The organism is Streptomyces sp. NPDC093149, from assembly GCF_044754145.1.
Taxonomy (GTDB): Bacteria; Actinomycetota; Actinomycetes; order Streptomycetales; family Streptomycetaceae; genus Streptomyces.
The window spans coordinates 1-56,268 of sequence record NZ_JBIVON010000024.1 but is presented as its reverse complement, the minus strand read 5'-3'; the positions used below and the strand labels follow the sequence as shown (position 1 = coordinate 56,268).

Genomic DNA, 56,268 nt, shown 5'->3' with positions numbered 1-56,268 from the left:
GGCCAGGGCCGAGGCGGCCGGGAGTCCGGTCGCGGGGCCGGGCGGGACCCGGTCCATCGGTGGGCAGGTGCGGGCATCATGGGTGGTACGTTCGGTTTTGGGACCTGGAGGGGGCGACAGGGAGTACAGGTGCAGGAGAGTCGGCGCACAGCGGCGTGGGCGGGCTGGCTGCTCGTCGTGCCGGCCCTGGTGTCGGGTGTGCTGCTGAATGTCCTCGCGCCCCAGCCGTACATGGGGCTTCCGCTGCTGGCCGCGGCGCCGTTGATCGCCGGAGCGATGCTGTCGTTCCGGGCGGGAGCTCTCGTCGCCGGCCTCGCCTGCGGTGTGTCGCTGGTGCTGGATTTCGTCCGGGGGCGTTCCGCCACGGCGAGCTTCGTCGATCTGGCCGTGATCGGCCTCATCGGGATTCTGGCCCTCGCGGTCAATCTGCTGTTGCAGCGTCAGGGGCGGGATCTCGCGCGGGCACGGGTCATCGCGGAGGCGGTACAGCTGGCGGTGCTGCCGGACCCGCCGTCGCGGGCGGGGCCCCTGGCCGTCGCGGCGGGATACACCGCCGCCCAGGCCGAGGCGAGGATCGGCGGCGACCTCTTCGCGGTGCAGGAGACCCCCTACGGCGTGCGCATGATCATCGGGGATGTGAAGGGCAAGGGGCTCCAGGCGGTCGCGGCCGTCTCGGTGGCGATCGGGGCGTTCCGCCAGGAGGCCGAACACGCCCCCACACTGGCCGAACTGGCCCAGCGCCTGGACGACGCGCTGAGCAGGGAGTCGAGCCGCAGCGGCAGCAGGACGTCCGGCGAGGACTTCACCACGGCCGTGCTGGCCGAAGTGCCCGGTGACGGCGCGCTGCTGCGCCTGGTCAACCGTGGCCATCCGGGCCCGTACCTGATCCACGACGGTGCGGTCGCACGGCTCGACGCCACCCGCCCGCAGCTGCCTCTGGGCATGGGGCTGGGCGCGGTGGCCGCGCCGGACGGCGACGCCCTCACCGATGTCTTTCCGCTGCCGTCCGGCGCGCTGCTGCTCCTGATCACCGACGGTGTCACCGAGGCACGCGATCGCACGGGTGCCTTCTACGATCCGTGTGCGTCCGCCACCCTCACCGGAAGCTGCTTCAGGGACCCCGACGATCTGGTCCACGCGGTGACCGAGGATGTCGCACGCTGGACCTCCGACGGCCACCAGGACGACATGGCCATCCTCGCCGTCGCCCGGCGCGGCGGTCACCGGGGCGGCTGAGAACTCACGAGGCGTCCTCGGCGGCGGAGACGGTCAGCCGGTGCGCCGGCGGGTGTTCGATCGAGAGATCCGGGCGCCAGGCCGCGAGCACCTGAGCCGAGGGAGCGAACAACGGCCTCGGCAGTGCGTCGGGTGCGGTCCACTGCCAGGTGCTGATCAGATGGGGCTCGGTCACCCGGGGGTGCCCCGACTCCAGGGTCACCACGGCCGCCATCGACACGCGGTTGATCCCCGCCACCACGTCGTGGAGCATGGCGAAGACCCTCACGTCGGCCGCATCGACTTCCAGGCCCGTCTCCTCGCGGAGCTCACGGGCGGCGGCTGCGGCGATGGACTCATGGGTCGGGTCCACCTTGCCGCCGGGGAGCTCCCAGGTGCCGCTGTGGTGTCTGCCGAGCAGCACGCGCCCGTGGGCGTCCCGCACGATGACGCCCACGCCGAGCGCCGCCTGCGCCAGGGGTGGGCGGGAGTTGCGGGGGAGGGTTTCGTCGGGGGCGGTGTCCATGGTGCTCCTCGCTGGTCGGCGTGGGGTGTTGCGGGCGGAGGCCTCGGCAATCCGGTGTACGTGAAAGGAAGCCTACGGACCACCGTTCGTCCACGACGGCCGGACGGCGGCTCCGCGGTGTGGGCGCGGAGGGCGCCGACCCGGCGACCGTCCTCGTGAGGGGTGCGGTTCGGGTCGTCAGACCGTCAGCCGCAGCGACGTCGCCGAGATGCCCAGCCGGACCGTCTGCCCCCACGTCAGGTCCAGCGCGTCCGTCTCCATTCCGTCGCCGAAGACCACCACCCGGTCGGACTCGACGGTGAGCCTCAGCCCCTGTCCGCGCCCCAGTTCGCCCGCGACCAGCGAAGTACCGGTCGCGGGCGAGGGCCAGGCCTCGCGGACGAACCACACCAGCCGGGGATCGGTGGGTGCCGGGAGCGGCAGGGCGCTGCGGCGTTCCTGCCACAGTGAGCGGAGCCAGCCCGTGGCACCGGTGCCCGTGCCGACCAGGACACCGGACGAGGCCTGCGGTTCGGTGGCGGCGCCGGGCGCGTCGGGGCCGATCCGGTAGCGGGCGGTCTGGTGACCGGGCGGACCGAGATAGATCTCGTTCAGGGCGAGCAGGCGCTGGGTGTCGTCGGCGACCGCCTCGACCATGGTGAGTTCGTCCGTCGCGCCGGCGGGGGACGCGGCCGCCCGCAGCAGGCCGGCCGCGTCGGAGGGACGGTGGCGTACGAGCACCCCCGGATTGCGTCCGGGGTCGGTGTCGATGCCCACGACGGGCTGCCCGGACAGGTACTTGGCGACGTTGGCGACCAGCCCGTCCTGCCCGACGACGACCACCACGTCCTCGGGCGCGAACAGGAAGCGGTCGAGATCGACGCGCTCCACCCGCGACTGCCGCCACTGGAGCGGTACGGCTGCCGCCACATCGGTGAGCGCCTGCCGGGTGTGTCGGTGCCGCCGGGCCACCTCGTCGATGGACCGGCCGCGGCTGGACAGGAAGAACGCGGCCTGGCCGTGTGTGCCGTGCCGGGCCAGCAACTCCTCGTACTCCGTGGTGCGGTGGACCAGGACCGCGCGGGGGGCGAGGCTCATGCCCGGGGCTCGGGGTCGGTCCTGCCGAGCTTGCTGAGCAGGCCGGTGAGGACGTCGGGGGAGAGGGTGAGGCTGTCGATGCGGGGCAGGTTCTCCGCCAGTCTCGTCGTCGCCAGGGCGTGCAGCGTCGCGGCGTCCACCTCGCCGTGTACCCGCAGCCAGGCCGCCTGGGACTCCGCGCGTGCGGCGCCGACCTCGCGTGCGGCCTCGGCCTCGGCTCGGGCCAGGCGTACCTTGCGTGCCGCCTCGGCCTCGGCACGCACCGCGTCGGCCGCCGCGTTCTCCTCGGCCTCGCGCCGGGAGTTGGTGCCGCGCTGCTCGACCAACTGCTCCTCACGGCGGGCAAGTTCGATCTGGCTGGCCAGCTCGTTCTCGGCGATGGCCCGTTCCCGTTCCACGGCAACGGCGCGGCGTTCATAGGTGGCCCGGTCGGCCTCCTGCTGGATCTGCTCACGGGCAGGGGTGCGCAGGGCTCGCTCCACCTCGGCCTCGGGACGGATGGCGACCACCCGCACCGCGACCACATCGATACCGGTGGCGGGCAGCCGGGGTTCCGCGGCGAGCCCGGCCGCGACCCGGTCGCGCACCGATGCGACACCGTCGACCAGTGCCTCGGCCAATGCGGTCCTGGCCAGCACGTCCAGCGTGTGTTGCTGAGCGGTCTCGGTGAGCAGGGTGGCGATCTGTTCCAGCGGCGCGCCGCGCCACACCCCGGTGTCCGGGTCGACGGAGAAATCCAGGCGGGCGGCGGCCTCGGCCGGGTCGCTGATCCGGTACGTCACGGTGGCCTGCACGGTGACGTCCTGGAAGTCGGACGTGCGTGCGTGGAAGGCCATGGCCAACTCCCGGTCGTTGACCGGGACTTCGGAGAGCGCTGCGGTCAGTGAGCGGTACCAGAAACTCAGCCCCGGCCCGTCGTGGGCGAGCCGGCCGCGCTTGTGGTGGCGGATGTGCGCGGTGGGTGCGGAGCGCAGATGGCGCCAGCCGAAGCGCCGGGTGATGTCGGCCATGTCGGAATCCCCTCTGTTCTCGTCGTGCAGACGATAAGAGGGTGCGGTCGATATCGTCAAGGGGACGAGAATGATCGTCGGTCCGCGCCGGTCCTGCCGGGCACGGGAGCGGAAATGGGGACCGGAGGTCTGTGCGCGGGAGGGTATGGAGAACGGGCGGCCGGCGGCTCCCGAAGGAGCCACCGGCCGCCCGGATGGTGCGCCGCCCCCGTCCCCACGGTGCGGCGCGAGCGGGTCGCCGTCATCCGCTCGGACGGCGACCCACGTCTTTCGGGTCACTGGGGCGCGGACGCCTCCAGTCCAAGTGCGGGGAGGACGGCGTTCTCCACGAAGCGGGTGAGATAGGCCCCGTCCGCGAACTTCCCCTCCAGCAGCGGACGGGCGCGCATCACGCCCAGCAACTGCGCGGAGACGAACTCCGCCGCCGGGGTGTCCGCCGGGATCTCGCCGCGCTCCGCGCCGCGCCGGACCATTGCGTCGATCGCCGCGACCTCCGGCACGATCAGTGCCTCGCGCAGCGCGCACAGCAACTCGGGGCTCTGCAGTGCGGCATGGCTGAGCGCGTGCATCAGCGGGGTGTCGCGGCCCGATCCCGCGCCGATGGCCCGTGCCGCCTCACGCAGATCCCCTGCCAGTGTGCCGGTGTCGATGTCGGGCAGCACTGCCCGTCGGGTGCCGTGGAGCGCAGCCACGACCAGTTCCGGCTTGGAGCCCCACTGCCGGTAGAGGGTGGACTTGCCGCAGCGTGTGCGCGAGGCGACCCCTTCCATCGTGAGGGCCTCGTAGCCGGACTCCCTCAGCATGTCGAGCACGGCCGCGTAGAACTCCTGCGCCCGCTCCGGCGTGATCTTCGAGCGGCGGGGCGTGTGTGCCGGTTCCTGCGCGGCTTCCTGCGGCGACATGTGTTTTCCCTCTCAGCGATTCTGCGACGAGGTCCATCGATACGCCAGTGTACCGAAACGCATGTGTACCGATACGTTCGCGTATCGGTACACTGGCGTATCGATATGGCACGGGCCGAGCCCTGCCTCCGCAACACCGCTTCGTCAGCAAAGGGGCACCGGATGAGGTACGCCGGTAGCGAGCCCGCAGATCGGGAGCCGGACAGTACTGCCCGACCGCCCCTCCTCCGCGAGCTTCTTCTCGTCGTGGGACTCTTCGTGATCTACAAGCTCGGCCGTCAGGCCGCGAACGGTCATGTCGAGGAGGCGTATCGCAACGCGGGAAACGTCTGGGACCTCGAACGGTCCTTGCACCTGCCGGGCGAAGGCGCGGTGCAGAGTCTGCTGCTCCGCGACGAGACGCTGACCCACCTCGCGAACACCTACTACGCGACCGTGCACTTCCCGGCCACGCTGCTCTTCCTCGTGTGGCTGTACTGGCGCCGCCCACGCCACTACGTCTGGTCGCGCCGCATCCTCGCCGCGCTCACCGGCGCCGCGCTCGCTCTTCATCTACTGTTCCCGCTCGCCCCGCCGCGGCTGCTGGCCGCCGCAGGTCTCGTCGACACCGGCCAGGTGTACGGGCCGACGGTGTACGGAGCGACGCCGGCGACCGACTCCATGGCCAACCAGTTCGCCGCGATGCCCTCGCTGCACTTCGGCTGGGCGCTGATGGTCGCCGTGGGGCTGATCGTCGCCACCCGCAGCCGGTGGCGCTGGCTGTGGCTGCTGCATCCGCTCGTCACCCTGCTGGTGATAGTCGGCACGGCCAACCACTACTGGCTCGACTCGATCATGGTCTCCGCGCTTCTCGCGGTGGCTTTCGCCGCGTTGCCCCTGCGGCGCACGGAGCCGGTACGGGCACACGTCCCCTGGCCGTCCACCGCGAGTGCGCCCGCGTCGACTCTCCTGCCCCGCCCCGCCGATCCCGCCCCGCCGACCGCGTACACCTCATCGCGGGCCCACCCCGCGTCCTCGTACGCGTCGTCCGGAGCGCGGCGTTGAACGCCACCCTGATCGCCGTCGCGCTGTCCCTGGTCTCCGCCGCCGCGTATGCCTCGGCCGCGGTGGCGCAGGCCCGGCTCGCCGGGCGCACCGAGCCGGACGCCGGAGTCCTGAGGCTGCTCGGGCGGGGCGCCTGGTGGTCGGCGGTCGCACTGAACGCGGGCGGCGCGCTGCTGCACGTCGCGGCACTCAAGTACGGGCCGCTCACCCTCGTCCAGCCGCTCGGCGCCCTCACCCTGGTCGCGGCCGTCCCGCTGGGTGCCAGGACCGCCGGACGCCGGGTCACCCGTATCGAATGGCGCGGCACGATCCTGACCCTGCTCGGGCTCGGTGCCCTGCTGATCACCGCGGGCGGCACCGCCCCGCACGAGACGCTCAGCCTCCCCGAAGCACTGGCTGTCGGGGCCGGAACCATGGCTGTCGTCGCCGGACTGAGCCGCCCGGGAACACGCCCCGGGCTGCGGCACGCGGCGGCCTCCGGCATCACCTCGGGAGTCGCGTCGGCACTCACCCAGACCCTGACCGTCTCCGTCGCCGACCACACCGGCCCACTGCTCAGCCGGCATCTGGTGATCGTCGCCCTGCTCGTCTCCGCGTTCGCGATGGGCGGGCTGCTGCTCTCCCAGACCGCCTACCGGGGCGGGCTGGGTGCGCCACTGGCCGTCGTCACCCTCGCCAACCCGGTGGCTGCGGCGGCCATCGGCCTGGCCCTGCTCGGCGAACGCCTCCAGGGCGGCACGATCAGCCTGGTCCCGGCGCTGCTCGGCACGGTCGCGGCGGTACGGGGCGTGATCCTGCTCAGCCGTGCGCAGGCCCAGGCACAGCCCCTGGCCGTCGCCGGCCCGGCCGCGTCCGATCCGAAGTCCGTGGCAGGATCACCGTCGCGCGTGGTGATCGGGAGCCGGGCGCCGCTGGAGCAGCCGGTGCTGCGCCCCGAACCGGGCCGGACCCCGGTGGGCGGACCGTGACGCGCCGAACCGGCTCGGCCGCCGGGGAAGATTCGCGGCGACGTGACATTCACCGGCCGGGGCGGCATGTACGGAATCCATCCGCCCACCGACCCGCCAGGCGCGAGCCCCGCTCACTCGCCGGGGCGTCCGGCGGGCCGGCGGCGCCCGTCTCCATGGCCCGGCGGGTCCGGCATCCGGTCCCCGCCCGGGGTCAGTGCCCGGGTCAGCCAGCCGATCCAGAAGTTCTCCAGATCGATGCCGCCGCGCAGCACCAGATGCCGTAGCCGGTCCTCGTCGGAATTCCGCTCGGGCGGGAAGTCCCGCTTCTCGATCTCCAGATACTCCGCCAGCTGCCGTCGGTGCAGCCCCAGATGACGGCGCAGCTCCGCATCGAGGCCGGGCGCTCCGACGACCGCGGCCGCCCGCATCCGCAGCAGCAGCGGATCGCGGATCTGCTTGGGGTCCTCGGAACGGGCCACCCACGCGGACAACGCCTCCCGGCCCGCAGGCAGCACCTCGTACTCCTTCTTCTGCCCACGGGAGGGCTGCTGCGACGGCAGTGCCCGGATCTGCCCCGCCTGCTCCAGCTTGCCCAGCTCGCGGTAGATCTGCTGGTGCGTGGCGGACCAGAAGTAGCCGATCGACCGGTCGAACCTGCGGGTCAGCTCCAGCCCCGACGACGGCTTTTCGAGCAGGGCGGTGAGGATCGCGTGCGGGAGTGACATGGGGTGCATCCTAAGGACGGCCGGGCGGCGGCCCCATGACGGAGGGGCCGGGCCGACGGCCGCTCCCCGGGCCAGGGGGCTTCTCGGAATGTCAGAGCGAGGCCGCGAGTTCCGTGCCCTGGCGGATCGCGCGCTTGGCATCCAGCTCGGCGGCCACGTCGGCGCCGCCGATCAGATGCGCCGAGCGGCCCGCCGCGACGAGCTCCTCGTACAGCTCGCGACGCGGTTCCTGGCCCGCGCAGAGCACCACCGTGTCGACCGGCAGGAGACGCTGTTCGCCGTCGACGGTGAGGTGCAGTCCGTCGTCGTCGATCCGGTCGTAGGCGGCGCCCGCGATCATCGTGACGCCGCGGTGCCGCAGCTCGGTGCGGTGGATCCATCCGGTCGTCCTGCCCAGCCCGGCACCGACCTTGCTGGTCCTGCGCTGGATCAGGTGCACGGTGCGTGGCGTCCTCGGGTGTTGCGGGGCACACAGACCGCCCCGGTCGCGGTAGTCGGTGTCGACGCCCCACTGCCGGAAGAACACCTCGGGGTCGAGGCTCGCGGCCTCCCCCGAGTCGGTCAGGAACTCGGCGACGTCGAAGCCGATGCCGCCCGCCCCGATGATCGCGACCCGCTCACCGACCCGTGCCCCGCCACGCAGGACGTCGAGGTAGCCGACCACGCTGGGGTGGTCCAGGCCCGGTACGGCCGGGGAGCGGGGCGTGACACCGGTGGCCAGGACGACCTCGTCGTAGCCGTCGAGCGCATCGGCCGTGACCCGCGTACCGAGCCGCAGCTCGACCTTCTCCTCCGCGAGCCGGGTACGGAAGTAGCGCAGCGTCTCGTCGAACTCCTCCTTGCCGGGAACCCTGCGCGCCACATCGAGCTGGCCGCCGATCTCCTCCGCGGCGTCGAAGAGCGTCACCCGGTGCCCGCGCTCGGCGGCCGAGACGGCGCACGCGAGACCGGCCGGCCCGGCACCGACGACCGCCACCCGCTTGACGGTGCGCGTCGGCGACAGGACGAGCTCGGTCTCGTGGCAGGCGCGCGGATTGACCAGGCAGGAGGTGACCCGGCCGCTGAAGACGTGGTCCAGGCAGGCCTGGTTGCAGCCGATGCAGGTGTTGATCGCGTCGGCGCGGCCCTCGGCCGCCTTGACGACGAAATCGGGGTCGGCGAGGAACGGCCGGGCCATCGACACCATGTCCGCCCGCCCCGAGGCGAGGATCTCCTCGGCGACCTCCGGCGTGTTGATGCGGTTGCTCGTCACCAGCGGTACGGAGACGGCGTCGCGCACCCGCTCGGTGACCCAGGTGTAGGCGCCGCGGGGCACGGAAGTGGCGATGGTGGGGATCCGGGCCTCGTGCCAGCCGATCCCCGTATTGATGATGTCCGCTCCGGCCGCCTCGATCTCGCGGGCGAGCCGCACGACCTCCTCCAGGGAGGAACCGCCAGGGACCAGATCCAGCATGGAGAGCCGGTAGATGAGGATGAAGTCGCTGCCGACCCGCTCACGGACCCGGCGCACGATCTCGACGGGGAACCGGATGCGGTTCTCGTACGAGCCGCCCCAGCGGTCGGTGCGCCGATTGGTCGCGGTGGCGATGAACTCATTGATCAGATAGCCCTCGGAACCCATGATCTCGACGCCGTCGTAACCGGCGTGCCGCGCGAGCTCCGCGGCCCTGGCGAAGTCCTCGATGGTCTCCTCGACCTCGTCGTCGTGAAGGGCATGCGGAGTGAAGGCGCTGATCGGAGCCTGGATCGCGCTCGGCGCCACCAGCTCGGGATGGTGCGCGTACCGGCCGAAATGCAGGATCTGCATGGCGATCCGGCCGCCGGCCTCATGGACGGCGGCAGTGACCGGCGCATGCTGCTCGGCCTCCGCCTCGTCGGTCATCTTGGCACCGCCGGGGAAGGAACAGGCCCGCGCGTTCGGGGCGATACCACCGGTGACCATCAGACCCACGCCGCCCCGGGCACGTTCCGCGTAGAAGGCGGCCATCCGCTCGAAGCCCCGCTCCACCTCCTCCAGACCGATGTGCATCGACCCCATCAGCACCCGGTTGGGGAGGGTGGTGAACCCGAGGTCGAGCGGGCTCAGCAGATTCGGGTACGGGCTCATGCGGGGCTCCTCGCGCAGTGTCGTTGCGCCAGTTGTAGACCACCCGGACGTCATTGTGCAACAAGTTGCAAAATGGTGTGCGTTACAGGGCCGCGCAGGGGGGCCGTCCCCCGGACGGCGTAACACCAGGGCACATCGGCGCTCCGTGCCACCGAGAGTGGAAACACGGCACCCGCCGCCACGGCGTGGGGCGGGGCGTCCGAGCCGCTCCCCCCGAACCCTTGCGGAGGCTCCCATGGCCTGCCTCGACCGGCGTGATCTCGGCCTGCTCGTCCTGCGCGTCGGTACCGGCGCGGTACTGGCCGCGCACGGCACCCAGAAGCTGGCCGGCTGGTTCGGTGGAGGAGGCATCGAAGGAACCACCGCCGCGATGGAGGCCATGGGCTTCCATCCACCGAAGTACAGCGCGGTCGCCGCAGGGCTCGGCGAGGCGGGCGGCGGCGCACTGCTGGCCCTCGGCCTCGCCACCCCGGCGGCGGGCGCGGCGGCGGCGGGGACGATGGCGGGCGCCGTGGCCGTCCACGCACCCGCCGGATTCTTCGTACAGGGCGGCGGTTACGAGTACCCGGCCTTCCTGGGCTTCACCGCGGCGGCGATCGGCCTGACCGGACCCGGCCGGTACTCCGTCGACCATGCCACCCGGCACGCCTTCAACCAGCCCTGGATGGTCGCCCTCGCCTTCGCGGGCAGCGCGGTCGCGGCGGCAGCGGTCGTCGGCAGGCGGGCCAGGGGCCGGGCCGCGGTCGATCCCGACGCGACCTGACGACCCACCCGGCAAGGACAGGGACCGGACGGCACCCCAGGGAGGGAGCCGCCCGGTCCCGGCCGCGCTACTTTCGGAACGTCAGAGAAGCGGCCGGCGAGGCGTTGCCGTACGCGTCGACGGCGACGACCCGCGCCACGTACCGCCTGCCCTCGACCGCGCCCGGCACCGGGATGTCGAGGGTGTTCGGCCGGGGCACGAAGTAGAAGTCCGAGAGGACCTTGGACGAGACGACCGAGGCGCCCGTGGCCGCGTCGGTGATGTCGACGTCGTAGTGGTGCACCATCTGGTCGTCCTCGGCCTGCGCGATTCGCAGCGCGGCGCCGCCCTTCGCGTCGTGCACCCGGGACAGCGGCCGGCGGGTGGTGAACTTAGGCGCCACCGTGTTGCGTTCGGCGTCCGTGTAGCGGAAGTTGGCCTTGATCTGCCCGCTCGTCGAGCCCTTGAGGCGCACGGTCCAGGTGGCGCCGCTCAGGGTGCCCGCGCTGGCGTACGGCGGCTGCCAGTTCGCCGACCACTGGCCACCGGTGTAGATGTCGTGCTTGTCCGCGGCCATGTTCACCCGCGCGATCTCCGTACGGTCCTTGTAGACCTCCACGAAGAGTGCCTGTGCGGTCGGCGACTCGAAGCGGTCGGCGAGGCCGTCCTCGGTGACCATCTGATAGCCGTGATCGATCTCGATGTAGGACATCGAGCCGTCGTTGACCGAGGTGAAGTCGCGCTGATGGATGGATCGGTCGTCGTTGATGTTCAGGTGGGAGTGGCCCGAGAAGAGGACGGCCTGCGGGAAGGCGCTCAGATCCTCCGCGAGCCGCGGGTTGGAAGCCTGCTGTCCGTCCATCGTCGTTCCGGTGGTGGGACGGTGCCCCTGGACCAGGACGGGCTTGCCCGCGTAGGCCGGGTCGGCGGTGATCGCGGCGAGCCGCTGCTTCAGCCAGGTGCGCTGGGCGGTGTCGGAGTTGTACGTCTCGGTGTTGACCGTGAGGATGTGCAGGCCCTTCACCTCCGACTCGTAGTAGCCGCCGCCCGAGTCGGGGAACCACGCCTTGGGGTAACCGGACCGTATCGCCGCGAGGCTCGCGTCGTGGTTGCCGTTGGAGATCAGCAGCCGGGTGTCGGTCATGCCCTTGCGTGCGAGGTTGGCCTGGAAGATCTCGGAGACGATCCTGTGGTCGGGGCCCTTGCCGTCGCCGTTGTCGTTGATCATGTCGCCGTTGGACAGGATCGCGTCCGGCTGCGGGAAGATCGATCCGATGGTGTCGAAGAAGCTCTCGTACTTCTTGTCGGCGCTCGCGTGGCTGCCGACATGCACATCGGACATGACGACGAGGCGGGCGAGCGGCTTCTCCCGGGATCTGATCAGATAGCCGTAGGACACCGGGACGCTGCTCCGCTTGCCGCGGAAGGCCACAGCGGTCACGTTGGTGTCCTTCTCGATCCTCAGCGGGCGGCCGGGCGAGTAGACGCGACTGTCGCGGGTCGGGGTCGTACCGTCCAGCGTGTAGCGCACGGTGGTCCCGCGCTCGGCCCGCAACCTCAGCTCCACCGCATGCTCGTACCGTCCGCCCGGGACGCTGACGCCGGGCGCGGCGGGGGTGTCGGTGCCGGGGGAGTGGGCTTGCGCGGCGGTCGGGGAGACGAGCGCGACGGACGTTGCGGCGATCACGAGAGGGGTGAGTCTCACGGGGGTCCCTGTTCTCCGGCCCGGGAAATGCGGTCCGGGGTCTCTGGTCCGGCCATGTAACGGGTTCATAACCGGTCTGATCCAGAGACGCTAGGTGGCGCGCGCCAGGCCGTGGCGGGGTCCGATCGACCACCCGGTGAAGTGATCATGAACGTCTGGTTGGGGGCGGCTCGGTTCCGTGCTCGGCGTCCGGGGGACTGCGTGGCGGATGTGGTCCCCGGGACGGCAGGGGTGTCGCCGGCCCCGGGGTGGACGACGTGTCCCCGGTCGCCGCGTGCGCCGGACCGCGCCGGTCAACGCCGTGGACCGGTCGTTCCGCAACCGTGGTGGAAGCCGTCGGGGCGGCTGGCCCTTGCGGGACGGCGTCCGTGACGGGGCGGGGTGCGGTCGTCGCGGTGGATCGCGACGAGCGCGGCGTCGTCGCCCAGACGCCCGCCGACGTGGGCGAGGAGGTCGCGTCGCAGATGGTTCAGGAGCGTCTCCGGGGAGCCCTCCGTCCATCGGGCGGCCCGTTCCGTGAACGGGTAGAAGTCCCCGCCCCGGTCACGCGCCTCGGTGATGCCGTCGGTGTAGAGGAGGAGGGTGTCACCGTCCTCGAAGGGGAACGTGTCCAAGGCGTAGTCGGTCGGCCCCATGCGGCCGACGCCCAGCGGCGGTGCCGGACGCAGACTCGGCATTCTGACGGAACGCCCCGGGCCGAGGAGCAGGGGTGCGGGGTGCCCGCAGCTGGTCATGCGGACGACGTGGTCCTCGTCGGGGATCTCCAGGAGCAGCGTGGTGACGAAGCACTCCCCGGTCGCCTCCCGGGACTCGAAGTCGTCCTCGTAGCGTGCGACGCTCCGTTCGAGGGCGGCGGCGAGTTCGGGCAGGCCGGTGTGCTGGTGGGCGGCCTCGCGGAAGGCGCCGAGCAGCAGGGCGGCCTCTCCGACGGCTGCCAGGCCCTTGCCCCTCACGTCCCCGATCATCACCCGCGTTCCACCCCCGGTGCGGGTGGCCGCGTACAGGTCTCCGCCGATCAGGGCCTCGTCCTCCGCTGCCAGGTACAGCGAGGCGACCCGCAACGGGCCGATCCGGTCCGGGAGCGGCCACAGCAGGACGCGCTGCGCGGCTTCGGCCACCGACCGCACGCGCGCCAGCTCCCGTCCGCGCCGCTCGCGTATCAGAGCGAAGAACACCGTCAGCGCCGAGAGTAGGGCGAGAGCGACGATCTGTACCACCATGCTCCGGGAGGACAGCACGCCGATGTGCCGGCCGATGTACGCCTGGGCCGCCACGGCCAGGAGGCCGATGCCCCCGGTCGGGAGCGCGCCGGCGAACGAGGCGGTGAGCGCCGGCGCGATGACCAGCAGCGGTCCCAGACGGATGTCCTGCGGCGCGAGGATGTCCACCGTGGCGATCACGACGATGAGCGCGACGGGAATCGCCAGCAGCACATGGCTCGGCCGCCATGGTTCTCGCAGATCCGTAAACCGTTCACTGAGGCCCACGTCTCCACAGTGCACCGCCCCCGGACCGCGCACGACTCGGCCGAAGGGCCCCGCCGGGCGTCCGCCGGGACCGAGCCGCGCCGCCGGGGCCGTCGTTCGGCGACCGGCACGGCGGCGCCGGACTTCGGCGTCGAACCGCGTCACCGGCCCTTCCGGCAGTGCGCGGATACGGGAATCGGCACCGCCCCGCTGACGCGCGACGAACTCCATCGCGGTGTGTGACGGGCGTGGCGTCGAACGTCACAGCGGTGTCGGCATCCGAGTGTCGGGGCGCGTCGGCAGGAGCCGTGGCCCCCTCTTCGCGGCGGCCGGAGAAGGGGCGCTGGATGCCGCCGTACCTCAGCGCATGCAGGCCGCGCCTCCGCGCCCCGGCCGCCCGCCCGGCGTCTCGCGCATTCCCGTACGTGAGGCGATCAGGGTCCTGCTCAGTGAGGGTGTTCTGCAGGCGCTCTCACCGCGCCGCATCGTCGTGCGCGAACTGTCGCATCAGGACGTGCTCAACCTCTTCGACCCGCGCGAGGCCCTTGAGGTGCCGGCGGCCCGCCGGGCGGCCGAGCGCGCGCTGCCCGCGCAGGTGCAGCGCCTGGAACGGCTGTTGGAGAATGCCCGCAAAGCCACCAGGTCGGGCCGGGCCGACCGGATCTCCCGCTCCAACACGGCCTTTCACCGTCACATCATCGAGATCGCCGGCAACGACCTGCTCGCCTCCGCGCTCGAACCCCTGGAGGGCCGGATGCGCCGGCCCTCCAGGGGTTCGACGACCCGCATTCGGTGCGAGCATCGCCCCTGTACGAGGCCATCGCCGCCTCCGATGCGGAGGCGGCGGCCCGGCTCGCGCCGGCGCACGTGCGCCACTATCGCGCCGTGCTACTCGGTCCGCTCTTCGGCGAGCCCGGCCCGTGAGGGGTGCACCCGCCCTCGGCCCACTCTCTGCAGAAGGTGTCCCGGGCCGTCGCGATCGGGACCGCCGCGCGAGGCCGGTCAGTTCGGGCGGTCGGCGGTGACGAGCCAGGCGCTGCTGCGCATGCGCACCGCTCCGTCCCTCTCGTGCGTGCGCAGGATGCCGGTGAGCTTCCGCCGGGCGCGGACCCGGGCGTCCTCGTCGACCTGGCTCATCAGATGACGTCCGGGGCCCGAGCCCAGCAGGAAGTCGGCCGCGTCCTCCCCGTCGCGGCCCCACGTCCCGTACGCCTCCACGCGTGACGTGTCGATGTGCTCGAATCCGGCGGACGCCAGCACCTCGCGGGTGCTCTCCGGGGCGGCGAGGGAGAACATGCCGGGGGTGCCGGGTGAACCGAAGCCCCCGATGGGCAGGATGTCGTCCAACTCCGCGAGGGCCCGCAGCCATTCGTTGGCGTCGGCCTCGGCGGTGCAGACGAACGCCAGGCGGCCGCCGGGGCGCAGTGCGCGAGCGATGTTGGCGAAGGCGCCGACGGGATCGGCGAAGAACATCACTCCGAACCGGCTGATCGCGACGTCGTACGCGTGGGACGCGAAGTCGTGGACCTGGGCGTCGGCCTGCTCGAAGCCCACGTTGGCCGAACCCTCGCGCCGGGCACTCTCGCGGGCCCGCGCCAGCATCGGCGCCGACAGATCGAACCCCGAGGCCGTGCCGCGACGTGCGTGGCGGCCGGCCAGCCGCGTCGTGGAGCCGGCCCCGCAGCCGATGTCGAGGACCCGGTCGAGCTCCGCGATCGAGGCGGCGGCGATCAACGGCTGGTCGAAGCCCCCGTTCACGGCATCCCAACGCTCCTGGTTCCGGGCCCAGTGGTCTCCTTCGTGACCGTTCCAGGCCTGCGCCTGTGCGGTGTTGACGACACGCATGTGACTACCCCCTGTTGGACATGGCTCCTTGGGCACGGCCCCTGCCGGGCACGCCGCCCGGCGGACGGGAAAGCCCTTAGAATGGGCGCTCGCCCAAACAGTATGGGCGGATGCCCATACTGGCAATCCCCTTTGTCGGCCGCGGGGTGCGCCGCGGTCTCGTACCAGGAGAGGACCCATGTCACCGCGCGGAGTAGCGATTCCCGATGTTCGCGAGCGGCTCTTCGACGCCGCGGTGCGGATTCTGGCCCGTGAGGGCCCGGCCGCATTGACCAGCAGAGCCATCACCACTGAGGCGGGCTGCGCCAAGGGCATGCTGCACAAGCACTTCGACGGCTTGGACGAATTCGTCGCCGACCTGGTCCTGGACCGGTTCGCACGCAGCGCGCGACAGGCCGCCGAACTTCACGGACGGGCCGGCGTGGCCACCATCGCCGAGAATCTGGGCGCGGTCGCGTTCGCACTGCTCGATTCCCTGGACCCCACGGTCGCCGGCCTGGCCATGACGCGCCCCGCCACCTCCCTGCGCATCCGTGAGGCGCTGGCGGCGGGCGCACCGGGCTTCGCGGCGATCCAGGATTCGATCACCGACTACCTGGACGCCGAGATCCGGCTCGGCAGACTCGGGGCCTCCACCGATGCCGCCTCGATCGCGCTCGCCCTGGTCGGCACCATCCACCATCTCCTGATGACGAGCTGGGACGGCGCACCGGGCCGCCGCGAACAGGCGGAGCGACTCGTCGCCCTGCTGGTCGGTGAAGCCCCCGGTGGTGGCGTGGCCCTCGACGGGCGGTCGTGACCTGCTTCTGCACGGTCTCCCACCGTGGGCGTCGGATATGCCGCGGCCGCCACTCCGCTCGACGGCAGCCGACGGCCGACTGTGTCGACACCGTCACGGCACGGGAATCCGCCGAGCCTGCTGAACCGGGCGCGGAGCAACGCGTCTCGGGAGACGACGGACACGTTGCGGCATCGCAGACGGAGCGGCGGGACTCAGCGGTCCCCGGCCTGTGACGGGCGACGAAGCCCTGGCGGCGCTGAAGCGCCCCGCGGCAAGGACTTTGACGGATGGTCAGGACCGGTTGCGGCGGCGGTCTTCGTGGGCGTGCCGACAGGACCGGCCGCCCCGCGGAGCTCGCTTCTTCGTTCCGCGGGGCGCCACCGGTCCGTCAGCCCGTTGCCGGTCACAGAACTAAGACCGGTCTGACAAATGATCAGTACTGTGCCGGGCGGTGCGGGTAATCGTTTTGTTGAAGACGCGTGGTCCGGGGATGCTCGGCCGATGCCAGGGCAGCGGAAGAGGAAACGAAAACAGCGCGACGAGAGGCAGCGGGCCGGCGCTCGCTTCCTCTGGCTACGCGAACCCTCCAGATGATCCTTGTCGGACACGTCCTGGTGCCCCTCCCGGCAAGCTTCGCCCCGTCGCCCCGTCGCCCCGTCGCCCCGTCGCGCCGTCCAGCACGCACGCTCGCGGCGTTGGCCAAAAGTCCTGCTAGCTCCGCTACAAGGACTTCCGGCCGCCTTTCGATCGCACGCACTGGACGACACTCCTCACGGAGCAAACATTGCCGGTCACGGCACTAGAACCACCGGCTGCATTCCCACTGCTTGTCGACGTCCTGGATGCAGGCCCGGTAGGCGTGGCTCGTCCCGACCATCGCGGTGTAGGTCTCCGCCCTCGGGGAGGGATTGCCGTGATACGACTTCCCTCCCTTGATCTCGATCTTGAAGAGCCAGCCGTGGTCGGCCTTGTCCGCCCTGGCCCACGCCGCGCTGCACCGGTTCGAGACCCGCAGCCGGACGAAGGGGCCGCCGCCCGGTGCCCTGACGGTGCTCTTGGGCACGTCGTGGGCGTCCGCACCACACCCCTGCGTCTGCGGGTTCTTCCCGGTGCAGGCATTTCCCTTGCAGTGGGACGCGGCGTCCGCGGGCGCGTGGGCTGCCGCAACGCACAGCATGGCGGCAGCAAGGGCCGCAGCGGCGGAGGACAGCGAACGGCGGAGCTTCATACAGTTTCCTTCCGGAGGGTCCGACCGGTGATCCGTCGCTTCCTGGATAGCGTGGCGATCGGCCCCGGAAGGCAGTTCCCCGGGTTGATCACCGGAACGAGTGGCCGGAGCGGCGCCGGTCCGGGCAGCGCCGGTGCCGAGGCTGCCGACGACCGGCCCGACGGGCCGGGACGAAGTCGACGTGAACCGAGCGGGGGACGCAGGCGTCGGCCTCTTCCGCGAGGCCCGCGTCACCGGTGACCGGCCGAGGCGTCGACCACGAACAGGCCGGGCCGACTGCCCTCCGCCCCCAGCCGCGCAAGGTGGTGGGCCGCACGGCGACGGGCCGTACCGGCACCATCGTGTGTAGGTTGAACGCGGCTGGGCCGTGGGGGACGGCACGGGTGTGACGGGTGAGTACAGGAAGAGGCCGTATGGTCACGGCACAACCGGCTCCATGGCGCAGGACGGCGGTGCTCGCGGCCCTGATGCTGGCCGCCTTCACCTTCAACACCGCGGAGAGCCTGCCGATCGGCCTCCTGGAACTCGTCTCCGACGACCTGCGGGTGTCCCTGTCGGCGGTCGGTTACCTGGTCACCGGTTACGGTGTGACGGTTGCCGTGACGTCCCTGCCGCTGGCCCACGTCACGCGGACCATGCCGCGACGTCATGTCCTCACGGGACTGCTGGCCGCGCTCGTCACGTCCAGTCTGGTCGCGGCGCTGGCCACCTCCTACTGGCTGCTGCTCGCGACACGGCTGCTGACCGCGCTCGCACAGGCGTTGTTCTGGGCCGTGATGGGGCCGGTCGCGGTGGGTCTGTTCCCGCCCGAGGTCCGCGGGCGTGTCGTCGGAGCGCTGTCCGTCGCCGGTTCGCTCGCCCTCGTGCTCGGCATTCCCGCCGGGACCTGGCTGGGCCGGCAGAGCGACTGGCCGGTGCCGTTCGCGGTGCTGGCCGGTCTCGGGCTCGTCTCCCTCGTGACGATTGCGGTCCTGCTGCCGACCTCCCGTCCGGAAGAAGGGCACGCCGCCTACGGAGCACGTCCCGACACCCGCCGGTTCGGTACGGTCCTGGCGGCAGGGGCCTTGTCCGCCGCCGGGGCGTTCGCGGGGTACACCTACATCGTGAAGTTCCTGGGCGACGTGAGCGGGTTCTCCCCGAACGCGGTCAGCGCCCTGTTCGTGGCTTTCGGCGTCGCGTGTCTGGCCGGGGTGAGCATTGCCGGGGCGCTGCTGGACCGCTTCCCGCAGTCGACGCTGACCACTGCCGTGGCGGTGCAGGCAGTGGGAATGCTCGGCCTGTACGCGACCGGCACCGATCCGCCGGCGGCGGTGGTGTTCCTGATGCTGATGGGCGGTGCGCTCGGGCCGGTCTTCATGGCCACCCAGAACGAGATGCTGCGCTGCGCACCGGGTCGCACGGATATCGCACTCGCGGCCAACTCCGGCGCCTACAACGCCGGTATCGCGGCGGGCGCCGCCGTCGGCGGACTGGTCCTGCCACTTGCCGACGTGCGCGGCACCTTCCTTGCGGGCGGGCTGCTGACCGTCGCGGCCTGCGTGGTGCTGCTGGGCGAACGGGTGCTGCCAGGGGGTGTCGTCCAACAGTCATGCCTGCATGAGGGGTGATGCGAGTGTGACGGTGGCTTCTTCGTGGGCGACGGCCTTGCCGTAGCGGGTGGCGAAGCCGCCGCCGCACGCGCCGCCTTGTATGGATGCTGCGTCAGGACCTGTCCGGCCGCCGACTCGGATACCGACACGAGGTCGTCGGTCGTCCGGTGCCGGAGCAACGCCCCGGGCCGGCGGCTCAGCTGACGGATGACCAGGAGTTCCGTGTGCGGTGTCAGACGGTCAGCCGGATTCCGGTGATCAGATGCGGACGGATGCGTACCGCACAGTTCATCACCGGGCCCGACCAGGGGCGGAGCAGCCGCTGGTAGCGCGTCAGCGCGTCCGGATCCGTGACCGGGCGGCAGTACCCCGTGACGACGACACTCCAGCCCAGATGGGTCAGCGGATCGATGTCGTCGGCCTGGTAGGCGACCACGACTCCCCGATCGCCGTGGTCGCGGGCCTGGGCGTACAGATCCGAGTCCTCATGGGTCAGGATGACGATCCGACCGTGGTCCAGCAGATGGTTCACCGGCCGGATGGCGGGCAGCGCACGCTGGGTGAAGACGATTCGCCCGAGCGACGCCCTGCCGAGCAGGCCCAGTGCCTGGGCACCTGTCAACTCGACCGTGCGGCGTGGCCCGGTGGCCGCCGAACCCGGCAACGGCCCCGTCTCCGACGGTGCGGTCACAGCCGTGCGCGCGGACGGCTGGGGCGCCTGATGGCATGAGTGGCTCACGGGGCTGCCTCGTCTCCTGGTCTGCTCACCTGCCGTACGAGTACATCGTGCGGCGTCACCCCCACGCCAGGGCCGAACGGCCCCAGGGCCGAACGGCCCTAGCGGCGTCGGACTTCCGATGGGTTCACTGCGGGGCATCACTTGCCGCGCGGGCCGGTCCGGCATCGGCTCCCGGGCCGGGCCGTGGCGCGGCGTGCGGAATCGTTCGGACGGCGCTGTGCGCGCAGGAAGGAAACGTGGTGATCGCAGTTGTCGGGCACAGAGACCTCAGCAACAGAACCCTGGAACTGGTGGAAGCTGAACTGAGAGCGCGGCTGGACCGCTTGGCAGAAGGTGCGGCCGCCCTGGTACGGGTCGGGGCGGGGCTGCCGCTGGTGTTCGGGCGGGCCGCCCGGGAGGCGGGGCGGAAGCTGACGGTGCTGCTGCCGGCCCAGGGTGCCGTTCCCGCCGTGCTGCCCGAACGGGACCGGTCGGCCGCGGGCGAACTGCTGGTCCTGGCCGAACACGTACGGCTGCTGGCTTTCGATCCGGCCGACCGCAACGCGTGTGTCAGCGCCGACGAACGCCTGGTGGAGACGTGCCGGACCGTGCTCGCCGTGTGGGACGGATCGCCGTCGGACGGCCGGGACGCCACCGCCCATCTGGTCGCCTTCGCCCGTGCGCGGGGAATCCGGGTGGAGGTCGTCTGGCCGGACGGTTCTGTACGGGGGCGTACATGAAGCTGTCGGAGCGCGGTACCGGGAAGACGGCGGAAGAGCCCGACACCGACGACCGGGAGTGCGTCGGCGCGTCCGGGGCGGGCGACGAACGGGAGTGTGGCAGTGCGCCCGGGGCGGGCGACGACCAGGAGTGCGCCGGGGCGAGGCGGGGGTTCGGGTGGCTGTTGGTGATCACCGCCGCGCTCGGGCTGCTCGGCTCGTTCGTCATCACGATCGACAAGTTCGAACTGCTGGCCGACCCCGGCTTCGTGCCCGCCTGCTCGCTGAGCCCCGTGGTGTCCTGCACGAATGTGATGCGCAGCGAGCAGGCCTCGGTGTTCGGCTTTCCCAACCCGCTCATCGGGCTGGTCGCCTTCGGGGTGGTGATGGGGGCCGGTGCGGGCCTGCTCGCGGGCGCACGCTACCGGCGCTGGTACTGGTTGGGGCTGAATCTCGGCATGCTGTTCGGCGTCGGCTTCTGCATGTGGCTGATGACGCAGGCGTTGTACGACATCGGTGCCCTCTGCCTGTGGTGCGTGCTCGTGTGGGTGGCCACCATCTTCATGTTCTGGCACACCACGGTGCACAATCTGCGCCATGGTGTCCTGCCCGCCCCACGAGCCTTGGTCGCGGCGGTGCTGGAGTTCCCGCTCGTCGTGCCGGTGACCTGGTGCCTGGCCATCGTCATGCTGATAGCAACCCGGTTCTGGTCGTACTGGCAGACGTTTCTGTGACCGCGACGATGCCGGTGGTCTCGTGATGGATGTGCGCGGCCGGTACTCCGGCGGCGACGAGCCGCTCGGCGACGGCCCGCGCCGGCTCCGTCGTGGAGGCCTCGGGAGCCAGAGCCAGAAAGGCGTGCTGCCGGGCGGCGGCCCCGGGACGCGGGGCCAGAATTCCGTTCAGGGCCCGCAGCCCGGCACCCGCGAAGCGGGCATCCGTCGCGTCGGCCGCGATGACGGTCAGCCAGGGGCGTCCGCGCCGGAACGCCTCCAGATACGCCGCGTCGTACATCCCTTCGGCCGACACCTCCTCCTCCGGCGCGGCGAGACCCAGCAGCAGCCGTACCCGGTGCGCACGGGACCGGTCGGCGTCGATCCGCTGGAGCAGCGCCTTCATCGGAGCCCAGCCCGTTCCGGAGGCGATCAGCAGCAGGTCCGCGGACGGAGTGTGGTCGGGCAGCGCCAGCGCGCCGCGCGGGGCGCTGAGACGGACGACGCGGCCCTCCCGGGTGCCGTGCACCAGCGCATCGCTCACCCCGCCGGCGCCCCGGGCCCGTACATGGAACTCCAGCTCACCGTCCGGATGCGGCGCACGGGCCAGATAGTAGGGACGCCACGCCTGTTCCAGCAGCGGCGACTCCAACGACGCGTACTGGCCGGCCTCGAACGCGTAGGGCTGATGGGGGCGTACCCGCAGCACCGCGAGATCGGGCGTGCGGAGTTCGTGCGAGGTCACCGTCGCCTCCCAGCTGGGCGGCTCGGCGATCGCCTCGTCCGCGCCCCTGACCATCGCCGTGACGGCGAGCCGCAGCATCCGCAGCCAGGCATGCTCCAGCGCGCTGGTCCACCGGGCGCCCGCGCGCACGCGCAGTGCCTCGATCAGTGCCGCCTCGAAGGCCTCGAAATGAGCGGGGCGCACACCGAGCTTGCGATGGTCGCGCCCCAACTGCTCGAAGACGTCGATCATTTCGTCCGCGTGGTGCAGATTGCCGATCAGATAGCGGAAGATCCCCACGAGATGAACCTGCTGGAACGCCATCGACTCGGGGAACAACGACCGTAGATACGGATGCCGCTCGAACAGCAGCCGGTACAGTTCGGCGATCAGCTCCTCCAAGGGGCTCACCAGCGACAGGGAGTCACTGATCAGCAGTTGGTCGGCCGTTCCGTCGTACGCCTGCGGGGCCTTGGCCCGCCACGGTTCGGGGCGGGTGTCGGACGGGGCCAGGATGCGTCGTCGCAGCCGCATCGCGTCATGCCGTGCGAGCAGTGCGTGGTAGTCCTCGCTCGAAGTGTTCATGGGCCGGTGACTCCTCGGTGCAGCGCAGTGGGGTGGCCGGGAATAGGAGATGTCCGTGGTGCCCGGACGATCTTGGCGGCGTCAGTATGGCACCGCGTCCAGCCCGCTGACCGGCCCTGGCCACAGGGCCTTTCGGCCCTGTTCAAACACTGTTTGCCATGCTGTGGCACCCCGGCGGAAGCAGGCCGCCGGACGGGCACATACTGGTTCCGGCCCTCTCCCCGAACCGATCGAGCATGATGTGAACGAGTCCGCGAAGTCCCCCTTGAGCACGACCCCGTCGCAGTCCGCGGCCCCCGTACGCGTCTTCATCCTCGACGACCACGAGGTCGTGCGGCGCGGTGTACGCGATCTGCTGGAGGCCGAGGACGGCATCGAGGTCGTCGGCGAGGCGTCAGACGCCCGGGAGGCGCTGGCCCGCGTACCGGCCAGCAGACCGCAGGTCGCCGTACTGGACGTACGCCTCGGCGACGACCGGGGAGGTGACCACGCCGGTATCGAGGTGTGCCGGGAACTGCGTGCCCTGATGCCCGAACTCGCCTGCCTGATGCTGACGTCGTTCGACGACGACGAGGCGCTCTTCGACGCCATCATGGCGGGCGCCGCCGGGTACGTGCTGAAGCAGATCAACGGAGCCGATCTGATCGCCGCCGTACGCACGGTCGCGTCAGGCACCTCGATGCTCGATCCGCGGACGACCGCCCGCGTGATGGCACGGCTGCGGGGCACCGAGCAAGCCCCTGCCGAGGCGTCGCCGGCATCGGAGCTGGACGGACTCACGCCCAGGGAAAGGCAGATCCTGGATCTCATCGGCGAGGGCCTCACCAACCGGGAGATCGCGGAACGTCTCTTCCTGGCCGAGAAGACCGTCAAGAACCGCATCTCCTCGATCCTCGCCAAACTGGGCGTGGGCCGCCGGATCCAGGCCGCGATGCTCGTCGGCCGGATCAAGGACCGCCAGGGCTGACCCCCGGCCCGGGGGAGCTGACGGGCACTCGGGCGTCAGTCGTGGAGCGGCACGCGCCAGACGATCCGGGTGCCGCCCTCCGCCGGCCGTTCGATGGTCAGCGCGCCGCCGCACAGCTGCGCCCGCGTACGCATATTGGCCAGCCCTCCGAGGCGCCCGGTCCCCGGTTCGCCGGCATCGACCGCTGCCGCTGTCCCGGGCGCGGTCGTGACACCGTCCGGGATTCCGATGCCGTTGTCGGTGACGGTCAGGGTCACCGCGTCGTCGGCGGACAGCACGATGCCGATACGAGTGGCGCGCGCGTGGCGAGAGGCGTTGGACACCGCCTCGGCGGCGACCGCCACCACGTGTTCGGCCAGTTCGTCCGGCACCGTGGTGTCCACCGGCCCGTCGATCCGCACCGATGGCCGGAAGCCAAGGGCGTGTGCCGCCGTACGAGCGGTCTCCGTCATCCGGTGCCGCAGCCCGCCACGGCCCGAACCGTCCGCCGTCCGCAGATCGAAGATGGTGGACCGGATGATCCGGATCGTGGTGTCCAGATCATCCACCGCCCGGCTGACCCGCTCGGCCGCGTCCGGCCGGTCCGCGATGGCACGCGTGGTGCTCTGGAGGGTCATCCCGGTCGCGAAGAGACGCTGGATCGCCAGATCGTGCAGATCGCGGGCGATCCGGTCCCGGTCGTGCATGACCGCGAGTTCCTCGGACTCGGCCCGCCGACGGGCCAGTTCAAGAGCGATGGCCGCCTGGTCGGCGAAGCCCGAGACGAGCGCGACCTCGGTGTCGTCGAACGGTGGACGGTCCACGGGCCGCCCCAGGCGCAGTGCGCCCCTCGCCCCCGTGTCGACCCGCAAAGGCACCGTCACCACCGGACCCAGCCCCTCCTCGGCACCGTCCCCGAACGGGTGGGCCCTGGGATCGATACGGACATCGGCGCAGTGCACCGGTGTCCCGGTACGGGCGGCGAGCCCGGCCAGTGATCCCCACGCGGGTACGGACAGCCCCGTCACGCGTTCGGAGTCCATGCCGTGGGCGACGGCGACGGTGAGACGTGCCTCGGCCCCCGAGGCCTCCGAACCTGCGGAGAGGGGCGCGGGCGTCGGCAGCAGAATCGCGGCCCGGTCGGCCCCCGCGACCTCCATCGCCCGCTCGGCGATCAGATGCAGCACCTCGTCGGCGTCCGTCCCCGAGAGCAGGGTGCGGGTGATCTCGCCCAGTGCCTCCAGACGCCGTTCGCGGCGACGGCTCTCCTCGTACATGCGGGCGTTGTCGATGGCGACCCCGGCCGCGATCGACAAGGTGGTCAGCACCGCCTCGTCGTCGGCGTCGAAGCTCACCCCGCCCTGCTTCTCGGTGAGGTAGAGGTTGCCGAACACCTCGTCGCGAACGCGCACCGGCACTCCGAGGAAGGTGCGCATCGGGGGATGATGGGGCGGAAAGCCGAAGCTGCGCGGATGGCTGCTCAGATCGGTCAGCCGCAGCGGCTGCGGGTGATGGATCAGTTCACCGAGGATGCCGCGCCCGCACGGCGTCTGGCCGATCACGGCGGCGAGCTGCTCCGATATGCCGACCGGAAGGAACTCCAGCAGCTTCTGCCCGTCCCCGACGATGCCGAGCGCTCCGTACTGCGCGTCGGTCAGGGTCACGGCGGCTTCCACGATCCCGCGGAGCACCTCGGGCAGTTCCAGGCCCCGCCCCAGACTCATCACGGCATCCAGCAGACTGCGCATCCTGTCCGGCCGACTGGGCTTGGGCCAGGTCGCCGGGCCGGGGCAGGAGGCTGTCGGCGCGTCGAGGGCGGGGGAGGCGGAGCCGGGAGAAGGGACTCCGGAGGGGGAGCCGGGCGCGGTAGGTGCTGTCTCTGTCATCGGGGCGCCGCTCTCTGGTTCCGTGTGCCTTGTGCCGGGAAATCGCTTACCGGATCACCGCAGGGCTGGTACCGGTCCACGGACGGTCAGCCTACGGCAGCCACGGGGCCGGAGGCCCGGCGGTGCACTGCTGCCGGGACGCCCGGGTGAGGCCGGTCGGCTGCCTGACGGATCCGCAGTAGGGCCGGTCGGCCCCGGCGGAGGGTACCTGTCGGTCCCTGGAGGGCTTCGAGGGGCACGGCCAGGATGGTGCGGCCGGGAAGGTCCGGTCCGTCCCCTCGTGATCCGCCGGACCTTTCCGACCGCTCCCCTCCGCCCCGTCCGGCCGGGGGAGCGCTCGAAGAACCGCAACAGCTGGAGGACACGGTCCGGTGGACGCAATGGAATCGCAGGGCAGTCAGACCGCCCCCGCACAGGGGCCCATGCCCCCCGACCCCGGTGCCGCCACTGCCGACGCGCACTCCACCAGGAACGGCCGCGGGGCCACCCGGACCGACGCGAAGGAGCCGGCGGTGCACTCCGGCACCGATCTGCCGGGCCGCTCGTCCCGCGGGCGGATCGTCGTCTCGTGGCTCACGACGACCGACCACAAGCAGATCGGTACGCTCTATCTCGTCACCGCGTTCGTCTTCTTTCTGATCGGCGGCGCGATGGCACTCGTGATGCGCGCCGAACTCGCCCGTCCCGGGACGCAGATCATTTCCAACGAGCAGTTCAATCAGGCATTCACCATGCATGGGTCGGTGATGCTGCTGCTGTTCGCGATGCCGCTGTTCACGGGATTCGCCAATTGGCTCATGCCGCTTCAGATAGGCGCGCCCGATGTGGCGTTTCCGCGGTTGAACATGCTGGCGTACTGGTTGTTCCTCTTCGGTTCGCTGATCGCCGCCGCAGGGTTCCTCACTCCCCAGGGCGCCGCCGACTTCGGTTGGTTCGCCTATGCCCCGTTGTCCGACGCCACGCATTCACCGGGCATCGGTGCCGACATGTGGATCATGGGTGTGGCGCTCTCCGGCTTCGGTTCCATTCTCGGAGCGGTGAACTTCATCACCACCATCATCTGCATGCGTGCCCCGGGAATGACCATGTTCCGGATGTCCATCTTCACCTGGAACGTACTGCTGACCGCCGTACTCATCCTCCTGGTCTTCCCGGTCCTGGCCGCGGCCCTCTTCGCGCTGGAGATGGACCGGAAGTTCGGTTCACACATCTTCGATCCCGCCAACGGAGGCGCGCTTCTGTGGCAGCACCTCTTCTGGTTCTTCGGCCATCCCGAGGTCTATGTACTGGCTCTGCCGTTCTTCGGCATCGTGTCCGAGATCATTCCGGTCTTCTCCCGGAAGCCGATGTTCGGCTACATCGGCCTCGTCGCCGCGACGATCGCCATCGCCGGACTGTCCGTCACCGTCTGGGCCCACCACATGTATGTGACCGGTGGTGTACTGCTGCCCTTCTTCGCCTTCATGACCTTCCTGATCGCCGTACCGACCGGAGTGAAATTCTTCAACTGGATCGGCACGATGTGGAAGGGGTCGCTGTCCTTCGAGACACCGATGCTGTGGACCACCGGATTTCTGATCACCTTCGTCTTCGGCGGACTGACCGGAGTCATCCTGGCCGCACCGCCACTGGATTTCCACGTCTCCGACTCGTACTTCGTTGTCGCCCACTTCCACTACACGCTCTTCGGCACGGTCGTGTACGCGATGTTCGCCGGATTCCATTTCTGGTGGCCGAAGTTCACCGGCAAGATGCTCGACGAACGCCTGGGCAAGATCACGTTCTGGGTACTGACGGTCGGCTTCCACCTCACGTTCCTCGTGCAGCACTGGCTCGGAGCCGAGGGAATGCCGCGCCGGTACGCGGACTATCTCGCCGCCGACGGTTTCACCGCTCTCAACACCCTTTCCACCATCGGCTCATTCCTCCTCGGACTGTCGTTCCTGCCCTTCTTCTACAACGTCTGGAAGACCAGCCAGTACGGCCGGAAGGTCACCGTCGACGACCCCTGGGGCTACGGCCGCTCCCTGGAATGGGCCACGTCCTGTCCGCCGCCCCGGCACAACTTCACCGCCCTGCCCCGCATCCGCAGCGAGTCCCCGGCGTTCGATCTGCACCATCCGGAGATCGCCGCGCTCGAACTCGAACCCGCTGTGTCGAACTGACCCTTCCGTCTCCCTTCGTAAGCCCCGCCCCCAGGAGAGTGCTGCCCGATGTCCCACGGTGTTCTGGCGGTCGGTGTCGTCGTGCTCCTCGCATCCGGCAACGTCTGGTACCTGCCTGCCTATATCGATCTGCGGGCGGGCCAGGACCGGCCGCGCTCCCGGCGGCTGGCCGCTGCCGCTGTGCTGACCGGCTGGGCATCGGCGGCCCTCACGATGTTTCTGCTGCTCATGCCGGTCGATCCGGGCGTGGTCGCGCTGCTGGCGGTCGCGGGCACCACCGCCGTGGTGTCCCTGACCGTCCAGGCGTGGCGGCGACGGGGCCGGGAGCAGCGTGAGGAGGAGGCTCGCTGGTCCGCGCTCTTTCCCGTACGGACCGCCGGCCCGGTGGGAACCGCCGAGGACGAGCGCTGATGCGCTCCTCGCGCACCAGAACGCCCCACCGGCTTCGGCGAGTTGGACGGCGCCCGGGGCGAGGCGTCGCCGACGCTGGGGCCGGCCTGAGGGTTCAGGACCGCAACGGCGTGCCGGACGAGCGCTGCAACACCGTGGCGACAGCGTGGCTGTGCTGAGTCGGCCGAACCGAGCGTCCCCGGTTCCGCGGGACCGGGGACGCTCGGTTCGCGCCTCGGAAGTCGGGGCGGTGCCCTCAAGAGCCGGCGATCACCTCAGAGTTGAACGGGCAGGTGGCGGGGGCCGCGAAGCATGGCGCTCTGCCGGTAGGGAGGCGGGTCCTGGATCAGGCGCGCCGTGCTCAGGCGGGGGATCAGCGCGCCGAGCGCGGCCTGGGCCTCCACACGCGCCAGAGGACCGCCGTAGCACAGGTGAATACCGCTGCCGAAGCCGAGGTGCTGGTTGTCCGGGCGGGTGGGGTCGAACCGGTCGGGCTCGTGGAACCTCATGGGGTCGCGGCTGCCCGAGGCCAGCGCAAGGTTCACGGATGCGCCTGCGGGGATCGTGGTGCCGGAGACGTCGATGTCCGCGTGGGGGATGCGTTCACGCATGTGGACGGGGGGTTCGTAGCGCAGCAGTTCCTCCACCGCTCGCGGCAGCAGGCCGGGGTCACGGCGCAGCTGGTCCAGGTGCTCGGGCTGGCGCAGCAGGGTGAGCACCCCGTTGGCGATCAGGTTGACGGTGGTCTCGTGTCCTGCGATGAGCAGCAGTACGGCGGTCTCCGCGAGTTCTTCCTGGGTGAGCCGCAGGGCCGGGTCCGGCTCGTTGACGAAGGCGGAGAGCATGTCGTCGTTCGGATGGCCACGACGCTGCTCGGCGAGGCCGACCAGGTATTCGCCCATCTCGGTCCGTGCCCGGTCGCCGGCCTGGTCCGGCCCGGTGGCGGCCTTGCCGGGCCGGACGTCGGCGGCTGTGACCAGAGCGTCGGACCAGGCCCGGAACATCGGCTCGTCCTCATGGGGGACGCCGAGCAGGCGGCAGATCACCGTGACGGGCAGCGGGTAGGCGAAGTCGTCGACGATGTCGATCTGCCCGCCCGCCTCGAAGGATGTCAGCAGTTCCTTGGTGATCCGGTCGATCTCGCCGCGCATGGCGTCGACCCGCCCCGGGCTGTGCGGTGGCCCGAACGGCCGCATGGCCAGCGTGCGCAGTCTGTCGTGCTCCGGGTCGTCGAGCCGCAGGAAGGGCGGCTTGCGGGTCACTTCGCCACGGGTGCGCGGGTCGGCACTCATCCGTGGGTCGTGAAGCAGTGCGGCGATCTCGTGGTACGTGCCGATCAGGTAGCTGCCGTCCGCCTGCCGGACCACGGGACCGGCCGCGCGGAGTTCCGCGTACAGCGGGTAGGGGTCGGGGCGGCTGGCGTAGTCGGTGATCCGGGCCAGCAGGGTCTCGGGGTCCATGGTGGCTCCTCGTCGTGGGACGGGGCGTGGGTCAATGCGCGGGCTGCACCACGCTCAGTCGACGGTCGGGCAGGTATCCGGTGAGCGCCACGGTGGGGCCGTGGGACAGCCCCTTCGGGTCCGGCACGTCGGACGGAACCGGGACGTCGGCCGCGAGCGCACGGTCCTGCGCGCCGGGCGGGGGCGGGAAGGGGGCCGCGGTCTCGATCAGGTGCCGGTAGTAGTCGAGCGACTTGGCCATGTCGACGGTGACCGCGGCGGTGATCCGCCCCCGGTAGCCGTAGACCATTGCCAGACGGCGGGCCTCCAGGGAGCCCTGGGCGATGACCACGTGGTCGGAGTAGGTGGGTACGCCGACGGACTTGATGTTGAGCCCGAACTGGGTCGACCAGAACGTCGGGATGGCCAGGTGCGGGCGCTTCATGGGTCCCGGGCTGATCATGTTGTGGGCTGCCACCTCGGCCTGTTCGACCGCGTTGCCCCAGTGCTCCAGGGAGAGCATCTGATAGCCGAAGAGCGGGTGGGGGAACCGGGAGACGTCGCCGGCCACGAAGACGTCGTCGGTGACTATGCCGTACATGTTGAAGGCGCGGCACCCGGCGTCGCAGGCGATCCCGCGCGGGCCCGCCGCCAGTCCGGAGTCGGCCAGCCACTCGACGTTGCGCACCGCGCCCAGCGCCACGACGCACACGTCCGCGTCGACACGCGTGCCGTCGGACAGGTCCGCGCCGACGAAGCCGCCGTTGCCGCGCAGGGCAGTGACGGTGACCCCGGTGCGCAGGTCCACGCCGTGGTTGCGGTGCATGACGGCCGCGAGTTGCGACAGGGTGCCGCCGAGCGCTCCCACCAGGGGTGCGGGGCCGCGTTCGGCGACCGTGACGTCCAGGCCGCGTTCGCGGCAGGCCGAGGCGATCTCCGAGCCGGTGAAGCCGGCGCCGATCACCAGCACCCGCTTCGGCCCGGCGTCCAGCCGCTCGGCCAGCCCCGCAGCGTCCTCACGCGTGCGCAGCGTGAACACACCGTCCAGGGCGCCCTCCGCCGGGTTGGGCCAGGGCCGGGCCCGGGTCCCGGTGGCGATCAGCAGGCGGTCGTACGGCAGCGACTCCCCGTCGGCCAGCAGCAGCCGCTTCTCCAGCGGGTTCACACCGGTGGCGGCCACTCCCAGCCGCCAGTCGGCGCCCGGGTCCCGGCGCATCGGCAGTTCGGTGGTGTCCGCCGTCGCCTGGCCGAGCAGTACCTGCTTGGACAGCGGCGGCCGGTCGTAGGGCGGATGGGGTTCGTCCCCGACCACCGTGAGGGAGCCTGTGAAGCCCTCCTCGCGCAGCGTCTCCGCAGCCCTCAGCCCGGCCAGCGACGCACCGACGATCACGATCCGGCCGTCCCGGAGATCATCGGCGGCCATCGGGATTCACTTCCTCACCGACGAGGATGGCCTGGACCGGACACGCCGCCGCAGCCTGGCGCACGCGCTCGGCCTGGTCGTCCGGGACGGCTGTGGCATACAGCAGTCCTTCCGCGCCGTGCAGCTCGAACATCTCGGGTGCCAGGAACACGCACTGTGCATAGCCCTGGCAGCGCGTGAGGTCCACAACGGTTCGCATCCCCACCACTTCCTCTGTCGCCGCGCCCCCCTCTTCTCCAGCATGGGCCGAGCACCGCGGGCTCGCACGGCGACCGCTCGCGGGGCGCTGCCGGGGCAGCCGTCATCCGGCGCGCGGTCGAGGCTGAATCCGGCGGCGGGACTCACGCGCGTGAACGCCCCGGAGAGGCCCCAGTTGTTCTGCGGTGTGGCTGGTCTCCCCGGCGTACGGGCCGAGATGGCCGACGCGGGTGAGCATCTTCTCGAAGGCCGGGCGGGCTTCGTCCGGGCGCCGGGTGCGGGTGAGGGCCCGGACGTACCGGAAGGAGCAGACGGACCGAGGCAGTGGCCCACTTGCCGAACCGTGGGACCACGGCCATCGCCGCGGCGGTGCCCTTCACGCGCGGCATCGGCGTCGATCGGGTGAGTGGTCGGCGCGGCGAGGGCCCATGGCCGGGGGAGCTCTCTGCGGTGCTCCTCTGGCGTCCCCGGGAGACCGGGACGACAGTGGAAGAGGGGTTCCAGGAAGGCGACAGGACGATGGACCGCTACCCACCCATCGCCGACCACGGCCTCGTCGGCGACCTGCAGACCGCTGCCCTGGTCTCTTCCCAGGGAGTCGTCGATTGGTTCGCAGCCCCCCGGTTCGACTCGCCCAGCATTTTCGCCGCCCTCCTCGATCACGATCGCGGGGGCCACTTCCTGTTCGCCCCGCAGGACAGGGGCGCCACGTGCAAGCAGTTGTACTATCCCGACACCGCGGTCCTGGTGACCCGTTTCCTGTCGCCCGACGGGGCCGGCGAGATATTCGACTGCATGCCGCCGGACCGGACCGGCAGGGTCACCGACCGGCATACGCTGATCCGCGGCGCGCGGGCGGTACGCGGCAGCGTGCGCTTCGTGCTGGAGTGCAGGCCGCGGTTCGACTACGGCCGGGCCGACCACGAGGTCGACCTCCGCGACGGCACCGCCACGTTCCGGGCCCCGGGTGTCACCGCGTATGTGCAAAGCACGATTCCCCTGCAGTTGGACGGCCGGGACGTGCGGGGTGCCGTCACCTTGAACGCGGGGGAGGTGGCCGCCGCCGTGTTCACCGTCGACACCGTGGACGGCCAGCAGCCCCCGGACCCCCCGACACCGGACGGCGTGACCCGGCAGTTCTGGGACGTGGTGGAGTTCTGGCAGCGTTGGGTTCGCGCCTCCCGGTACCGTGGGCGCTGGCCGGGCGCGGTGCACCGATCGGCCATCACTCTGAAGCTGCTCACCTACGCTCCGACGGGCGCTCCGGTCGCCGCAGCCACCACGGGACTGCCCGAGCAGATCGGAGGGGAACGCAACTGGGACTACCGGTACACCTGGATCCGCGACGGTTCTCTGTCGGTGCGGGCCCTGCTCGACCTCGGGTACATCGAAGAGGCGGCGCAGTTCACCCGTTGGCTGGGAGACCGCTTCCGAGCCCATGAGGCCGTCGGAGGTGAACCGCTGCAGATCATGTACCGCGTCGACGGGGACCATCAACTGCCCGAGGAGGAGCTCACGCACTTCGAGGGCTATCGCGGCTCGTATCCGGTGAGGGTCGGGAACGGTGCCGCCGATCAGCTCCAGCTGGACATCTACGGCGAGGCGCTCTACGCCCTGGCCGAGGGCGGCGAGATCACCATGCGGGCCGGCTACCACGGCTGGAAGAACGTCGCCCGGACGCTGGACTGGCTCGCCGAATCCTGGGACCGGCCCGACGAGGGCGTGTGGGAGACCCGCGGCGGGCGCAAGGACTTCACCTTCAGCCGAGTGATGTCCTGGGTGGCCCTCGACCGGGGGCTGCGTCTGGCGGCCGAGTACAGCCGTCCCGCCGACACCGCGCGATGGACCGCCTCTCGTGACGCCATCCTCGAACAGGTGATGGAACGCGGCTGGAGCAAGAAGCAAAAGGCTCTCGTGCAGCACTACGGAGGCGAAGTCCTCGACGCCGCGCTGCTGCTCATCCCCCGGGTCGGCTTCCTGACTCCGAGGACCGAGAGCTGGCTGTCCACGCTCGACGCCATGGAACGCACCCTCGTCTCGGACAGCCTCGTCTACCGCTATGACCCGGAGGCGTCTCCCGACGGACTGCGCGGCTCCGAAGGCACGTTCAGCCTGTGCACCTTCCTCTACGTGGACGCCCTCGCCCGCGCCGGGCGCCTGCGCCCCGCACGCTACGCCTTCGAGAAGATGCAGACCTACGCCAACCATGTCGGCCTGTTTGCCGAGGAGATCGGCCCCAGCGGTGAGCAACTGGGCAATTTCCCGCAGGCGTTCACCCATCTCTCATTGATCATGGCCGCCACTACTTTGGACGATGCCCTCGACCGGCAGCGCATCGAAACGTCCGATGCCCGCCTGGACGAGCGGTGAGGCACCGTGCCCAAGAGATCACGCCAACCCCCACGCCCGTGACGGCGGACAGCGCGGCGACCTGACACTTGATTTACCGCCCCGGCGCTCTGACGGCCTGCTCATGCGATCATGCGGGCGGCACTCGATGGACCGGTGCACAGTCAGCTGATCAGACCGTCGAGCGATCGGGCCATCGAGCATTCGAAACGGAACGGGAGCGCGTTGTGGGTGGGGCTGGGGGGCAGGACGGGTCGTCCGTGTCCGAAGAGGAGTGGGAGCGGTTCCTCCGTGAATCGGTGACGGGTGCCCCCGGGGCCCCCGTGGAGCCGTCGGCGCGCGCCCGTGAGGTGGAGCGGCGGCTGCGGGAGCGCTCCGGGCAGCCGGATGGCTGGCGTACGTACTCACCGGCCCGGCCTCGGCGCAGGACAGGCTGGTACGTGACCGGCCTGGTGGCGGTCGTGGCCCTCCTGGTCGTGGGGCTCTTCCCGCAGCAGGTCGTCGGCTGGTTCGGTGGGAACGACGGCGGGCAGGACGCGGCGCCGTCGGCCGCCGAGTCGGAAAGCCCACGGGAGGCTCCCGGCGCCGAGCCGGATCTGCACCCCACCCTCGCCGAACCCTTCCGGGGTTCGCCTGCCGCCCGCTGGGCCGACGGAGCGGCAGGGATCACGGTGCCACCGGCCAAGGCGACCGGCTGGATGGACGCCGCCCAGGTCGAGCGGGCACTGCGACAGAGCCGGGACTTCCTGGTGGCCGCAGGGCTCAACTCCCGCGTGCTGAGCGGTGAGCGGCCCACGAAGGCGATCGCCCTGCTGAACCCGCACCAGAAGGACATCCAGGAGTATCTCCGTACCGCCCTGTCGTCTACGGCGCCCACCGACAAGACCGATCCGCTGCTGTTGTTCAGCCGATTCCGGCCGGAGCAGTCCCGGCTGGTCGGTGACGTGGTCAAGACGCGCGGTCGGCTCACGTACCGGGAGGGGAGACTGGGGGCGGTCGAGGTGACGGCGGACGTCACCTTCGTGTACCCGGTCACCCCGGCGGGCGACGGCGGGCGGGACGCCGAGGTCGTCCGTACGATCGTGCGACGCGAGGTGGTGATGAGCTGGGACGACCCGGCCGAGGTCATCACCGAACCGGGCACCATGTCCCTCGTCTCGTACGCGCTCGACATGACCAACGGCGGCTGCTCCGCCCCGACCGGCTACTTCGTGCCACCCTTCGGCACGGCCGACGAGCAGCCCGCCGACGAGGCCCACCAGCTCGATCCGTACGACCGCAGCAAGCCGATCGACACGAGCAACGGCACGACGGACACGGGTAACAGCTGCGTGACCGCCACCCGCTCCTAGTGCCGTCACACGTCACGCCCACATCAGGAGTGAGACGAGGGTGACTGCTGCCTCGCAGGGGCGGGCGGTCCTGTCGTGGTGGGTGGCGATGCCGTGCCACTGCTTCAAGCGGTCGAAGCTCCGTTCCACCACGTTGCGTCGCTTGCAGATGTTGCGGTCGAACGCCGGTGGCCGGCCACCGGAGTCGGTTGCGGGCCTGGTCGGCCCAATCGCTGCCGCCAGGCAGAGGTGCGCGCGTCGGAGATGCTCAGGGGGCAGTCGACAGCCGTTCCCCGGGCCGCCGGAGACGGGGGCTGTCAGTCGATGATGTCCATGAAGGTCAGCATCCGGCGGTTGATCTCGTCGGCGTGGTCGATCTGGGGTCCGTGGCCGGTGTCGGCGATGATTTCGGCTCGGGCGCCGGGAATCAGGCGTGGGACGCGCTCGACTTGCCTGTGCGGGTGCACGAGAAGGCTTCGTTTACCGAGTGCCAGGTAGAGCGGGGTGTGGATGGTGGCCAGTTCGTCCTCGGACAGAGGCAGTGGGGCGGGACGGCGTATGCGGTAGGCGCGAACGCCCAGCCTGATCATGGTGCGTAGCTCCGGCACGACAAGGACCGGCTGCTGCAACCACGCTGCCAGTCGTGGGCGTAGCGCCTTGGGAGCGAAGGTCGCGAACAGGCCGGCGAAGATCCATACGAAGAAGCGCAGGCCCACTTTCTCCAGGCCGCCGGGGTCGAGGAGCGTGACCGAGGCGAGGCGGTCGGGCCTGCGGTGCGCCTGGTTCAGGGCGAGCCATCCGCCGTAGGAGGAGCCGACCAGGTGCACGTGTTCGAGCCCGAGCTCGGCGAGTGTCTCGTCGAGCCACTGTGCGGCGCGTTCGGGTCGATGGATGGGTTCGCGCTGGATGCTACGTCCCGGATCGCCTGGAGTGTCGATCGCATAGACCGGGCGGGCGGCGCTGAGGGCGGGGGTGTTCGGGTACCACATGGCAGAGCAGGAGCCCGCCCCGTGCACCAGGACGATGGGGGTGCGTGACTGAGCAGCGGGGTCGGTGGGGCTGTACTTGTAGACGTGCGTGGTGCCGAAGGAGGTCTCCACGTCCGTTTCCGTGTGAGCGGGTGCTCCCAGCGCGTAGACCGCATCGCAGGCCGCGAAGTAGCGGTCGCGCCAGGTATCGCTCACGTAACGGCCGACATCGGCCTGGGTGCGGGTCTCGGTCTGGGGCACGGCCACCTCCGGATAACGATTCTTCGTGGTACGAACGTATCATTTTGGTGGTACGGGCGTATCATCAAGATGGGTGGGGTGAACCCGGCCGATGCAAACAGCGAGCGGAGGAACGGTCGATGCCCAAGCGTGTGGACCACGCAGAGCGGCGTACCGAGATCGCCGAGGCACTTCTTCGAGTGGCCGGGCGACGCGGGTTGCATGCCGTGGGCATGCGCGATGTGGCAGCGGAGGCGGGCGTCTCGCTGCGGTTGGTGCAGTACTACTTCGAGACCAAGGAGAAGCTGTTGCTCCATGGGCTGCAGCATCTGGCCGAGAGGTTCGGGGAGCGGGTCACCACCCGGATTCGGGCCGCCGGCGACGATCCGGGACCACGCGCGATGATCGAGGCGATGCTGATGGCGGCATTGCCGACCGACGAGGAGAGCCGCATCTTCCACCTCGTCTACACCTCGTACGCCGTTCTGTCCGTCACCGACCAGGTCCTCGCTGCCCAGCCCTTCATCAAGAACCCGGACGCCGCCGAGAGTGCCCTCGTCGAACTCCTCCGGCGGGCGGAGGGAAGCGGCCTCCTTCGGCCTGGAGTGGATGCGCGGCTGGAAGCTGTCAGCCTGCTCGCCATGTCCGCAGGACTCGGCACCAGCATTCTTGTCGGCCAGCGCAGCCCGGATTCGGCTGCCACAGTTCTCGACCACCACCTGGACCGGATTTTCCGAGCCGACCTTGCCGATGCGGGGACGCGGACGCGGGAGCGACATCGTTCTTCGTGAACATCACCATGCCTCTTGATCGGCTACCGCTTCCCGACCCCATGGACAATCGCTGCCGTCGAACGTGAACTGACCCACCAGGGCGGGTGTCCGGGGCCTGTGCGCGATATCGCCGACACCCGGGTGGGGTGAGCCGCGGTCGTGCCGAGCGGGCGGCTTCCTCGTCGAGGACGGTGTCGGGCCGGAGCCCCGTTCCGTCCACGGTCGGTTCCATCCGGTACTGGGTGATGACGATCCGGCCGGACCGGGCGTGCAAGAACACGGTGTCGTCGGCGGCGCAGCACAGTCCTGTGACCGTTGTTCTCCGGACTTCGGTGGGTCTCATGAGACCGAAGTGACTTGACTGGTGGCGTCGGGCGGTGGGGGAGTGCGCCGGCGTCGGTCCGGGTTATGCGAATCGTTCGTGGTCGGCCAGCACCGCGTCGATCACATCGAGGTGGATGGCGACTCGCCCGTCCCCGGGATCGGAGCACTGGGTCAACGTCAGCAGGGACTTCCACAGCGCCCAGCCCCTGGCCCTGGCCCAGGTGCCGTCGTCGTGGCCGACCGCGTGCCGGAATGCCTCGCGGCTCTCCCCGCGGAACATCGTCCAGGCGATCACGAGATCGCAGGCGGGGTCGCCGATGCCCGAGGTGCCGAAGTCGATGACGGCCGACAGCTTGCCGTCGGTGACAAGCAGGTTGTTGCCGCCCATGTCGCCGTGGAACCACACCGGCGTTCCGAGCCATTGGGCCTCAAGCGCGGCTTGCCAGGTCGCGGTGGCCAACACGGTGTCGATCCGGCTGCTCAGGGCAGTGATGCAGCGACGCGTCTCGTCGTCGTAGTGGGCGGGTGACGCGCCGCGATACCCGCTGTGCGCCCCGGCGAGAGGACCGCCCTTGGAGTCACAGCGCTGAAGGGCGAGGATGAACCCGGCGACACTGGTGGCGAACTGGGTCATGTCGCCGATGCGTTCAGGAGAAGCCGTCTCGCCGGGCAGCCAGCCGCGTACGGACCAGGGGTAGAGGTATCCCGTGCCCGGGACTCCCTTGGCCAGGACGGTGGGGACAGCCACCGGCAGCATGGGGGCCAGGCGAGGCAGCCAGTCGCATTCCTTGTCGACCGCAGGGGCGTAGCCGGCTGCGGTGGGCAGGCGGACCGTCATGTCGTCACCGAGACGGTAGGTGCGGTTGTCCCAGCCGTCCACCGCCACCGGGACCACGGGCAGATGGCTCCACTGAGGGAACTGGGCGGCGATCAACCGCTTCACCAGGGCGGCGTCGATTCCCGCGCGCCCGTCCGGCGCAACTGTAAGCACCCGCTGATCCTCACCGCTGAGGTCGTACCAGGCAAGTGATCAACGACGCGAGACACATCTGAACGTCTGGAGAACCGTCGAATCCGGGTCCGCGCACCAGCCAGGTCAGTCGGGCAGGGTCGGGACTGCGCGGACCGGCGCCACTTCGATCGGGAACTCCACGGACCGACCCGACAAACCCCAAACCCACCACAGCGCGTCGGGCGGTCCGTACGGCCTGCCCCTGCTCCAGCGCCGTCTGCGGCGCGCAGATCTGACACGGCTCGATGTCCGGCTCCGCCAAGGCGATGAGCGGTTGAGGAACCCGAGCTCGCTCTTGAACAGGGCGCAGCCCCGCCGTGCAGCATCGCGGGCCGGCCCGCCGTCCGGGGCTGGATCTTCCACGACTGCCCGACCCGCGCCTGGACCGTCCGGCGGCCCGCTGCCCTGTGGAAGCCGCAGGCGTCGTTCAGGGCGGTGCGGGTGGGCGGTCGTCCGCCCCTGGCCTGGCCTGGCCGACTGGCAGATCGGGTCCGGTTCCCGCTCACGCGCTGGGTACTTGCCCCGTGTGCGACGTGGCAGGCCGTTCCTCGGCGGCCGATACGCCCGCGACGGCGCTGGGCCCTGATGCCGGACCAAGCCATCACCTGGCGTGGCACGTCGCGCCAGGCCACTTCGGTACGCAGCATGCAGGGGATGCCCGCCGGCGCGGTGCGGTCAGGCAGCCGATGCCGCCTTGCGTGCCGGTGCCGCCGCTCGGGGCGTTGTGGCAGCAAGGGGGCCACGCGGGCCCACAGGTCATCGGGCACAAGAACACCGTTCCTGGCCGGTAGCGTGCCAGAAGGCCCCACTCGGGAAAGCTGTGATGAGACCCGAGTAGCTCTGCGTATGTTCTGATCTCGCCACGCTGCGATCACGGCACAGGCCCGAAGCCCCTACGGCCGTGGCCCTTGGGCGAGAGGCTCCATGGCATCCGGCCACGGAGCCTGCGCAAAAACCCGTTGGCGGATCACGGCGACCACTGCTACTTTTCCGGAGGCCGTGCGAGAGAACGAGGAGGTGGTACCCGTGAACGCAGTATCGACATGGGTGCTCCCCTCCGGGGTCACGGTCGGGCGATAGGTCGTCCGGGAGCGCCGTTCACGAGCACTCCCGAAAGGCACGACCATGCAATTCACTTCCGAACAGCGCCTCGACGACGGCGTCCTCGAACGCGAATTCACCCTCGGCGAGATCCCCGGGACCCTGTGGACGCCTGGATCCACACCGGCCCCGCTGATCCTGATGGCCCACAACAACGGCCTGCCCAAGAGGGAACCCCGGCTGGTGGCCCGGGCCCGGCAATCCGCTGCGTACGGCTACGCGGTGGCCGCCATCGACGCCCCCGGGTGCGGTGAACGGCCCCGTTCCGCCGCGGACGAGCAGGCCCGTGCCGACATCCGCCGGGCGATGCAGGCCGGCGAGCCGGTCGATGAGATCTTCGAGTCCTTCATCGGCCCACTGGTCGAGAAGGCGGTCCCGGAATGGCGGACCACCCTGGACTCCCTTCTTTCGCTGCCCGAGATCGGCGGCCCGGTCGGGTACTCGGGGTGGACCGCCGTCGGCATTCGGCTGGCGGTGGTCGAGCCGCGCATCGCGGCCGCCGGTTTCTTCGCCGGGGGTTACGTGCCCCGCGCCCAGCGCGAGGAGGCCCGGCAGGTCACCATCCCGCTGCTGTTCCTGCTGCAGTGGGACGACGAGGGGAACCCCAGGCAGCGGGCCCTGGACCTGTTCGACGCCTTCGGCACCAAGGAGAAGACGCTGCACGCCAATCTGGGCGGACACACCGGCACCCCGTGGTTCGAGGTGGAGGACGGGGACCGGTTCTTCGGCCGGCACCTGAAGTGAGGCCGGGCCGTCAGGCCGACAGCAGGCGCTGGGCGGTGTCGGCCAGGACGCCGCCATCGAGAACAGTCCCGGCCCTCCTCGATGGCGGCGGCCGATAGTTGCGCAACCGCCCCGATCGCGCCGGTACCGGCCATCGACGGTACCGGCCGGTCGGGGCGGCGCTCGGCCACCAGCACCTCCATCAGCTGGGCCACGCCGTGAGGCTCCCGGCCCGTACCTTGCGGATCGCCGGGCAGGCAAGCGACTCGACCACCAGCGCCCGGGCCGGGGTCGGTGGCCGGCAGCCGGGTCGTCGTGGTCACCCAGACCCTGGTCGAGGTCCTCGGCATGGTCGCCTGCGTCCGCCTCGTTCCCCACCTGGTGCCCGCCGCCGAGAAGACTCGCGACCCGACCTTCGCCCCCTGACCGCCCGGCAGGAGGGGATCTTCACCCGAACCAGCGATGGCACCACACCTGTTGCACCGGCTACGGAAGGTAGATCCGGCGATGAGCTGCACGGATACCGTCCTCGTTGCCACGCGCCACACGTTCTCCCCCAGAGAGCACCTGCCCGTCCAGCAGGGACAGCGCTCGGCCAGATCGACGAGAGTCCGATAGGTGCGGACCGCACTGGCCCAGGCGCACTGCGTGGCGATCAGGTCCTCGGGGAAAGCAGGCCGTCGCACGACAGATACTGCATCACGTGCTCGATCTACGTCGCATCTACGCAGGTCAGAGGTGCGATGGATCGACTGATGGTGTCCTGTGGCGCCGAGCCTTGACGATCAGCGGTTTGTGCCATCGAGATTTGAGTGGCATGGGACACCAGGCTCGCGAGTGCGTACCAAGGGGTGTCCCGTGACCCCTGGCGGGCGCGCGACGACAGGGTTTCCGGTGAACCCATGCGGTCAGAGCACCTTGGGGGGCGTATGCCACCGTGAGGCTTCGTCCGGGCGGGCGGGGAGCGGCCTCGGTACGCTCCCCGCCGTAGACTTGTGAGGGAGCTTGAGCCTTGCCGGATGTCCAGTTCAGGCGGGCGCCGCGAGGTTGATCCCGCCAAGGGCGGCGGGATCGGCGATTCCCACGGTTCCGGCCATCGCGGGCTCTCTCCAATGAGCGGAAGCCTCTGCCTCGCTTTGTGAGCGGTGGAATCCCCTCCGGAAGGACGTGGGCCAGATGAGCCACCTTGTGAGCCAGGTGCCCATCAGTGACATCACGGTGGCCGCCTCGGCAGTGCGCTGGATTTTCCCCGTCGGCATAATAGTGGTCGTAGTCGCCGTACTGATTGGCCTCGTCTGGTGGGACAAGCGCCGTCGGTCTCTGGCACGACAGCAGGGACTACAGGCCGAACATGCCTCCCGAAGCCGGCGGACTTTGAGGGATGCAGACGATTTCGGGGAGGGGCTCAGCCCATATGAGCTCAACCGGCCCTCTTCGCCAAGGGACGCACACAAGGATGACAGCGGTGGGGCTTTTGGCGGTGGAGGCCGCGGCGGCTGACGGCTCGGCGACATCGGCGGCACTTGGCGAGATCATCGCGCGGTCAAGATCTGATCGATACACGCGGTAGAGCCGCGTCAGGCAACTTCCGCCCTGTTGCCGCCAAGAAGGCCCGCGTCGAGCACCTCTACGCGATCGCCGACGGCGAGGTCGTACCTGAGGACGGCGAGCCCGAAGTCATCTTCTGCGTTGACGAGTTCAGGCCACTCAACCTCCAGCCCCCACTCCGGCAGGCAGTGGGCCGCATGCGGCGGCAGCAGCAAGGACCCTGAGCCGGCCCCCGATCGGGCGGCTGTCGTAGCGAGAACAAGTCCACGGCCGAAGCGAACGCCACTCGGAGCCTTCCACGCTCACGCCGCGCCCGTGCCCCTGGCCGGTACGGCTTCTGCGGCGTCGGAAGCGCTGGCCCACGGCCGGAGCGACGTCGCGCGTTCCCGCCCGGACAGACCTGCTGTCAACCGGTCGTCCCGGTCGCCAGCACCAGAACCGGCAGCTGTCCGACTCATGACCCCCAGGGAATCCGATCCTGGACGCGGCGGGCCCCGGGACACCCGATCGGAGCACCGGTGAACCGGTGAACTTCGAGGTGTCACCGCCAGTCGTACGGACCGTCCGCGGTGGCAGGCTCCACCATCGAGTCAACCGGGAGGGACGGAGAACCGATGGCGCAGGACCTGCAGGAAGCCGCGCCGGCCGAGCCGGTGGCCAACAAGCGCATCAACGCCGGTGTGAGAATCTTGGGCTGGCTGACGACCACCGACCACAAGGTCATCGGCAATCTCTACATGGTCACCGCGTTCGGGTTCTTCCTGCTGGCCGGCGTGTTGGCCATGCTCATGCGAGCGGAGCTGGCCCGGCCAGGACTGCAGATCGCCAGCGCGGAACAGTACAACCAGCTGTTCACCATCCACGGCACCATCATGATGCTGCTGTTCGCCACGCCGATGTTCGGCGGCTTCGCGAACGCCATCATGCCGCTTCAGATCGGCGCGCCCGACGTCGCCTTCCCCCGTCTCAACGCACTCACCTACTGGCTCTTCCTCTTCGGCGGAATCATCGTGGTGTCCGGATTCGTGGTGCCCGGTGGCGCGGCGCACTTCGGCTGGTTCGCCTACGCGCCGCTGAACAGTGCCGTCTTCTCACCCGGCGCAGGCGGAGACCTCTGGACCATGGGCCTCGTGCTGTCGGGGATCAGTACGACCCTGGCATCGGTCAATTTCATCACCACGATCGTCTGTCTGCGTGCGCCGGGAATGACCATGTTCCGGATGCCGATCTTCACCTGGAACGTACTGTTCACCTCGATCCTCGCGCTGCTCGCTTTTCCGGTGCTCGCCGCCGCACTGCTCGCTCTCGAAGCCGACCGGAAGTTCGGGGCCCATGTCTACGACGCCGCGAACGGCGGTGCGCTGCTGTGGCAGCACCTGTTCTGGTTCTTCGGTCATCCCGAGGTGTACATTGTCGCGCTGCCCTTCTTCGGGGTGGTGAGCGAGATCATTCCCGCGTTCAGTCGGAAGCCGATGTTCGGGTATTTCGGAATGGTCATGGCCACGATCAGCATCACCATGCTCTCGGCGGTCGTCTGGGCCCACCACATGTTCGCGACAGGAGCCGTTCTCCTGCCTTTCTTCTCCGCCATGTCGTTCATCATCGCCGTGCCCACCGGTGTCAAGTTCTTCAACTGGATCGGCACCATGTGGCACGGCAGTATCTCGTTCGAGACACCCATGCTCTGGGCGATCGGCTTCCTTGTGACTTTTCTTCTCGGCGGCCTCAGCGGAGTGCTGATCGCCTCACCCCCGCTGGACTTCCATCTCACCGATTCGTACTTCATCGTCGCCCACCTCCATTACGTTCTCTTCGGCACAGTGGTCTTCGCGATGTTCGGCGGCTTCTACTTCTGGTGGCCCAAATTGACCGGACGCATGCTGGATGAACGCATCGGACGTATACATTTCTGGACCCTGTTCATCGGTTTTCAGCTGACCTTCCTGGTCCAGCACTGGCTGGGGGAGGCCGGAATGCCCCGGCGTTACGCGGACTATCTCGCGGCGGACGGCTTCACCTCGCTCAATACGATCGCGTCCGTCGGCTCCTTTCTGCTGGGCCTGTCGACACTGCCGTTCCTGTACAACGTGTGGCACACCAACCGATACGCGCCCAGGGTCGATGTGGACGACCCATGGGGGTTCGGCCGTTCCTTGGAGTGGGCGACCTCCTGTCCGCCCCCGAGGCACAATTTCCGGGCCTTGCCCCGCGTACGTTCCGACTCGCCGGCCTTCGACCTGCATCACCCCCTCGCGACGGAGAAGCAGAAGCCGGCCCTCGGCCGAGGCGGGTCGCGCTCCGCGTCGGGCGCCGAAGAGGAGCCGGAAGAATGAAGACCGAGGCCATTCTTTTCGCCGGAGTCGCGGGGTTCTTCCTCGTGACCGATGTTCTCTACGCCGTGTGGTCCCGTGATCCGACAGGTACGGCGGCTCTCACCGTCTCGTTCCTCATGGCGTCGCTGGTCACGTTCTTCTTCGCCACCAACTACCGGAGGAAGGGCCTGCGCCCCGAGGACCGCGGGGACGGGCGCATCCATGAGCGTTTCGGCCCGGTGGACTTCTTTCCTCCGCACAGCATCTGGCCGCCACTCACAGCCGCGGGGATGGCCCTGCTCGTCCTCGGTGTGGTGTTCGGTCTGTGGCTGTTCCTGATCGGGCTGGGCCTGGTTCTGGCGGGGGTGTTCGGAATGGTCTTCCAGTACGTGCGTGTCCAGGACTGAGGACGGTTCTCAGTCCTGGCGTTCGCGGGCCGGCTCCGGCGGTGTCATCCGCTCCGCGATCCGGGACCGCTGCTCCTCCGTGACGGGCAGTTCCACGACGTCCCTGTAGTACCAGCCGCTCAGTACGGTCCGAAGCCTTCGCCGACTCGAGATCGGACCCTCCACGGGGAGTTCCAGGGGCGTCGGGACATCACGCATCAGAATGCGGTAGCGGGCTGTGGGGCTCAGGCCACGGCGGCTCTCCGAGAGATCGCCGTTCACCGACTGCGTCACCTGGCCGGTCTCCTCGCCTTCGGTCAGTCGGCGGCGGTCCCGCATCTGAAGGGCCAGGCAGAGGCGTTTGGTCAGCGCGAAGGCCAGGAGCGGGGCGGCGATCAGCGCGGCTCTGAGGATCCAGATCATGGCTTCGACCGAAACCCTGAACGAGTAGGCGACCACGTCGTTACCACCGGCGACCAGGAGAACGGCGTAGAAGACGATGGCCGCCACGCCGAGCCCCGTGCGGGTCGGCCGGTTGCGTGGCCGGTCGCACAGATGGAGTTCCCTGCGGTCGCCCGTCACCCATTTCTCGAAGAAGGGATAGAGAAACAGCATGGTGAAGACCACGCCCGGCAGCACGATCGCCGGAATGAACACATTCCACATGATGGTGCGGCCCGCGATGTCCGTCTCCCATGGTGGCATCAGCCGGAGCGCGCCCTCCAGGAACCCGACATACCAGTCCGGCTGTGCGTCACCGGAGACCTGGCTGGCGCGGTAGGGGCCGTAGTTCCATACGGGGTTGATCTGAGCGAGAGCGCCCAGCAGGGTCAGTGAGCCGAACACCATGAGGAAGAACCCGGTGGTCTTGGCGGTGAAGTGCGGAAAAGCCGGTGAGCCGACGGCGTTTTCGTTGGTCCTTCCCTGCCCCGCCCAGTGGGTGTGCTTGAGATGAACCACCAGGATGAGATGAACGGTGATCAGCGCGACGATCAGGCCGGGTACGAGCAGGACGTGCACGGGGTACAGACGGGGGATCACGGAATCGCCCGGGAACTGTCCCCCGAAGACGAACAGCTCCAGGTACGTTCCCACGACAGGGATCGACCCCACAATGGTGGCCGCCGTACGCAGGCCCGTACCGGACAGCAGGTCGTCGGGCAGCGAGTAACCCGCGAATCCTTCGAGGAGCGCGAGTACGAACAGTGTCACGCCCACGATCCAGTTGGCCTCCCGCGGCTTGCGGAAGGCACCGGTGAAGAAGATCCGCAGCATGTGGGCGGCGATCGCGGCGACGAACACCAGGGCCGCCCAGTGGTGGATCTGACGCATCAGCAGGCCTCCGCGCACGGCGAAGCTGATGTCGAGGGTGCTGGTGTAGGCCTGCGTCATTCTCTCGCCCTGTAAGGGCACATAGGAACCGGTGTAGACACTCTCCGTCATGCTCGGGTCGAAGAACAACGTGAGATACACGCCGGTGAGGAGCAGGACCACGAAGGAGTAGAGGGCGATCTCGCCGAGGAGAAAGGACCAGTGGTCGGGAAAGGCCTTGCGCAGCAACAGCCTGGCCAGCTCGCTGACGGGCAGCCGCCCGTCCACCGCGCGGTATCCACTGACCGCCGCCGGCCCGGCCTGGGCCTTCAGCTGCGCCTTACGTCTCCGCAGAGGCATGCACCACTCTCCCGTCGATCTTCCTTGCGTTTCCGCCCCTCATTGTCACGGTTCGCCCTTTACGGGTGACTCATTACTCGAAGGACTACGCAGAATCGCGGTAGCGGTACCTGATCGGCCGACCTGGCCCCTACCTGCGGGCGGAGGCTGTGCTGGTGGTGGCGTCGCTGGTTCGCCGACCGCCGACCGCCGACCGCCGACCAGGACTGCCGTCACGTCTGCGGAGACGGCGGTCCGCGACGGTCTCCGCGAGCACCTGACGCCTACAGCGGCCGACGACGGCTCCCCGTCGAGTACGGAGTTCCCTGCCCGCACTCGTCCGACTTCCGCCCGCTGCCCGCCCGTCACGCGGACCGTCCTGGCCTGGCCGTGTTCTACGTCCGGCCGACCATGGCGGCGGGTCTGACGATGCGGTCGAAGTCCTCGGCGCCTATGTAGCCGGACGCCAACGCGGCCTCGCGCAGGGTGGTGTCCTCGTCGTCGGCCTTGTGGGCGATGGCAGACGCCTTGTCGTAGCCGATCACCGGTGAGAGCGCGGTGACCAGCATCAGGGACCGGTCGACGTAGTCGTCGATCCGGTCGCGGTTCAGCTGGGCGCCCTCGATGCAGTATTCGCGCATCTTGGTGCAGGCGTCGGCGAGGATGGTCGCCGCGTGCAGGAAGTTGTTGATGATGACCGGGCGCATGGCGTTGAGCTCGAAGTTGCCCTGCGTGCCGGCGAAGGCGATGGCTCCGTCCTCGGACAGCACCTGGATGCAGACCATGACCATCGCCTCGCACTGGGTCGGGTTGACCTTGCCCGGCATGATCGACGAGCCGGGCTCGTTCGCCGGGAGGGCGAGTTCGTCGAGGCCGCAGCGGGGCCCGGAGGCCAGCCAGCGGATGTCGTTGGCGATCTTCATCAGCGGTACAGCCAGGGCCCGCAGCCCGGCGGAGGCGCCGGTCATGGCGTCCAGGCCGCCCTGGGCGGCGAATTTGTTCTGCGCGGTGATGAACGGGTAGCCGGTCGCGGTGGCGATCTCGGCTGCCACCTGCTCGCCGAATCCGGGTGGGGCGTTGAGACCCGTGCCCACCGCGGTCCCGCCCATCGCGAGTTCGTACAGGTCCTCGGCGGACCTGGTGACCCGGTCGACGGCTTGACGCAACTGGTGGGCGTAGCCGGACCATTCCTGCCCCACAGTGAGCGGGACGGCGTCCTCCAGGTGGGTGCGGCCGATCTTCACCACGTCCTGCCATTGCTGCGCCTTGGCCTCGATGCCGTGCTGCAGCGCCCGCACGCTTGGCAGCAGGTGCTCGTGGATCTCTTTGACCGAGGCGATGTGCATGGCGGTGGGGAAGGTGTCGTTGGACGACTGCCCCATGTTGACGTGGTCGTTGGGATGGATCGGGGACTTGCTGCCCAGCTCGCCGCCGACCAGCTGGATGGCACGGTTGCTGATCACCTCGTTGGTGTTCATGTTGGACTGCGTGCCGGACCCCGTCTGCCACACGTACAGGGGGAAGTGGTCGTCCAGCTTGCCTGCGATGACCTCGTCGGCCACCCGCTGGATCAGGTCTGCCGTCCAGGCCGGCAGCCGTCCGGCGCGCCCGTTGACGAGAGCGGCGGCCTTCTTGACGTGGCCGTAGGCGTGGTAGACCGCCTTGGGCATCCGGTCGTCCCCGATGGAGAAGTGGATCAGGGACCGTTGGGTCTGTGCACCCCAGTAGCGGTCGGCGGGCACGTCGATGGCGCCCATGGAGTCGGTCTCCCGCCGGGTGCCGGTCGCATGCAGGCCGATGGGGATGTCTCGGATCCTCGGGGCCCCGTCCTGATCGCTGGCGGTGTGTCGCGTGTTCATGCTGCGGCTCCATCGGTGTAGACCGGCTGCCACATGGCCTGCCGGACGGCCTCGCCGATGTCGGCCGGCTTGGAGGTGGCCACGCCGTCGTCGAGCGCCGCCTCGACCACCGCGGTCGCGGTGATCGCGGAGGACTCCCGAAGGTCTTCCACGGGTGGCAGCAGGGAAGCGCCGGGCCCTGATGGGTCGACCTGGTCCGCGACCGCCTGCGCGGCCGCGAGCAGCATGCCGGGGGTCACCTGGGACGCCCCGGAGACGATCGTGCCCAGGCCCAGTCCCGGGTAGAGCAGCGCGTTGTTGGCCTGCCCGATCTCGTAGGTCACGCCGTTGTACCCCACGGGCGGGACGGGGATGCCGGTTGCGACGAGCGCCTTTCCCCTGGACCAGGTGATGACGTCGGCGGGCATGGCCTCGATCCGGGAGGTGGGGTTGGAGATCGGGAGGATGATCGGCCGCTCGGTGCCCTCAGACATGGCTTCGACGACCTCGCGAGTGAACGCACCGTGCGCGGTGGAAGTACCCAGCAGGATCGTCGGCCCGGCCCGGCGTACCGCTTCCAGCAGCGGGATGGCCCCGCCGTCGTCCCTCGCCCAGTCCGCGACCTCGGCCGGATCGCGGGTGTAGGGCTGCTGGAAGTCGCGCAGGTCGGTCATGTCCCGGGTGAGCAGTCCCTGTTTGTCGACGAGCCATATCTGGGCGGTGGCCCGCTCCGGATCCGCGCCGTCGCGGATCATCGCGCCGCGCAACTGGTCGGCGATGCCCACCCCGGCGGTCCCGGCACCGAAGACGATCAGCTTCTGGTCCCGCATCCGTATGCCGCTGACTTTGACGGCGGACAGCGCGGCGGCCAGCGTGATGGCTCCGGTGCCCTGCATGTCGTCATTGAAGATCCGGTAGCGGCCGCCGTACTGCTCCAGGATCCGCCGCGCGTTGCTGGGACCGAAGTCCTCGAAGTGCAGGAGCGCGTCGGGGAACGTGGACGATGCCGTCTCCAGGTACTTCTCGATGAACTCGTCGTACTCCGCGCCGCGGACGCGGGGGTGCCGGTTGCCCAGGTACAGCGGGTCCTCCTGCAGTGACTCGCGGTCCGTGCCCACGTCCAGCGACACGGGAACCACGCGATGCGGGTCGATGCCGGCTGCTGCCGTGTACACCGCGAGCTTGCCGACCGAGATCTGGATGCCTCCCACGCCCCAGTCACCGATGCCCAGAATCTCCTCCGCGTCTGTGCACACGATCAGGTCGACGTCCTCTGGGCCGAGTTGAAGCGTGGCGAACGCCTTCTCCATGTCGTCGGGCCGGTCGATGGACAGGAAGACGCCGCGCGGGCGCCGGTACTCGTGGGAGTACTGCTCTATCGCCTCGCCCACGGTGGGGTCATAGACGATCGGCAGCATCTCGGCGAGGTGCTCGACGAGAACCTTGAAGTACAGGGTTTCGTTGCGGTCGTGCAGCTGTTCCAGGTAGACGTTCTTGGCCAGGTCGCTCCCTTGAGCCTGCGTCTGCTGGTAGGCCCGCCTGCACTGGTCCTCGAGCGTCAGCACCGCCGAGGGCAGGCGTCCTGCCAGGCCGAGGGCCTCCCGTTCCTCCTGTGTGAAGGCCACCCCGCGGTTGCGCAGAGGATCCACGAGGGCGCTGGGGGTTGCCGGGGTCCGCGCGTGGCTCTCGGTCATGAGAATCTCCCTGTGTGCGAATGCCGTATGGGCTCCGGCCGGGGTGACGTCGCGGGCTCGTTCGATGAGCCGGCACAGGCAAGTCGAAGGGCGCCGGGGACGACGTCGTGACCTGCCCACCACGAAGTCAGCGGTCACGGACATCGCCGCAACGGTCAGCGGGAGTGCGACCTCGATCGAAGCCGGCGAAGGTCGAAGCCTGCGAAGGTCGAAGCCTGTGAAGGTCCAAGCGGCTCCACGGCCTGACGGCACAGGACGGTTTGAGGCCGGCAGTTGCCATGTGCGCGGTCGCTCACAAGAACACCGCCCGGCGGACCCGCCACGCACGTCGCGACAGGCGACTCATCGGTGACACCGTTCGATTTCATGCTAACTACTGGCCGACGGGCTGCGCGACTTCGACCAGCACGCTGCCCCCGTTCGGAGTGAGGGTCTCCTCGCGGTGCTCGGGGCCGGGTACGACGCTCTCGCACCGGCCCGCACGGTGCCCTGGCAGCAACCCGCGGCGCGCGCGTGGCCGCCGCTCGCCGTTGATCGAAGGCATGACCGGGCCGGTGCTTCGAGAACTGCAGCGGGTCCGGCCCGCACCGGCCCGGTGTGCGCCGGGGAGTCGCCGCCCGTGCCGTGGGTCCTCAGCGGTCGGAAGCGACCGCGACCAGCCACGAGGGCGCCTGCCGGACCTGAACCCACGCGTCGAGTCCAGCCACGCGATCAGAATCCATCGACTTCCACGACAGCCTCCGCGAAGGCCTGTGGGGCCTCCTGCGGAAGGTTGTGTCCGGTGTCGAGGGTCCGGTGCGCGTATTTCCCTGTGAACTTCTTGCGATAAGTCGATCCGTTCCCTGGAGGCGTAAACGGATCGTGCGCTCCGTCAATGGTGATCGTCGGCACCTCGATCACCGGCGCCGCAGCGAGGCGCTTCTCCATGATGTCGTACCGGCGCTCACCCTTTGCGAGACCAAGTCGCCAGCGGTAATTGTCGATCACGATGCTGACATAATCCGGGTTCTGGAAAGCGGCTGCCGTGCGGTCGAAGGTGGCCTCGTCGAAATTCCATGTCGGGGAATTGAATCGCCACACCAGTCTGGCCAAATCGTTTCGATACTTTTCGAGACCGAGCACACCCCTTTCGGTTGCGAAGTAGTACTGATACCACCATGCCCATTCACTCTTCGGTGGCGACGGCATCTTGTTGGCTTCGACATTTGCGATCAGGTAGCCGGTTGCGGAAACCAGCGCCTTGCAACGCGCCGGCCAGAGAGCCGCTATGATGTCGCCCGTCCGTGAGCCCCAGTCATAACCGGCGAGAATGGCTCTGTCGATCCTGAGGACGTCCATCAGGGCGATGATGTCGACGGCGAACGCCGACTGTTGGGCGTTCCTGGGCGTTTTGCTTGACAGGAATCGCGTTGTTCCATGGCCTCTCAGATAAGGGACGACCACCCTGTATCCCTTGGCTGCGAGCAAAGGTGCGACCGCGACGTAGCTGTGAATGTCGTAGGGCCAGCCGTGCAGAAGTATGACCGCCTGTCCGTTCACAGGTCCGGCCTCGACGTACCCCACGCTCAGATCGCCGGCATGGATCTGCTTCACGGGACCAAAGGATGTACGCGTCACAGGATCAGCTGCGGAAAAGGCATCGGGGCCTTCCGATTCGGGCTGTGCGTGCGCACCACCAGCCATGCCCAACTGGGTCGCCGCCGCAGCTGCGACTGAGGCGCCAAGGAAGTGACGACGACTGTGCATGGGCCCGGATATTTCCACCGGCGAATCTCCTTGTTGAGGCGGCGCTGGCAGGCCGTGGATGGCCTGGCCTCGAATGGGTCGGAATTCGCATCCGTCCGATGGGCGCACCGGGGGATCTTCGTCGGTGCACGCCTACGTTGACGCTTCTCCTGAGCCATGCAACACCCGCTGGCAGTGACGGCGCATCACGCATTGCTCCACCGGAGTGATTCAAGAACCCGAAATGATTCTCACCGTCTGGCCGTGCGCAGATCACCAAAATTTGGCTCTCTGTGTTTCGCGTTCCATCGGTGGCACACGAAAACCAAGGAGTGGGTGCCGAATTGGATGAGTTTGCCGCGCGCACCCCGTACAAGGAACTCGCCGTGCCGGTGAGGTGGCCCGCCAGGCCATCGCCCCACGTCAATCCCGTCATGTACGGGACGTGCGGGGACTGGGCGTACGTGCTGGAGGACTGGGGATGGCGACGTGGGAGTCCGGTTACCGAAGGGTCGAGTCGATGCGGCCCTACCCGGATGAGGAGAGCGTCTGCATGACGATGAACTGGTGGAGTCCACCGTCGGAGATCATCCATGCGCCGGGTGACGGGCATGCCTGGCGGGCCGACTTCGGACAGGAAAGCCGGTCGGTCGTCCGCCTTGGCTACGGCTCTGCGTGCAGTGGGCGCGGTGTTCCCGTCTTTGCCGGACGAAGACGAAGCCGAAGTGGTGGCGCACTACGAGGAGCACGGGGGGCGTCTGTCCACGGCTGTGTTCACCGCCATCGGCAACTACTGAGAACTGTCCATCGACCCGGCTGCGCCCCCTGGCGCGCTCCGAGGCGCTTTGCGAAGCGGTCGGAGTCACCGTGCTCGGCTACGACGACCGGCTCGTAGAGACCGAAGCCGTCGCTGCCGTGCTCGACTGGCCAGAACTCGGTCTGCTTCAGGGGATGTTCGCCCCCGACAGGCATCGGGACGGGTTGAGGCGCCTCCGAAAACAAGTGGCCCGAAAGCGGGGGCGCGGCTAGCGTCGCGACCGTGGATATCAGGGAACTGGACAGCCGTGCTCTCGCCACCTTGGGAGCGGTGATCGCGCAGATCGGCCCGGACCAGCTTCGTCTTCCGACGCCGTGTGCCGACTGGACACTGCACGGCCTGCTCCGCCACCAGGTGAGCGAGAACCTCGGCTTCGCAGCCGCCGCAGCAGGCGTCACCGGCGACCTCCGAGCCTGGGACCAGGGCAACCTGGGTGGGGACCCTTACCAGGCGTACCTCGACTCGGCCGACGCCATGACGAGGGCGTTCGCCGAGGATGTCCTGGACCATTCGCTCCAGATCAGGGAGTTCGGGTTCTTTCCCGGCCGGGTCGCGCTCGGTATGCACGTGCTCGACTGCGTAGTCCACGGTTGGGACGTCGCTCAGACCATCAGCGTTGCCTACGATCCGGGCGCCGACCTCGTCCGCTATGCACTCAAGGTCGCGGCGCAGATCCCGACCGGAGCACCGTCCGACGACCGGGCGAGGGCTCCGTTCGCCCCGGCGGTCGAGATCTCCGCGGGCTCTCCCGCCCTGGAGCGGCTGCTCGCACTCGTCGGCCGTCGTCCAGCGGCAAGCTGAGCGACGGCTCACCAACGGGTCGTGCACTGACTTCTGCACCGTAGAAACGTCTTCCGGTGTCGCCCACCAAGCAAGCCGAGTGCGTCCACATCGACGCGCTGTTCGGCGAGAGCGGACGCAACGTCATCGACTTCGACCTGATCACGTCCCGGTTCCGGCACCTGATGCGCGTGGCGACCTCGGTGTGCGAGGACGTCACCTCCTCCACCCTGCTGCGGCGCCTGCGCTTTGGTGCCGGCAAGAACGCCACCTGCACCGCCTTCCGCGAGGTCGGCCGCGTCGTCCGCACCGCCCGGCTGCTGAGGCGGGCCAGCAGGTGACGGCGGTGTCACGGCACACGGTGGCGGTGCCGAACGGGGTCCGCCACGTAGTGGCCGACCTGGCCGAGCCGGCCAGCCTCAAGCCCGCGCTGGCCGGGGCGGAGACGCTGTTTCTGCTGCTGTCCGGCGACCTGCACGCCGCTGGAGCCAACCCTGCCGACATCATCGGCGAAGCTGCGGCCGGCGGGGTCCGCCGGGTCGGTCTGCTCTCCACGCTGGGCGTGGTGACCAGGCCCTTCGGCCGAACGTGCGTCGCGATGCGCGCGCTGGAGGACATGCTGCGGGAGTCGGGCCTGGAGTGGGTCATCCTGCGGCCGGGCGGCTTCGCCTCCAACACCCTGTGGTGGGCCGAGTCCGTCCGCACGCATCAGGTCGTCGCCGCGCCCTTTGGTGACGTCGGGGTGCCGATCACCGACCCGGCGGACATCGCCGAGGTCACGGCGGCCTGCCTGTTGAATGACCGGCACACCGGCGGCGTGTACGAGCTGACCGGCCCGGAGGTGATCACTCCGCGCCAGCAGGCGGAGGCCATCGCCGCCGCGCTGGGCTCGCCAGTGAGGTTTCACGAGCTCACTCGCGAGGAGGCCAAGACCGCCATGACCCAGAGCATGCCGACGGAGCTTGCCGACGACACTCTGGACATCCTCGGTTCCCCGAGCCCGGCCGAGCTGCGCGTCAGCCCGGGCGTCCAGCGGGCCCTCGGTCGCGCCCCACGCCCCTTCGCCGACTGGGCCGCCCGCAATGTCGCCGCGTTTTGCTGAGATCGGCCAGCGACGCTGGAACTGCTTTCGTGCTCGGCGATCCAGCCCGACGTCGCTGATCTACTGCACCGGAATCAAGATCAACCCGTAGCAGCTTCTGGGCTTGCCTTGGCCGACTCCCTCGACATGCCGGGCAAGGTCGCCGACTTCCTCCGCGCTGCCGACCTGGAGCCCGCCGAACGGGCCGCGCTCGACCAGGGCGTGACCGTACGGCGCGGCCAGGGCTGGACGCTGCGCGCCACCACCGCGCCCGCGGTCCACCGCCAGTTCCTCGCGGACGGTGGAGCCGGCCAGGGACCGCTGGTTCGACTGGCAGGGCGGAGCGGGGTGTTGGCCGCCTCAAATCGATCTTCGCGAAGATTTCATCTTTGTGCACAACCTTTCACGTTCGCCCCAGGTCTGGTCTGTCGGGTCAGCAGACCCACAGACCAGACTTGGGGAACACATGCGTATTCGTGCCACTGTTGCCGCTGTCTCCGGCGCCTTGGCCCTGTCTGTCCTTGCCGTGCCGGTCTCTCAGGCGAGCAGCCCTTCGTTCGCGCTGACGCGGGCGGACGCCGCCCCGGTGATCAGCAAGGTCGTTGTGAACAGTGGAAAGCCGATCGTGCTCGGTACTACCGCCACCAAGAAGGTGACGGTCTCCGTCACCGCGTCCCACTCCTCGGGCATCGATGACGCTCTCTCCTACATCTGGAGGGGCCGCGACAGCAACCCGAACCTGTACGGCTTCGGGTTCCACCCGGACGGGGAAAGGGCCAAGTGCAAGGCTGCGAACGCCACAACCTCGACCTGCACCCTCACCATCACGGTCGATCCCGGATACCTGTGGAATGCCAACGCCACGACCTGGCGGGTCTACGCCGGCGCATGGGGCAAGGACGGGAACTTCACCGAGAACGACACGTTCTCCTCGGTCAGGTTCCAGCGGCTGTCGCGGCTGACGGCCAACGCCTCGCCGGAGCCCGTGAAGAAAGGCGGCACCATCACGGTCACGGGCAAGCTGGACCGGGCCAACTGGGACACCCATAAGTACGCGGGCTACGCATCCCAGTCGGTCAAACTCCAGTTCCGGAAGAAGAAGAACAGCAGCACATACACCACCGTCAAAACGGTGAAGAGCTCCAACACCGGCACGCTGAAGACCACGGTCAAGGCGGTGGAGGACGGCTACTGGCGCTGGAGCTTCGCCGGTACGGCCTCGACTCCCGCAGTCAACGCCACCGGTGACTTCGTCGACGTGAAGTAGCCCCGCAGCGCGCGGTAGCGAGAGCACCGAAGGGCCCGGCCTGCCGGGCCCTTCGTCGTTTCCGCGAGGGGGCGTTTCCGCCAGGTACTACGCCGTCCTCATCGCCCCTTCGAGGGGTCCGCCGACGGCAGCGTCCTCACGGCACCCCGATCGCCGCACTCGAATTGTGGCACCGACAGCGGGCACGCGCCGAGGACCGCATCCGGGCCGCCCGCGCCACCGGCCTGCGCAACCTGCCCCCTGCACAAGACGGTGCGGAACCAGATTTGGCTGGAGATCATCCAGATCGCCCCGGACCTGCTCGCCTGGACAGTCGACGAGCTGCGCCGCTGGTGACCAGCCCGGCGATCAGGTCGAGACGGCGCACGCTTGGCGGCCGGAGCCGCTGTCCACAGGTCCGGCGCCCGAGGCTGCGGCCATGACTGCAGCCGAGGCCGTCCGGTACCAGCTGCTCAACTCTGCCCATGCCACAGCAACAAGCCCTGACCCCACCACGGCACCGTTTTACCCAAGTGCCCTCCACCTGCGCGGCCTTCTACTCTGTGCCGAGGCATCTGAACGGGAGGAACCACAATGAGCATGTACTTCGTCATCGGTGACGAGACGCTGTGGAACCCCTCGAGCGGTGCCGGCCGCCTCTTCCTGCGGCAGGTTGAGGTCTTCGAGGCGGAACTCGCGCTGCCCTCGGGAATCGGCCAGGGCAAGTACTGGGGCGACCCTGACACACTCGAGGTCGATCCGGTCGCGTACGAGGAGTTCACGCGCGGCCTGGTCGCCTGGCACTGCCGCACGGGCCACTCCGTGATCCTCGCTCTCTCCGAAGGGTTCGTAGCGACGGCGGTCGCGCTCGCGTGGCGCGCGGAAATCGAGATGGAGATGCCCGAACCCGGAGCCGGACGTGTACCTGGTGGCGTCCGGCACGCCGTGCAGGTTCCCGGCAATCCCCGAACCACGTCAGCCGCCGTCGTCACCGCCCTGGACGCGCGAGCACAGGAGATGGACCGCAGCATGGTCCGCTGAGCCGGTGCACCCACCCTTGCCGCGGCACATGAACGGGGGCCTGAGTATGCCGTGGCGGAGAATTGGCGCCGTTACCTGGAACTAACCTCGCCGTTTCACTTGGTGTGTGGTCAGATTTCTGTGCGGCGACGCGAAAGTGCCTTCTGAGCTGGGACGATGAACCTTGTCGAGGGGTTCTGTCGGTCCAGGCGGAAGGCACTTTCTGCGTGCAGGGTATCGGTTCTCCTCCCAAGCTCCATGTCTCCGCTGACGGCGCGGGGGTGGTGGGGCACGTCGGGGCGCGGTTACTGGCTGATCTTGCCGATGCCACCGGACTGACCGCCGCGTACTCCACCGCATTGGGACCACTTCGGCCACGCGGTACTGGCCACGCCCCGGGCCGGATCGCCACCGATCTCGCGGTGATGCTCGCTGATGGCGGGGAGACCATCACGGATCTGGCCGCGTTGCGGGACCAGGGCGAGGTGTTCGGCCCGGTCGCCTCGACACCGACGGCCTGGCGGCTGCTCGC

The 56,268-nt window shown here is 69.5% G+C and carries 47 protein-coding genes and 5 pseudogenes; 26 read left to right on the top strand and 26 right to left on the bottom strand.

The genetic code is table 11. From position 1 onward, the window contains the following. The first annotated feature begins 129 nt into the window (after window positions 1-129). Window positions 130-1,236 carry a PP2C family protein-serine/threonine phosphatase gene (locus tag ACIQCZ_RS37460; RefSeq protein WP_402289787.1) on the top strand — a complete coding sequence of 369 codons (1,107 nt, stop codon included), beginning with the start codon at window positions 130-132 and terminating at the stop codon, window positions 1,234-1,236. A 4-nt stretch (window positions 1,237-1,240) separates the two neighbouring features. Here the strand turns inward: ACIQCZ_RS37460 and ACIQCZ_RS37455 are convergent, their stop codons facing one another. From ACIQCZ_RS37455 to ACIQCZ_RS37440, 4 genes are all read right to left on the bottom strand, one after another. Next, the gene (locus ACIQCZ_RS37455) at window positions 1,241-1,741 is read right to left on the bottom strand and encodes an NUDIX hydrolase (protein ID WP_402289784.1); all 501 of its coding nucleotides are present in this window, start codon (window positions 1,739-1,741) and stop codon (window positions 1,241-1,243) included. A 177-nt stretch (window positions 1,742-1,918) separates the two neighbouring features. After that, window positions 1,919-2,818 carry a hypothetical protein gene (locus ACIQCZ_RS37450; RefSeq protein WP_402289782.1) on the bottom strand — a complete coding sequence of 300 codons (900 nt, stop codon included), beginning with the start codon at window positions 2,816-2,818 and terminating at the stop codon, window positions 1,919-1,921. Continuing rightward, window positions 2,815-3,828 (bottom strand): SPFH domain-containing protein, encoded by a 1,014-nt coding sequence (locus ACIQCZ_RS37445; RefSeq protein ID WP_376278103.1) that lies wholly within the window; start codon window positions 3,826-3,828, stop codon window positions 2,815-2,817. The genes ACIQCZ_RS37450 and ACIQCZ_RS37445 overlap by 4 nt, the downstream gene beginning before the upstream one ends. 275 nt (window positions 3,829-4,103) lie before the next feature. Continuing rightward, window positions 4,104-4,730: a TetR/AcrR family transcriptional regulator gene (locus ACIQCZ_RS37440; protein ID WP_402289779.1), complete on the bottom strand. Its 627-nt coding sequence runs from the start codon at window positions 4,728-4,730 to the stop codon at window positions 4,104-4,106. Between the two features lie 162 nt (window positions 4,731-4,892). Between ACIQCZ_RS37440 and ACIQCZ_RS37435 the strand changes: the two genes are divergently transcribed. Then, a complete protein-coding gene (locus ACIQCZ_RS37435) occupies window positions 4,893-5,774 on the top strand; it encodes a phosphatase PAP2 family protein (RefSeq protein ID WP_402289777.1) in 882 nt (293 codons plus the stop codon). Further along, entirely contained in the window at window positions 5,771-6,742 is a 972-nt protein-coding gene (locus ACIQCZ_RS37430) for a hypothetical protein (RefSeq protein ID WP_402289775.1), read from the top strand. The genes ACIQCZ_RS37435 and ACIQCZ_RS37430 overlap by 4 nt, the downstream gene beginning before the upstream one ends. Window positions 6,743-6,855: 113 nt before the next feature. On the opposite strand, the gene ACIQCZ_RS37425 is transcribed toward ACIQCZ_RS37430, so the two are convergent. Both ACIQCZ_RS37425 and ACIQCZ_RS37420 read right to left on the bottom strand, forming a co-directional pair. Continuing rightward, a complete protein-coding gene (locus ACIQCZ_RS37425; protein ID WP_402289772.1) occupies window positions 6,856-7,449 on the bottom strand; it encodes a PadR family transcriptional regulator in 594 nt (197 codons plus the stop codon). A 91-nt stretch (window positions 7,450-7,540) separates the two neighbouring features. Then, window positions 7,541-9,556, bottom strand: a complete 2,016-nt coding sequence (locus tag ACIQCZ_RS37420) for an FAD-dependent oxidoreductase (RefSeq protein WP_402289769.1) — start codon at window positions 9,554-9,556, stop codon at window positions 7,541-7,543. A gap of 235 nt (window positions 9,557-9,791) precedes the next feature. Here ACIQCZ_RS37420 and ACIQCZ_RS37415 point away from each other — a divergent pair, with 235 nt between their 5' ends. Further along, window positions 9,792-10,319 carry a DoxX family protein gene (locus ACIQCZ_RS37415; RefSeq protein ID WP_376212547.1) on the top strand — a complete coding sequence of 176 codons (528 nt, stop codon included), beginning with the start codon at window positions 9,792-9,794 and terminating at the stop codon, window positions 10,317-10,319. A gap of 67 nt (window positions 10,320-10,386) precedes the next feature. Here ACIQCZ_RS37415 and ACIQCZ_RS37410 read toward each other — a convergent pair whose 3' ends face one another. Then, entirely contained in the window at window positions 10,387-12,003 is a 1,617-nt protein-coding gene (locus tag ACIQCZ_RS37410) for a chitobiase/beta-hexosaminidase C-terminal domain-containing protein (protein WP_402289766.1), read from the bottom strand. A gap of 293 nt (window positions 12,004-12,296) precedes the next feature. After that, window positions 12,297-13,490: a PP2C family protein-serine/threonine phosphatase gene (locus ACIQCZ_RS37405; protein ID WP_402289764.1), complete on the bottom strand. Its 1,194-nt coding sequence runs from the start codon at window positions 13,488-13,490 to the stop codon at window positions 12,297-12,299. Between the two features lie 346 nt (window positions 13,491-13,836). Between ACIQCZ_RS37405 and ACIQCZ_RS37400 the strand changes: the two are divergent. Continuing rightward, a pseudogene (locus tag ACIQCZ_RS37400) lies at window positions 13,837-14,187 on the top strand (FCD domain-containing protein); the annotation flags it as partial. 284 nt (window positions 14,188-14,471) lie between these two features. Here ACIQCZ_RS37400 and ACIQCZ_RS37395 read toward each other — a convergent pair. Then, on the bottom strand, window positions 14,472-15,314 hold the full coding sequence (locus tag ACIQCZ_RS37395) for a class I SAM-dependent methyltransferase (protein WP_402289761.1): 843 nt from the start codon (window positions 15,312-15,314) through the stop codon (window positions 14,472-14,474). 178 nt (window positions 15,315-15,492) lie between these two features. Here ACIQCZ_RS37395 and ACIQCZ_RS37390 point away from each other — a divergent pair, with 178 nt between their 5' ends. Further along, window positions 15,493-16,113 carry a TetR/AcrR family transcriptional regulator gene (locus ACIQCZ_RS37390; protein ID WP_402289758.1) on the top strand — a complete coding sequence of 207 codons (621 nt, stop codon included), beginning with the start codon at window positions 15,493-15,495 and terminating at the stop codon, window positions 16,111-16,113. A gap of 781 nt (window positions 16,114-16,894) precedes the next feature. On the opposite strand, the gene ACIQCZ_RS37385 is transcribed toward ACIQCZ_RS37390, so the two are convergent. Continuing rightward, window positions 16,895-17,323, bottom strand: a complete 429-nt coding sequence (locus tag ACIQCZ_RS37385; RefSeq protein WP_402289756.1) for a DUF2690 domain-containing protein — start codon at window positions 17,321-17,323, stop codon at window positions 16,895-16,897. Window positions 17,324-17,736: 413 nt separating this feature from the next. Here ACIQCZ_RS37385 and ACIQCZ_RS37380 point away from each other — a divergent pair, with 413 nt between their 5' ends. Further along, window positions 17,737-18,930 carry an MFS transporter gene (locus ACIQCZ_RS37380; RefSeq protein ID WP_402289753.1) on the top strand — a complete coding sequence of 398 codons (1,194 nt, stop codon included), beginning with the start codon at window positions 17,737-17,739 and terminating at the stop codon, window positions 18,928-18,930. 214 nt (window positions 18,931-19,144) lie between these two features. Here the strand turns inward: ACIQCZ_RS37380 and ACIQCZ_RS37375 are convergent, their stop codons facing one another. Then, a complete protein-coding gene (locus ACIQCZ_RS37375) occupies window positions 19,145-19,603 on the bottom strand; it encodes a pyridoxamine 5'-phosphate oxidase family protein (RefSeq protein ID WP_402289808.1) in 459 nt (152 codons plus the stop codon). Between the two features lie 287 nt (window positions 19,604-19,890). Here ACIQCZ_RS37375 and ACIQCZ_RS37370 point away from each other — a divergent pair, with 287 nt between their 5' ends. Both ACIQCZ_RS37370 and ACIQCZ_RS37365 read left to right on the top strand, forming a co-directional pair. Further along, window positions 19,891-20,370 carry a hypothetical protein gene (locus tag ACIQCZ_RS37370; RefSeq protein ID WP_376270998.1) on the top strand — a complete coding sequence of 160 codons (480 nt, stop codon included), beginning with the start codon at window positions 19,891-19,893 and terminating at the stop codon, window positions 20,368-20,370. Then, window positions 20,367-21,083, top strand: coding sequence for a vitamin K epoxide reductase family protein (locus tag ACIQCZ_RS37365; protein ID WP_402289751.1), 717 nt, complete (start codon window positions 20,367-20,369; stop codon window positions 21,081-21,083). Before ACIQCZ_RS37370 ends, ACIQCZ_RS37365 begins: the two co-directional genes overlap by 4 nt. Here ACIQCZ_RS37365 and ACIQCZ_RS37360 read toward each other — a convergent pair. After that, complete coding sequence (locus tag ACIQCZ_RS37360) at window positions 21,034-22,371, bottom strand: globin domain-containing protein (protein WP_402289748.1); 1,338 nt, start codon at window positions 22,369-22,371, stop codon at window positions 21,034-21,036. The genes ACIQCZ_RS37365 and ACIQCZ_RS37360 overlap by 50 nt on opposite strands. Window positions 22,372-22,636: 265 nt before the next feature. Here ACIQCZ_RS37360 and ACIQCZ_RS37355 point away from each other — a divergent pair, with 265 nt between their 5' ends. After that, window positions 22,637-23,338, top strand: a complete 702-nt coding sequence (locus tag ACIQCZ_RS37355) for a response regulator (RefSeq protein WP_402289746.1) — start codon at window positions 22,637-22,639, stop codon at window positions 23,336-23,338. Window positions 23,339-23,373: 35 nt separating this feature from the next. Here ACIQCZ_RS37355 and ACIQCZ_RS37350 read toward each other — a convergent pair whose 3' ends face one another. After that, window positions 23,374-25,065 carry a GAF domain-containing protein gene (locus tag ACIQCZ_RS37350; protein ID WP_402289805.1) on the bottom strand — a complete coding sequence of 564 codons (1,692 nt, stop codon included), beginning with the start codon at window positions 25,063-25,065 and terminating at the stop codon, window positions 23,374-23,376. 560 nt (window positions 25,066-25,625) lie between these two features. Between ACIQCZ_RS37350 and ctaD (ACIQCZ_RS37345) the strand changes: the two genes are divergently transcribed. Both ctaD (ACIQCZ_RS37345) and ACIQCZ_RS37340 read left to right on the top strand, forming a co-directional pair. Beyond that, window positions 25,626-27,368 (top strand): cytochrome c oxidase subunit I, encoded by a 1,743-nt coding sequence (gene ctaD, locus ACIQCZ_RS37345; RefSeq protein WP_402289802.1) that lies wholly within the window; start codon window positions 25,626-25,628, stop codon window positions 27,366-27,368. Between the two features lie 48 nt (window positions 27,369-27,416). After that, entirely contained in the window at window positions 27,417-27,779 is a 363-nt protein-coding gene (locus ACIQCZ_RS37340) for a hypothetical protein (RefSeq protein WP_402289744.1), read from the top strand. A 254-nt stretch (window positions 27,780-28,033) separates the two neighbouring features. Here ACIQCZ_RS37340 and ACIQCZ_RS37335 read toward each other — a convergent pair whose 3' ends face one another. Genes ACIQCZ_RS37335 through ACIQCZ_RS37325 form a run of 3 tightly spaced genes read right to left on the bottom strand, consistent with a single transcriptional unit; the run spans window position 28,034 to window position 30,819 of the window. Beyond that, window positions 28,034-29,218 (bottom strand): cytochrome P450, encoded by a 1,185-nt coding sequence (locus ACIQCZ_RS37335; RefSeq protein ID WP_402289741.1) that lies wholly within the window; start codon window positions 29,216-29,218, stop codon window positions 28,034-28,036. A gap of 31 nt (window positions 29,219-29,249) precedes the next feature. Then, a complete protein-coding gene (locus ACIQCZ_RS37330; RefSeq protein WP_402289738.1) occupies window positions 29,250-30,620 on the bottom strand; it encodes an NAD(P)/FAD-dependent oxidoreductase in 1,371 nt (456 codons plus the stop codon). Continuing rightward, on the bottom strand, window positions 30,607-30,819 hold the full coding sequence (locus ACIQCZ_RS37325; protein WP_402289736.1) for a ferredoxin: 213 nt from the start codon (window positions 30,817-30,819) through the stop codon (window positions 30,607-30,609). Before ACIQCZ_RS37325 ends, ACIQCZ_RS37330 begins: the two co-directional genes overlap by 14 nt. Window positions 30,820-31,337: 518 nt before the next feature. On the opposite strand from ACIQCZ_RS37325, the gene ACIQCZ_RS37320 reads away from it, so the two are divergent. Then, window positions 31,338-33,188, top strand: coding sequence for a glycoside hydrolase family 15 protein (locus ACIQCZ_RS37320; protein WP_402289733.1), 1,851 nt, complete (start codon window positions 31,338-31,340; stop codon window positions 33,186-33,188). Between the two features lie 239 nt (window positions 33,189-33,427). Then, entirely contained in the window at window positions 33,428-34,519 is a 1,092-nt protein-coding gene (locus tag ACIQCZ_RS37315; RefSeq protein ID WP_402289732.1) for a hypothetical protein, read from the top strand. 71 nt (window positions 34,520-34,590) lie between these two features. On the opposite strand, the pseudogene ACIQCZ_RS37310 reads toward ACIQCZ_RS37315, so the two are convergent. Together ACIQCZ_RS37310 and ACIQCZ_RS37305 are read right to left on the bottom strand one after the other, a co-directional pair. Beyond that, a pseudogene (locus tag ACIQCZ_RS37310) lies at window positions 34,591-34,702 on the bottom strand (IS5/IS1182 family transposase); the annotation flags it as partial. A gap of 113 nt (window positions 34,703-34,815) precedes the next feature. Then, entirely contained in the window at window positions 34,816-35,727 is a 912-nt protein-coding gene (locus ACIQCZ_RS37305) for an alpha/beta fold hydrolase (protein WP_402289729.1), read from the bottom strand. 119 nt (window positions 35,728-35,846) lie between these two features. On the opposite strand from ACIQCZ_RS37305, the gene ACIQCZ_RS37300 reads away from it, so the two are divergent. Then, entirely contained in the window at window positions 35,847-36,497 is a 651-nt protein-coding gene (locus tag ACIQCZ_RS37300; RefSeq protein WP_402289726.1) for a TetR/AcrR family transcriptional regulator, read from the top strand. 388 nt (window positions 36,498-36,885) lie between these two features. On the opposite strand, the gene ACIQCZ_RS37295 is transcribed toward ACIQCZ_RS37300, so the two are convergent. Then, a complete protein-coding gene (locus tag ACIQCZ_RS37295) occupies window positions 36,886-37,794 on the bottom strand; it encodes an aminoglycoside phosphotransferase family protein (RefSeq protein ID WP_402289723.1) in 909 nt (302 codons plus the stop codon). Continuing rightward, a complete protein-coding gene (locus ACIQCZ_RS37290) occupies window positions 37,743-38,582 on the bottom strand; it encodes a transposase (RefSeq protein WP_402289720.1) in 840 nt (279 codons plus the stop codon). Before ACIQCZ_RS37290 ends, ACIQCZ_RS37295 begins: the two co-directional genes overlap by 52 nt. A gap of 358 nt (window positions 38,583-38,940) precedes the next feature. On the opposite strand from ACIQCZ_RS37290, the gene ACIQCZ_RS37285 reads away from it, so the two are divergent. The 4 genes and pseudogenes from ACIQCZ_RS37285 (at window position 38,941) to ACIQCZ_RS37270 (ending at window position 43,906) form a co-directional block, all read left to right on the top strand. After that, window positions 38,941-39,660: a dienelactone hydrolase family protein gene (locus ACIQCZ_RS37285; RefSeq protein ID WP_402289718.1), complete on the top strand. Its 720-nt coding sequence runs from the start codon at window positions 38,941-38,943 to the stop codon at window positions 39,658-39,660. Window positions 39,661-41,237: 1,577 nt separating this feature from the next. Next, a pseudogene (locus tag ACIQCZ_RS37280) lies at window positions 41,238-41,404 on the top strand (IS630 family transposase); the annotation flags it as partial. A gap of 520 nt (window positions 41,405-41,924) precedes the next feature. Continuing rightward, window positions 41,925-43,520: a cytochrome c oxidase subunit I gene (gene ctaD, locus ACIQCZ_RS37275; protein WP_402289800.1), complete on the top strand. Its 1,596-nt coding sequence runs from the start codon at window positions 41,925-41,927 to the stop codon at window positions 43,518-43,520. Beyond that, complete coding sequence (locus tag ACIQCZ_RS37270; protein ID WP_402289715.1) at window positions 43,517-43,906, top strand: cytochrome c oxidase subunit 4; 390 nt, start codon at window positions 43,517-43,519, stop codon at window positions 43,904-43,906. Before ctaD (ACIQCZ_RS37275) ends, ACIQCZ_RS37270 begins: the two co-directional genes overlap by 4 nt. Window positions 43,907-43,915: 9 nt before the next feature. Here ACIQCZ_RS37270 and ACIQCZ_RS37265 read toward each other — a convergent pair whose 3' ends face one another. The 5 genes from ACIQCZ_RS37265 to ACIQCZ_RS37245 form a co-directional block, all read right to left on the bottom strand. Further along, window positions 43,916-45,556: a cytochrome bc complex cytochrome b subunit gene (locus ACIQCZ_RS37265; protein WP_402289713.1), complete on the bottom strand. Its 1,641-nt coding sequence runs from the start codon at window positions 45,554-45,556 to the stop codon at window positions 43,916-43,918. 374 nt (window positions 45,557-45,930) lie between these two features. Beyond that, window positions 45,931-47,394: a class II fumarate hydratase gene (gene fumC, locus ACIQCZ_RS37260; RefSeq protein WP_402289712.1), complete on the bottom strand. Its 1,464-nt coding sequence runs from the start codon at window positions 47,392-47,394 to the stop codon at window positions 45,931-45,933. After that, the gene (locus ACIQCZ_RS37255; protein ID WP_402289710.1) at window positions 47,391-49,067 is read right to left on the bottom strand and encodes an NAD-dependent malic enzyme; all 1,677 of its coding nucleotides are present in this window, start codon (window positions 49,065-49,067) and stop codon (window positions 47,391-47,393) included. Before ACIQCZ_RS37255 ends, fumC begins: the two co-directional genes overlap by 4 nt. 373 nt (window positions 49,068-49,440) lie before the next feature. After that, a complete protein-coding gene (locus ACIQCZ_RS37250; protein WP_402289708.1) occupies window positions 49,441-49,611 on the bottom strand; it encodes a hypothetical protein in 171 nt (56 codons plus the stop codon). A 167-nt stretch (window positions 49,612-49,778) separates the two neighbouring features. Further along, entirely contained in the window at window positions 49,779-50,813 is a 1,035-nt protein-coding gene (locus ACIQCZ_RS37245; RefSeq protein ID WP_402289798.1) for an alpha/beta fold hydrolase, read from the bottom strand. Window positions 50,814-51,831: 1,018 nt separating this feature from the next. On the opposite strand from ACIQCZ_RS37245, the gene ACIQCZ_RS37240 reads away from it, so the two are divergent. The 3 genes from ACIQCZ_RS37240 to ACIQCZ_RS37230 are packed head-to-tail and all read left to right on the top strand — an operon-like array spanning window position 51,832 to window position 53,491. Further along, complete coding sequence (locus ACIQCZ_RS37240; protein ID WP_402289705.1) at window positions 51,832-52,410, top strand: TIGR03086 family metal-binding protein; 579 nt, start codon at window positions 51,832-51,834, stop codon at window positions 52,408-52,410. Window positions 52,411-52,466: 56 nt separating this feature from the next. Continuing rightward, the gene (locus tag ACIQCZ_RS37235; RefSeq protein ID WP_402289703.1) at window positions 52,467-52,730 is read left to right on the top strand and encodes a Tn3 family transposase; all 264 of its coding nucleotides are present in this window, start codon (window positions 52,467-52,469) and stop codon (window positions 52,728-52,730) included. After that, window positions 52,661-53,491, top strand: coding sequence for an SDR family oxidoreductase (locus ACIQCZ_RS37230; RefSeq protein ID WP_402289795.1), 831 nt, complete (start codon window positions 52,661-52,663; stop codon window positions 53,489-53,491). Before ACIQCZ_RS37235 ends, ACIQCZ_RS37230 begins: the two co-directional genes overlap by 70 nt. Before the next feature lie 60 nt (window positions 53,492-53,551). On the opposite strand, the gene ACIQCZ_RS37225 is transcribed toward ACIQCZ_RS37230, so the two are convergent. Next, entirely contained in the window at window positions 53,552-53,752 is a 201-nt protein-coding gene (locus ACIQCZ_RS37225) for a hypothetical protein (protein WP_402289701.1), read from the bottom strand. Between the two features lie 184 nt (window positions 53,753-53,936). Between ACIQCZ_RS37225 and ACIQCZ_RS37220 the strand changes: the two genes are divergently transcribed. From ACIQCZ_RS37220 to ACIQCZ_RS37205, 4 genes and pseudogenes are all read left to right on the top strand, one after another. Further along, on the top strand, window positions 53,937-54,737 hold the full coding sequence (locus tag ACIQCZ_RS37220; protein ID WP_402289700.1) for a DUF5707 domain-containing protein: 801 nt from the start codon (window positions 53,937-53,939) through the stop codon (window positions 54,735-54,737). Between the two features lie 140 nt (window positions 54,738-54,877). Continuing rightward, window positions 54,878-55,046: pseudogene (locus ACIQCZ_RS37215) on the top strand (IS1380 family transposase); the annotation flags it as partial. 264 nt (window positions 55,047-55,310) lie between these two features. Continuing rightward, entirely contained in the window at window positions 55,311-55,757 is a 447-nt protein-coding gene (locus ACIQCZ_RS37210) for a DUF6086 family protein (protein ID WP_402289698.1), read from the top strand. A gap of 176 nt (window positions 55,758-55,933) precedes the next feature. Further along, window positions 55,934-56,268: pseudogene (locus tag ACIQCZ_RS37205) on the top strand (IS1380 family transposase); the annotation flags it as partial.

Bases quoted from the DNA above. Each gene is read 5' to 3' on its own strand.
- ACIQCZ_RS37455 (WP_402289784.1), bottom strand. From the start codon at position 1,741: ATGGACACCGCCCCCGACGAAACCCTCCCCCGCAACTCCCGCCCACCC.
- ACIQCZ_RS37450 (WP_402289782.1), bottom strand. From the start codon at position 2,818: ATGAGCCTCGCCCCCCGCGCGGTCCTGGTCCACCGCACCACGGAGTAC.
- ACIQCZ_RS37445 (WP_376278103.1), bottom strand. From the start codon at position 3,828: ATGGCCGACATCACCCGGCGCTTCGGCTGGCGCCATCTGCGCTCCGCA.
- ACIQCZ_RS37440 (WP_402289779.1), bottom strand. From the start codon at position 4,730: ATGTCGCCGCAGGAAGCCGCGCAGGAACCGGCACACACGCCCCGCCGC.
- ACIQCZ_RS37435 (WP_402289777.1), top strand. From the start codon at position 4,893: ATGAGGTACGCCGGTAGCGAGCCCGCAGATCGGGAGCCGGACAGTACT.
- ACIQCZ_RS37425 (WP_402289772.1), bottom strand. From the start codon at position 7,449: ATGTCACTCCCGCACGCGATCCTCACCGCCCTGCTCGAAAAGCCGTCG.
- ACIQCZ_RS37420 (WP_402289769.1), bottom strand. From the start codon at position 9,556: ATGAGCCCGTACCCGAATCTGCTGAGCCCGCTCGACCTCGGGTTCACC.
- ACIQCZ_RS37415 (WP_376212547.1), top strand. From the start codon at position 9,792: ATGGCCTGCCTCGACCGGCGTGATCTCGGCCTGCTCGTCCTGCGCGTC.
- ACIQCZ_RS37395 (WP_402289761.1), bottom strand. From the start codon at position 15,314: ATGCGTGTCGTCAACACCGCACAGGCGCAGGCCTGGAACGGTCACGAA.
- ACIQCZ_RS37390 (WP_402289758.1), top strand. From the start codon at position 15,493: ATGTCACCGCGCGGAGTAGCGATTCCCGATGTTCGCGAGCGGCTCTTC.
- ACIQCZ_RS37385 (WP_402289756.1), bottom strand. From the start codon at position 17,323: ATGAAGCTCCGCCGTTCGCTGTCCTCCGCCGCTGCGGCCCTTGCTGCC.
- ACIQCZ_RS37380 (WP_402289753.1), top strand. From the start codon at position 17,737: ATGGTCACGGCACAACCGGCTCCATGGCGCAGGACGGCGGTGCTCGCG.
- ACIQCZ_RS37365 (WP_402289751.1), top strand. From the start codon at position 20,367: ATGAAGCTGTCGGAGCGCGGTACCGGGAAGACGGCGGAAGAGCCCGAC.
- ACIQCZ_RS37360 (WP_402289748.1), bottom strand. From the start codon at position 22,371: ATGAACACTTCGAGCGAGGACTACCACGCACTGCTCGCACGGCATGAC.
- ACIQCZ_RS37350 (WP_402289805.1), bottom strand. From the start codon at position 25,065: ATGCGCAGTCTGCTGGATGCCGTGATGAGTCTGGGGCGGGGCCTGGAA.
- ctaD (WP_402289802.1), top strand. From the start codon at position 25,626: ATGCCCCCCGACCCCGGTGCCGCCACTGCCGACGCGCACTCCACCAGG.
- ACIQCZ_RS37340 (WP_402289744.1), top strand. From the start codon at position 27,417: ATGTCCCACGGTGTTCTGGCGGTCGGTGTCGTCGTGCTCCTCGCATCC.
- ACIQCZ_RS37335 (WP_402289741.1), bottom strand. From the start codon at position 29,218: ATGGACCCCGAGACCCTGCTGGCCCGGATCACCGACTACGCCAGCCGC.
- ACIQCZ_RS37330 (WP_402289738.1), bottom strand. From the start codon at position 30,620: ATGGCCGCCGATGATCTCCGGGACGGCCGGATCGTGATCGTCGGTGCG.
- ACIQCZ_RS37325 (WP_402289736.1), bottom strand. From the start codon at position 30,819: ATGCGAACCGTTGTGGACCTCACGCGCTGCCAGGGCTATGCACAGTGC.
- ACIQCZ_RS37320 (WP_402289733.1), top strand. From the start codon at position 31,338: ATGGACCGCTACCCACCCATCGCCGACCACGGCCTCGTCGGCGACCTG.
- ACIQCZ_RS37300 (WP_402289726.1), top strand. From the start codon at position 35,847: ATGCCCAAGCGTGTGGACCACGCAGAGCGGCGTACCGAGATCGCCGAG.
- ACIQCZ_RS37285 (WP_402289718.1), top strand. From the start codon at position 38,941: ATGCAATTCACTTCCGAACAGCGCCTCGACGACGGCGTCCTCGAACGC.
- ctaD (WP_402289800.1), top strand. From the start codon at position 41,925: ATGGTCACCGCGTTCGGGTTCTTCCTGCTGGCCGGCGTGTTGGCCATG.
- ACIQCZ_RS37270 (WP_402289715.1), top strand. From the start codon at position 43,517: ATGAAGACCGAGGCCATTCTTTTCGCCGGAGTCGCGGGGTTCTTCCTC.
- ACIQCZ_RS37265 (WP_402289713.1), bottom strand. From the start codon at position 45,556: ATGCCTCTGCGGAGACGTAAGGCGCAGCTGAAGGCCCAGGCCGGGCCG.
- fumC (WP_402289712.1), bottom strand. From the start codon at position 47,394: ATGAACACGCGACACACCGCCAGCGATCAGGACGGGGCCCCGAGGATC.
- ACIQCZ_RS37255 (WP_402289710.1), bottom strand. From the start codon at position 49,067: ATGACCGAGAGCCACGCGCGGACCCCGGCAACCCCCAGCGCCCTCGTG.
- ACIQCZ_RS37250 (WP_402289708.1), bottom strand. From the start codon at position 49,611: ATGCCTTCGATCAACGGCGAGCGGCGGCCACGCGCGCGCCGCGGGTTG.
- ACIQCZ_RS37245 (WP_402289798.1), bottom strand. From the start codon at position 50,813: ATGCACAGTCGTCGTCACTTCCTTGGCGCCTCAGTCGCAGCTGCGGCG.
- ACIQCZ_RS37220 (WP_402289700.1), top strand. From the start codon at position 53,937: ATGCGTATTCGTGCCACTGTTGCCGCTGTCTCCGGCGCCTTGGCCCTG.
- ACIQCZ_RS37210 (WP_402289698.1), top strand. From the start codon at position 55,311: ATGAGCATGTACTTCGTCATCGGTGACGAGACGCTGTGGAACCCCTCG.